Origin of the sequence: Plantactinospora alkalitolerans, assembly GCF_015690345.1 — a bacterium.
Classification (GTDB): Bacteria; Actinomycetota; Actinomycetes; order Mycobacteriales; family Micromonosporaceae; genus Plantactinospora; species Plantactinospora alkalitolerans.
In genome coordinates this window covers 1-57,671 of the sequence record NZ_JADPUN010000145.1, presented here as the reverse complement: position 1 = coordinate 57,671, position 57,671 = coordinate 1, and the positions used below count along the sequence as shown (strand labels likewise).

The following is a 57,671-nucleotide window of genomic DNA, read 5'->3' as shown; positions in this document are numbered from 1 at the left end:
CCTCGACGAGTTCCGAGGTGACCTGGCACCGGTAGATGACCAGTGCGTCGGCGCCCCGGGCCGCGTCGAGCAACTGGTCGCCGGAGGTCACGAAGCCGCTGTCGGCGTTCGGGGCGACCTCCGGGTCGCCGGTCGGGTCGAGGTCGGCTCCGCTGTGGAACGGGCCGATCTCGACGTCGACGTCCGGTCCGAGGATGCCGCGTTCCAGGTCGGCGCGGTTCGGATCGGGTCGGCCGCTGGCGTCGAGCGCCCAGGCCGGGTCGGTGTAGACCACTCGCATCGTTGCCACCTATCCCTCGTCGTATCCCCAGCTGGACAGGTCGCGGCGGCCTCGTCGGGCGGTCGCCGCCGGTGCGTACGTGTTGGTCAGTTCGACCAGGTCGAGATAGCCGACGTGGGAGCCGGAGCCGAACTTCAGCAGTGCCCCGTCACCGGACCAGCGGTGCCGGACGAACGGGCCGACCCAGGCCGAGCCGTCGGCGGAGAGGGTGGTGCTCTGGCGCTGCCCCTGCGCGTCGTCCCAGTCGAGGGTGAGTTCGCCGCCGGCGACGAGGTAGTGCGACTCGGCCGGCTCCACCAGGTCGGCACCGGGCAGCTCGGCGGCGTCCGGGTCGACCCGCAGGTAGAGCCCGGTGAGGTCCGGCAGGTGCGGGGCGCTCGCCATCGAGGCCACCTCGTACGGGCCGAGCCGGCGGCGCGAGGCGCGGGCGTCCGGCACGTCCCGGTACGACTTGCCGACCGCGTCGTGGCTCCGCTCGGCCGGCAGCAGCAGGCGGTAGTCCAGTCCCACCGTCCGGGCCAGGGCCCGGAGCACGGGGATCCCGGCCACCGGGTCGCTGACCGCCTTGTCCAGCGCCGCCGGGTCGACGCCGATCGCCTCGGCGGCGGAGGACCGTTGGTAGCCGCGCCGGGCCAGCAGCAGGTCCAGCAGGTCTCCCGGGGAGAGCCCGCCGTCGAGCAGTTCGAGGTACCGGGCATAGGCGCTGTCCGACCACGCGTTCGCCTCCTCGATCACCGGCGCCATGTTCGACTGTCCGGTGTAGGAGACGATCCGGGCCGGCGCGGCACCGGCGAGCGAGTAGCTGTGCGGGCAGTACGACGGTTCGACGTACGAGTCGCCGACGATCCACGGGTCGTCGCCGGGGTTGGCGTGCAACACCTGCCAGGTCTGCGGGGTGAGTTCCGGTCCCCACCGGCCGTGGATGTCTCCCGGGCCGAGGTTGACCGTGATGGCCGGTTCCAGGTGCCCGTTGTTGAGCGCGGGCAGCCGGTCGGCCGGGCAGAGGATGTCGAGGATGACCGGCGCCACCCGGCCGGGCGGCGCCGCCATCGAGTAGTAGTTGTAGAAGTGGATTCCGTCGCGCTGGATCGGCCGGCAGGTGGCGGCGAGCGCGTCCGCCGTCTGGTGTACGACGGTCAGGTCCCGGGCGCCCTGGGCACAGAGTTGGGCCGGATCGACGCGCAGTGCGAGCGCGATGCGGCCCAGCAGCGCGTCGTCGACCTCGGCGATGCCGCCGCCGAGCAGGCCGGTCAACTCTTCCCCGGGCACCCCGGCGAGTTCGGCGACCTGCGTCGCGGTGTGCTTGCGGGCGTTCATCCAGTGCGCGACCTTGAACGGGTCTACGAGCATGACTCCTCCAGTCCCAGCGGAGTGCCGAGGAGCCGGCTGAGGACGGGGACGTCCAGCCGGCGCGGATTGTCGTGGCATCGGGGGTAGTTGAGGGCCTCGACGGCCAGGTCGTGCGCGTCGACGGGTAGCCCTTCCAGGGGCGTCAGACCGGCTCCGACGAGCAGCCGTTCGACCCGTGCGGCGGCGGCAGCGGCCCGTGCGGCGCCTGCTCCGTCCGGCCCGCCTGCTCCGTCCGGCCCGGATGCCGCCACGTCGGCGCCCAGGGCCATGGCGATCCGGTCGACCACCGCCCGGACGTGCCGGACACCCCGCGGGTCCGCACAGTCCGCCGTGGTCACATCCGCGTTGTGACGCAGCAACCTCGGCAGGCTCACCCCGCACGCGTGCCCGTGCGCCAGCCCCAACCACAGGGTCAGCGGGTACGAGATGGCGTGACAGGACGAGGTCGGTGCCTCGGCGATGGCCCTGCCGGAGTGGTGGCCGGCGAGGAGCAGGGCTTCTCGCCCGGCGTCGTCGAGTCGTCCGGCGACGAGCCGGTCCAGCACACCGGCGGCGGCGCCGAGTGCGCTCAGGCCGAAGGCGGTCGACGCCGGGGTGGAGCGGATCGACCAGGCTGCCTCGGCGCCCTGGCAGATCGTGTCCAGCACGGCGCAGGCGAGGACGGTCCGGTCCAGCCCCACGAGCAGGTCCGGATCGAGGATCACGGTCCGGGGCAGCAGCTCGGGACCGGCCAGGGAGAGCTTCCGGCCGGCGGCGGTGTCCCAGAGGGTGGCGAACGGGGTGGCCTCGGCTCCGGTGCCCGGGGTGCTGGGCACCGCGACCACCGCCGGTCGGGCGGGAGCGTCGACCGGCCAGCGCCGCCGCAGTTCGGGGTCGTCGCACCCCCGCGCCACGTCGCGCTCGTCGAGGTCGGGGTACGGCTGTAGCGCCACCGCCGCCTTCACGGTGTCGAGCACGGTGCCACCGCCGACCGCCAGCACGATCTCGGGGCGGCTTCCGCGGAGCAGCCGTGCCAGTCGCAACACGCCGTCGGGGGTTGCCGGGCCCGGGTGGACGTACCGCCGGATCGGCAGCGGTCGCAGCGCGGCGACCATCCGCTCGGCCCAGGACCGGGTGTCGAATCCCGGGCCGACGACGAGGACGGCGCGGAGTTGCGCCGCCGGAACGCCGGTGATCGCCTCGGCCTCCGCCGGTACGGCGGCGACGGCGCCGGGCCCGACGATCGTGCGTTGGGCCGGCACCCGCGCACCGGGCACGGGGGTGGCGACCGAAGAAGGTTGCGGTGCAAGTCGCATGTGGCCCCCCAAACAAGCAACTTGATCAGTCAAGCCGATGCGGCCAATCAGCCGGGAATCTAAAGCCTTGACAGCGTCGAAGCGTACAAACTACGACTACATGAAGTCAACAATATAAGGAGCAACCTCAAGACGGTGATCCGTCACAACGTCCGTATTGAGGGCCCTCAGGCGAGTTGTGAAACTTGACGAATTACCCGCCGGGGGATGCGTACCTACGCAGACTGGAGGCACGGTGCGATCACAGAATGGTACCCGTTCGAGCGCCCAGAGTAATGTCGCACATCATTCACCGAAGCTGAACTCATCCATTACCGGCAAGATGCCCCTCGGACACCTTGTCATTCGGCTGGGTCCGGCGTTCGTAGCGGCGATCGCCTACGTCGACCCCGGCAACGTGGCGACGAACGTGTCGGCCGGCTCCCAGTACGCGTACCAACTGGTCTGGGTCGTGGTGCTCGCGAATCTGCTCGCCGTGCTTACCCAGTACCTGTCGGCGAAGCTCGGCCTCGCCACCGGTCGTACCCTGCCGGAACTCTGCCGTGAACGGTTTCCCAGGCCGGTGGTCTACCTGCTCTGGGGCCAGGCCGAGGTGGTGGCCATCGCCACCGACGTCGCCGAGGTGCTCGGCGGTGCCGTCGCCCTCTACCTGCTGTTCGGTGTGCCGCTGCTGGCCGGCGGGCTGCTGACCGGCGCCGTCGCGTTCGTCCTGCTGATCGTGCAGACCCGGCACGGGCAGCGGAGCTTCGAGCGGCTCACCGCGGCGATGCTGGCGCTGATCTTTCTCGGCTTCGGCTACGCGGCCGTCACCGCCGAGCCCTCACCTCGAGGCCTGGCCGGCGGTGTGATACCCGACTTGCCGGACCAGGGCGCCATCCTGCTCGCCGCGGCGATCCTCGGCGCCACGATCATGCCGCACGCGATCTACCTGCACTCCGCGCTGATCCGGGACCGCTTCGGCGTGGTTCGCACCGTTCCGGCCCGGCGGCGGCTGCTGACCGCCACCCGGATCGACGTGGTGGCGGCGATGCTGGTGGCCGGTGCCACCAACGTCATGCTGATCGCGATAGCCGCGGGCAGCCTGGCCGGCAGCGGCGTCACCGAACTCGAGCAGGCGTACCACCTCTTCGACGAGCGGTCCGGTGCGCTCGCGGCGGCCTGTTTCGGGTTGGCCCTGCTCGTGTCGGGGCTGGTCTCCTCCTCGGTCGGCACGTACGCCGGCTCGGTCATCCTCGCCGGCTTCCTCCGTCGGTCCATCCCGGTGACCGTGCGCCGGCTGGTCACCATCGTGCCGGCGCTCGGCATCCTGGCCCTGGGCCTGGAGCCGACCAGAGCGCTGGTGCTCAGCCAGGTCACGCTGAGCATCGGCATCCCCTTCGCGCTCTGGCCGCTGGTGTTCTTCACCCGGGACGCGTCGCTGATGGGAGAGCTGGTCAACCGGCGGATCACCACGGTGGCGGCGAGCTGCGCGGCGGTGTTCATCTCGGTGCTGGCCGTGCTGACCATCCTGGTCGGCGGCTGAGTGGATCCCGGCAGGACCGGGTCGGGCGCAGGCTCAGCCGACCCGGTCCTGCGCGCTGGACGCGGACAGCGGTGGACCCGCTCCGACCGGCAGCACGGCCGGGGACCGGCGCAGGGCAAGCACCGCGAACAGGGCCAGTCCGGACGCCGCGCCCGTGCACCAGAACCCGCGTAGCAGGGCGTCCCGGCTCTCGGGTCCGCTGAGCGAGCCCAGGATGGCCACCACCACCGCGACCCCGAGGGCGGCACCGACCTGTCGGGCCGTGGCGTTGACCGCGCTGCCGGTGGCGAACCGGGAGACCGGAAGCGACGCGACGGCAACTCCGGTCAACACGGGAAAAGCCATCGCGTTTCCAATACCAGTAAGGAACGAACCTGGCAACCATTCAGTCAGATAATTGAGCTCAACTCCAGGAACCGTGGCAAACCACACGCAACCAAGCCCGTACACCACCACACCGATACCGGCGATCCGCTTTCCGCCGAATCGGTCGGCCAAGATTCCGGCGACCGGCGCACACGCGGCGGTTATCAACGGGCCCGGCGCGAGTGCCAATCCCGTCAACACCGGCCGAAGATGCCACACATTACTGAGATAGAGCACATCTACCAGAATTTTGCCGTAGATCCCGATGGAGAACAGGACCAGGGCGGCGTTGCCGGCCGCGACCGGACGGAGCCGGAGCAGACCGAGTTCCACCACGGGTGCGGGATGTCGCGCGGATCTCCAGAGCGCCAGGCCGATCAGGCCGAACGACCCGGCGAAGGGACCGAGCGTACGGGCACTGGTCCAGCCCCAGTCGTTGCCCTTGGTTATCGTCAGCGCCAGCGCGCCGAGCCCCAGCGCGAGGGCGGCGGCACCGAGCAGGTCGGGCATCCTGCCCCGTCGCTGGTCCGCCGACTCCCGCAGTACGCGCGCGCCCCAGATCATCGTCGCCACCCCGATCGGCACGTTGACCAGGAAGACCAGCCGCCAGTCGAGCACCTCGATCAGCACGCCGCCGACGGTGGGCCCGAAGGCCGCGGCGGCGGCCGCGCAGGCGCCCAGCATGGAGGTGGCGGCGAGCCGGCGCTCCGCCGGGTACTCGTGGAGCAGCAGGGCGATCGAACTCGGGATCACCGCCGCCGCGCCGATCGCCTGCACGACGCGGGCCGCGATCAGCCACCAGACGGACGGGGCCGCGGCGCAGCCCGCCGACGCCACCGTGAACAGGAGCAGCCCGATCAGGAACAGCCGCCGCCGGCCCACCATGTCGGCGAGTCGACCGGCCGGGACCAGGGCCGCGGAGAAGACCACGTTGTAGCCGTTGAGCACCCAGGACAGTTCGTCCTCGCGCACCGTGGGGAAGTAACGCTGGAGATCCGGGAAGGCGACGTTGACGATGGTGACGTCCAGGAAGGCCATGAAGGCGGCGAGGGAACAGACGGCGAGTACCCGCCGGGCACGGGCCCTGGCGTCAGGTGTCTCTGGCATGCGCGGAGTCCTCTTTCCTGGCGCTCCTGGGTCGGTCGGGACGAGCGAAACCGTCGCGGCCGTACGTGCTGTCCCGGGCGGCGTCGAGGCCGAAGTGCTGGGCGATGGCGATGCACACCTCGACCCAGGTGGCAAGGAACCGTTCGTCGTCGATGTCGAGCGGCTTACGTCCGTAGATCGACTCAAGCGTGCGGTAGTGGCCCATCGAGCCGGCGACGATGAGGGCCAGTGCTTCGGCGTCCACGTGCGCGGTGCCGGCGGCCTCGGCGCTGCGGCTGATCCACTCCGCGATCCGCCGGTGCGGGCTGTCGTGTACGGCCTCCCGTAGCTGGTCGAGGAGCCCGGGAACGACCTCGCCCTCCTGCCGGACCAGCCGGTACAGCGGTTCCCGGCGGTTCAGGTCCTGGAGGTTCCACCGCCCGAGCAGGATGATCTCGGACCGGAGGTCGGCCAGCGGCAGCAGGTCGAGCGCGGAGGTGAGCACGCTCAACTGTTCGATGTGCCGCTCGATGCCGGCCCGGAGCACCTCCTCCTTGCTGGCGAAGTACTGGTAGAGCGCCCCGGATCGCGGTGCCAGGCCGGCCCGCGCCTCGATCTCCCCGATGGTGGTCTTCCGGTAGCCCTGCTCGGCGAAGAGATCCATCGCCGCGCGAAGCAGCCGGTCCCGTGTTCCCAGTGCCCGGGCGGATCCGCCCGACTCGGTCCCGGACCTGTCACTCTGATCCTTACGGCGATCACTCATCCACCAGCCACCTGACCAATACGGTGTTGTATTCCACGACTACGGACGACTTGGTTCTGCCGGCAGCATAGTGCAGGGACGGGCTGAATGCCCGTTGAGGGGCGGTGAAGTTACGGTGAAGTTACAGGTTCCGCCCCTCCGAGGACTCGGATCCCGGCCGGGCGCGGAACGCTCGACCAGCGCCGATCCACCGATCACATCAGCCGTTTGACCGGGCCGGACGAGCCGGCGCCGGGCCCGGACCACCCCCCGGGCGGCCCGGATGGCCGGTCGCCGAGCCACGCACTCCGGCGTGGTGGAAGGCTGACGGTATGAGTTCCGAAAGCGCACCACCGGATCCGGTGGTCACCACGAGCCCCGACGGCACCGACGACGACTCCGCCACCTTCGCCGATCTTGGGCTGCGGGCCGAACTCCTCGACGCGCTGAGCACGCTGGGCTACGAGGAGCCGACCGCGATCCAGCGGGAGGCGATCCCACCGCTGCTGGCCGGGCGTGACCTGCTCGGACAGGCGGCCACCGGAACCGGAAAGACCGCCGCTTTCGCGCTACCACTACTGCAGCGGATGCCGGCCGACCGCCGCTCCGGGGAGCCGACGGCGCTGATCCTGGTACCGACCCGCGAACTGGCCGTCCAGGTCTCCGAGGCGATCCACCGGTACGGTCGGGACCTCGGCGTACGGGTGCTGCCGATCTACGGCGGACAGCCGATCGCCCGGCAGTTGCGGGTGCTGGACGGCGGAGTCGACGTCGTGGTGGCCACCCCGGGGCGGGCACTGGACCACATCTCCCGGGACACGTTGCGGCTGGGCAGCCTCGTCACGGTGGTGCTGGACGAGGCGGACGAGATGCTGGACATGGGTTTCGCCGAGGACATCGAGGCGATCCTGCAACACGTGCCCGAGCAGCGGCAGACGGTGCTGTTCTCCGCGACGATGCCGAGCCGGATCGACGGGATGGCCCGACAGCACCTGCGCGATCCGGCCCGGATCGAGATCGGCCGCCAGCCGGCCCCCTCCGGCACGGCGCCACTGGTCCGGCAGACCGCGTACGTCGTCGCGCGATCGCACAAGCCGGCGGCGCTCGGCCGGATCCTCGACGTCGAGGCGCCGACCGCGGCCATCGTCTTCTGCCGCAGCCGGGAGGAGGTCGACCGGCTCACCGAGACCATGAACGGTCGGGGATACCGGGCCGAGGCACTGCACGGCGGGATGACCCAGGAGCAGCGCGACCGGGTGATGGGCCGGCTCCGGGCGGGCACCGCAGACCTGCTGGTGGCGACCGACGTGGCCGCCCGGGGGCTGGACATCGAGCAGCTCACCCACGTGGTCAACTACGACGTGCCGTCCGCGCCGGAGTCGTACGTGCACCGGATCGGCCGGGTCGGCCGGGCCGGCCGGCAGGGGATCGCGATCACCCTGGCGGAACCCCGGGAACACCGGATGCTCAAGACCATCGAGCGGACCACCGGGCAACGGATCTCGATCGACAAGATTCCGACCGTGGCCGACCTGCGGACCCGGCGCCTGGAGATGACCCGGGCCGCGCTGCACGAGAGCCTGCTCGAGGACGACCTGGATCCGTTCCGGGTGATCGTGGAGACCCTCACCGACGAGTTCGACGTGATGGAGGTGGCCCTCGCCGCGGTGCGGCTGGCGCACGAGTCGACGGGCGGCGCGGTCGACGAGGAGGACATCCCGCAGGTGGCGTTCCGGGGCGACCGGGACAGCCGTCCCCGCCGCGACGGCGGTCGGGACGGCGGTCGGGACGACCGGCGTACCGGTGCCGGTCGGTCCCGGTCGGCCGACATGGCGTGCCTGTTCATCGGCGTCGGACGCCGGGCCGGAATCCGCCCGCAGGACCTGGTCGGTGCGATCACCGGCGAGACCCGGGTCAGCGGCCGGGAGATCGGGTCGATCGAGATCGCCGACCGGTTCTCGCTGGTCGAGGTGCCACGGTCCGCCGCGGACGAGGTGATCGCCCGGCTGCGGCAGAGCACCATCAAGGGCCGCAAGACGACGGTACGCCGGGATCGGGAGGTCGGCCGGGAGTGACCTGTCGCATCCGCTGATCAGGACTGCGGGCGGAGCAGGTTGCGCAGCTCGCGGGCGAACTCGGCGATGGAGAGCGCGGCGGTGAACGGCGGCAGCACGATCACCGCGATGTTCCGGGGGTCGAGCGACTGGTCGGTCAGCACCAACCCGAAGAGGATCTGGGTGACGGTACCGATGCCGACCAGCAGCCAGGGGTAGACCCGGGACGTCCGCTGCGGATCGATGGTGGCCGCGACCAACCCGAGGCTGCCGACGATCACCAGACCGACCACCACGACGGGATAGAGCCAGGCTGGCGAGTCGGAAACCTCCACGTCGAGGCCGCCCGCGGCCCGGTAGGAGACCGCGAGCCCGGCGAGATAGATGACGAACACGCCGATCGCGCTGAGCACTCCGAGGAACCGGGCCACCGCGATCACCCGGGGCGGTTCCGAGCCTTCCCACTGCTTCGTCATCGTTTCCACCATGGAGGGAGGAGGATCGGTCGGTTTGCTGGCGTCAATGATTTCCCGCGCCGGCCCGCCGGTTCGTCGTACGGTCGGATTGTTCATGACTACCTTCCGTGTCTGCGTCGTCGCCGATCGACAGTGACGGACGCCGACCGTTCCCGATCGGAGCACCGGGCGCCCAGCGGATTCGGGCCGGCAGGTCCGCGGCCCCACCGCCGGTGCACCCCGCGGATGGCCGGATCGCCGATTTCCGGTACGGGACAACGCCACCCGCTCTGGACGCTGGGTAATCCAGACACGTTCCAGAAATCGCGGTAGGTCGATTGTTAGCGTGTGCCCGCCGGCCACGGAGGGAGATCGGTGATGGCGCCCGCTACCGCTACGAACGTGCCGCTCCGGCCCCGGATCGGTGCGGCTTCCGGGGGTGCCGCCGTGGCACTGCTCGCGACGCTGGTCGCCGTCGGGGCCGTCGCGGTGCACCGGGTCACCGGCCGGTACTGGGGCGATCTCGCCGTCTACCGGGCCGGCGGGTCCGCCGCCGAAGCCGGCGACGGCGGTCTCTACCAGGTGGCCGTGCGCGGCGCGGACGGGATCGAACTGGGCTTCACCTACCCGCCGTTCGCGGCGCTGCTGTTCCAGCCCTTCGCGGCCGTCGGCCCGCAGGTCGCGATCGGGATCTGGACACTCGGCTCGATGCTCGCGCTGGCGGCGGTGCTCCGGCTGGCGCTGCGCTCGACCGGGGTGCCGGACCCGCGTCTCGGAACACTGACGCTGGTCGGCACGGTCGCCGCGCTGCCGATGTTCGCGGTGTCGGGTCACCTGCAGGTCGGCCAGGTCGGCCTGTTCCTGATGCTGATCGTGCTGGTCGACCTGACCGGCGATCAGCACCGCTGGTGGTACGGCCTCGGGGTGGGGGTCGCCGCCGGAATCAAGCTCACCCCGCTCGTCTTCGTGGTGCTCCTGCTCGCCACCGGCCGGGTACGGGCCGCGGCGACGGCGGTCGGCGGGTTCCTCGGCACCGTCGCCGTCGGGTTCTGCTGGCGGCCGGAGGACTCGTCGGCGTACTGGTCCGGCGCGATCCTGGACACCTCCCGGGTCACCGCCGACCTCCGGACGATCCTGAACCAGTCCCTGCCCGGCGCGCTGGCCCGGCTGACCGACTCCGGCGATCTGCGGCTCGGATGGCTGCTGGTGGCGCTCGTCGGCGCCGCCGGCCTCGCCGTCGCGGTCTGGTGTGTGCGGGCCGGCGAGGAACTGCTCGGGGTGCTGGCCTGCGCGACGACCGGCCTGCTGGTCTCCCCGATCTCGTGGCACCACCACTGGGTCTGGGCGGTGCCAGCCCTGGCCGTGCTCGCCGAGCGGGCCTGGCGGCTCCGCAGCCGGGTCGGGCTCGCCGCCGTGGGCCTGGGCTGGCTCGCCTTCGTGGCGGGCACCGGCTGGGTGCTCGTGGGGCTGCGGGGCCAGGATCTCCACTTCGACGACTGGGCACTGCTCTACAGCAACCTGTACGTGCTGACCGGGCTCGTCCTGCTCGGCTGGCTCCCGGTCCCGCTCCGCCAGGCGGCCCGGACCGCCCGGCAGACCGGCACCCCGGCGTACGGCGCTGCGGAGCGGGACGGGGCGTACCGGCCCGACCGGGTCGAGCACGGCGGGGGCACCCCCGCACCCGCCCGAACCGACGCCGTACGGGTGTCGGTGGTGATCCCCAACTACAACAAGGAGAAGACGCTCCGGGCCTGTCTGACGGCGGTCTACGCGCAGACTCTTCCGCCGGCCGAGGTGATCGTCGTCGACGACGCCAGCACGGACCGGTCCCGACAGATCGCGGCCGGATTCCCCTGCACCCTGCTCGCCTTCCCCGCCAACCGGGGCGTCTCGGCGGCCCGCAACGCCGGGGCCGCCCGGGCAACCGGCGAGGTGCTGTTCTTCGTCGACTCGGACATCGCACTGGCCCCGGACGCGCTGGCCGCGGCGGTCGGGGCGCTGCGGGAGCATCCGCGCTGCGGCGTCGTGCAGGGGATCTACGACCTGCACCCGCTGTTCGCGGACGGGCCGGTCGAGTCCTACAAGACGCTGTTCGAGCACTACTGGCGGCGCCGGGCCGTCGGCGTGACCTCCAGCACCATGTTCGCGCTCACCGCGGTCCCCCGGCCCGTCTTCGATGCCGTCGGCGGCTTCGACGAACGGCTCCGCGACGCCGAGGACGTCGAGTTCGGCACCCGCCTGCCGGCGTCGTACGAGATCCGGACGAGTGACCGGGTCATCGGCCGGCACGACGACGTGGACCGGCTCTGGCCGTACCTCTCGGAGCTTTTCCGGCGGGCGCTGACCTATGCCGGGGCGGTGGTGGTGGCCCGGTGGACACCACCGGCGATGCCCGGACCGCGCCCGGCGGTCGCCACCTCGGCAGGAGATCCGCTTCCGGCGGACGGATCGGGGTCGGCGTCCGGTCCGGAGCGGCGGGATCCACACCGCATCGACCTCGGCTCCCTTGCCGGCATGCTCGCCAGCGCGTCGGCGGTGGCCACCCTGCCTCTCGCCGTCGCCTCGCCCTGGCTGCTGGCCGTGCCGCTGGCCCTGCTGGCCGGATTCCTCGCCGCCGACCGGGAGCTGTTGACGTTCGCGCTCCGCCAGCGCGGACCGGGGTTCCTGCTCTACGCGACGCTGATCCGCTTCCTGACCCACCTCACGGAGTTCGCCGGCCTGACGCTCGGGGTGGCGCGGGCGATGGCCCGGCGAACCAGCCGGCTCTGGACAGCTCGCCGGGACGCCGAGCAAAACGAGGGGGGACGATGAGCACCCTCGCGCCCGCCGAGGCGGGCCGGCGGACGGCCGGAGCCGGTGGACACACCTGGTGGCGGCTGGCGAACCGGGCGCTGACGGTGGTCTTCGTGCTGGCGCTGGCGGCCGGGCTGGTGCTGTTCCTGCGGAGCCAGGACTGGACCCCGGTCAGATCGCTGGCGCAACGGCTGGATCCGGCGCAGGTCACCGTGGTCCTGATCGGCGCGCTGCTGGTCAACGCGGTCGGGCTGCTGCTCGGGCTGGTCTCCTGGCAGGCCCTCTTCGCCGACCTGGGTGCGGCGGTGGACCGGTGGACCGCCGCCCGGTTGTTCTTCGTCGGGTTCCTCGCCAAGTTCGTGCCGGGCCGTTTCGTCGCGCTGCCGGTGCTGTTGCGGATGGGCAAGGAGATCGACGTCGGCCCGGTCCGGCTGGCCGGCGTCTTCCTCCTCAGTTGGACGGTCGTGGCGCTGACCGGGATGACCGTCGCGCTCGCCGCCGGGCCCGGCGTACTGCCCGGGGCGACCGGTTGGCTGCTGCTGGCCGTACTGCCGCTGGCCGTACTGTTCGTCCGGCCCGAGCTGCTCAACCGAGGACTGGACGCGCTGGCCCGGCTACTGCGTCGCCGACCCCCGCAGGTCACGGCGTCCCGGGCCGGGGTACGCCGGGCCATCGTCACGCAGTCGCTGTCCTGGGTGATCTCGGGGCACCACCTCTGGCTGCTCGCGGTCACCGCCGGCGCTCCACCGCTGCGGTCCTATCTGGTCTGCGTCGCGGGCTTCGCGGCCGCCACCGTGGCCGGCCTGCTGGTCATGCTCGTCCCGGACGGCCTCGGGGTCCGGGAGGCCGTCCTGATGGTCGGCCTGGTCACCGTGATGCCGGCGTCGGTCGCCACCCCGGTGGTGCTGGCCAGCCGGCTGGTCTGCGCGCTCAGCGAGGTCGCGGTCGGTGCGGGCGGGCTGCTGCTGGCCCAGTACCTGCATCGGCGCCGGCACGGTCGGGACAGACCGGCGGCGACGCGATCGGAGAAGTCGGAAAGGTCGGTGAGCTGATGACGAATCCCCTGGTCCGGGTGGTGGCCCGGCTGACGATGGCGCCGCTGCGGAAGCTGGTCCGGCCGAACCGGAGAATGAACGCGGCGCTGTGGAACGCCCAGTACGCGCTGGGCCTCTGGCGCTTTCTCGACGGGATGTCCGATGGCGGCATGCCGCTGTCGCTCATCGCACGGTGGGCCCCGGACCCGACGATCCTGGACCTCGGCTGCGGTACCAGCGCCAATCTGCCGCTCGCCCCGGGGCGGTACCGGCGCTACCACGGGGTCGACATCAGCCGCCGGGCGATCGACCAGGCCCGCGCGATCGGCCGTCCGGACACCTCGTTCGAGGTCGCCGACATCCGTACCTTCGACACCCCGGACCGGTTCGACGCGATCCTGCTCCGGGAGGTCATCTACTACCTGTCCGAGAGCGAGTCGGCGACCCTGCTGCGTCGACTGCCCGGGATGCTCACCGCCCGGGGCAGGATCCTGGTCCAGGTCTACGACACGGCCCAGGCCGGGGAACTGCTGCGGTTGGTCCGAAGCTGTGGCCTCACGGTCGCCGAGGGGCTGCCGACCCGCCTCGGCCCCGGGCCGTCCGGTGTCTTCCTCGTCCTGACCGCACCGGCCGCGACGGCGGGTCGGGGCATCGGCGACCCGGGCGACGACACCGCCCGGCCCTGACCATCCGGCCCTGACACTCCGGAACCCCGAACGGCGCGGCCGGCGCCCTCGTCGGCAGACCGCCCCCGGACCGCCCGGATGTCGACGAGGCCGGGCGGCGGCCGGGACCGGCGGGAACGCCTCAGACCGGGACCCGGCGCTCCCACCACGGCCGTACGCTGACCGGCTCGCTGCGCAACAGCCGGCGATGCAGGTCCTGCAGCCGGTGGCCGGGCTCGACACCGAGCCGGTCCGCCAGGGTGACCCGGGCGTCCTCGAACGCGGTCAGCGCCTCCGCCCGGCGCGAGGTCTGGCCGAGTACGACCAGCAGCAGCTCCCAGAGCCGCTCCCGCATCGGCTGCTCGGCCAGCATGCACCGCAGCTCGGAGACGAGGTTCTCGACGTCGCCGAGCAGCAGCCGTACTCCGGTGCTCTCCTCCACCGCGTCCTGGCGCAGCTCGGTGAGCCGGATCCGTTCCGCCTCCGCCAACGGGCCGGCGGCCTCCTGCAGGGCCAGCCCGGACCAGCGGGCCAACCCCTGCTGGAAGTAGCAGAGCGCCCGGGACAGGTCGCCCTGGGTACGGGCCGCCCGGGCCACCTTGACGTCCCGCTCGAAGAGCGTGATGTCGACCGCCTCGGCCGGCAGGTCCAGGGTGTACCCGGGACGGGTGGAGCGGAGCACCCGGGCCAGCGCCGGCGGTCGCCCGGGAGGTTCCAGCACCCGGCGCAGCCGGCCGATGTAGGTGTGCACCATGTTCTCCACCGAGTCCGGTCGGCGTTCGCTCCAGATCGCGTCCACGATCTGCGGTACCGACAGCACCATGCCGCTGCGCAGTGCCAGCACCGCCAGCACCTCGCGCTGGCGTGGGGTGGCCAGGTAGAGCGCTGTACCACCCCGGGCGGCCCTGATCGGACCCAGCAGCAGAATCGACAGGTCATCCTCTGGCATGGCTGTACTCCCCCCAGACCGTCGGGCCGCGCTGCCCGGTTTCGCACTTGTCGGTGCCTCGTCGACGTGGCGGCCACGACGGGACGAGGCGGATCCGCATGGGCGTCACCTACCGGCCGCCGCCGGGGATGACGAACCGCAGTCCCCGGTCGAGCAGCCGCGGCAGGGCCGTCTCCAGGGCCGCGACGGTCTGCGACCGGTCGCCGCCGCCGTCGTGACAGAGCAGGACGTGGCCGGCCCGGCCCCGGCACAACGACCGGGTGATCCGGTCGACGCCGGGACTTCGCCAGTCGCTCGGATTGACCGTCCAGTCCACCGGCAGCAGGCCGGACTCGGCCGTCGCCCGCAGGACGTCCCGCGACCAGTTCCCGCCCGGGGCCCGAAACAGCCGTGGCTCCACCCCGGTCGCGTCCTCGATCTCCCGCTGGGTGGCGGCGATCTCGGTGCGTACCGAGGGTGCCGGCAGGGCCGCGAACGGCTGTGGATGGGACATCGAGTGGTTGCCGAGGACATGTCCGGCCGCCAGGATGCGTCGGGCCAGGTCGGGGCGTTCCCGTACCCGGGCTCCGACGAGGAAGAACGTGGCCCGGATCCGATGCCGGGCGAGCAGGTCCAGCATCCGGGGCGTCCACTCGGGATGCGGGCCGTCGTCGATGGTCAACGCCACGCTCTGCCCCGGCACCCCGAACACCGGCCAGTGCCGACCGCCGAGGGCCGGTCGGGAGCACCGGAACTGCACCGCGCGGACGCCGAACAGCAGGTAGTGCAGTGTCTGGGCGTACCCGACCCGGACCCGGTGTCCGCTCATCGGCCCGGTTTTCCGGTGGCGACCCGGGCCGGGCCGAAGTTCCGGTCCACCAGATGACGCAGTCCACCGGCCACGGCACCGGCGAGCACGGCGAGTTGGACCAGCAGATGGACTCCGTAGAAGAACACCGCGAAGCCGGGGCCGCGCTGGCGGATCACGAACCGGAGCAGGCCCGGGTCGGCGACGACGAACAGGACGAGGAGGCCGAGTGGTACGGCCAGCAGCGCGGGATCGAGCAACCCGAGCGGTACGGCCGGCGGCACCAGGCCGGCGCTGAGCAGCCCGACGGGACCGTTCGCCCGGATCCCGGCCGGCCCGCGTTCGGCCAGCGCGACCGGGATCAGCAGTTGCGAGCGCCCGAACTGCTTGCGGAGCAGCCGGCCGAGGTGGCTGTCGTCGTCGTGCCGGCACACCACGGTGTCGGTCAGCACGATCCCGTGCTCCTCGGTCATCCGGTCGCCGAGCTCGACGTCCTCCGAGGCCCGGAGGTTCTCGTCGAAGAGCCCCACCTCGGCGAAGACGGACCGGCGGATCACGCAGACCGCGAACAGGGTGGTCCGGACCCGTCCGATGTTGCGCAGCCGCCAGTGGTGCCCGTGCAGCAGCCGGTACGCCTCGACCGGCCCGTCGTCGAAGAGTGGCTGGACCGCGTAGATGCCGTGTACGCAGGCGACGTCGGCGTGCTCGCGGAGGATCGCCAGCGCGTTGCCCAACGCGTCCGGCTCCGGCGCGCAGTCGGAGTCGACGAAGAACAGCAGCTCACCGGCGCTGGCCCGGATGCCCCGGTTGCGGGCGGCGGCCGGTCCGGTGTTCCGGTCGGAGGTCAGCAGCCGGCACGGAAAGCCGGCGGCGATCTCCCGGGTGTCGTCGGTGCTGGCGTCGTCGACCACGATCACCTCGGTGACGGGATGTCGCTGTGCGTAGACCGCCGCGAGGCACGCGCGCAGGGTCTTGGAGCCGTTGTGCACGGGGATGATGACCGACACCGTCGGCGACATGTGCAGCACCTCTAGCCCAGAACGCGGAGAATCTGTTAGGGACATTGACCAATGGAGATTGTTTGTGTCGCGACCCAAGTTATCTACCGGGTTGTCGGCTGGCAAGCGTTGCCTTACGTAATCCAGGTCGCGTCCAGTGCCGGTCCAGTCAAAACTCAACGGTAATCGGATAGCGTCTCGGCATGTCCAATCTGGTCAGCCTGTCCGATTGCGAGCGGCTCACCGTCCGCGAGGTGCACGACCTCTATCGCCGGTACGTCAACTCCAGCCAGGTCAGCCTGATGACCTCGTTCGGTTTCGGTCGGGAATTGGTCGAACGTGCCGAAGGTGCCTATCTGCAGCTCCGCGACGGCCGTCGCATCCTCGACCTCACCGGCGGGGTGGGGGTGCTCAACCACGGCCACAACCATCCGCGCATCCTGGCCGCTCGGCAGCGGTTCGCGCGGGACCGCCGGATGGAGGTGCACAAGACGTACTTCTCCCCCTATCTCGCGGCGCTCGGGCACAACCTGGCGCAACTGCTCCCGGGCGACCTGCGGATGTCGTTCCTGCCCAACTCGGGTGCCGAGGCGGTCGAGGGCGCCGTCAAGCTGGCCTACAAGTACCACGGCGGCCGACGCGGAACCATCCTCCGGGCGGACTGCGGATTTCACGGAAAGCTCCTGGGCTCGGGTGGCCTGACCGGGCAGCCACAGTTCGATTTCCCCACCATCGGGGGCATTGCAACATTTACCTATGGTGATCTGGATTCCGTCCGCGCGGCCGTGGCGGCGCACGCCGATGACGTGTACGCGCTCATCGTCGAGCCGTTCAGTGCCTCCACCATTCAGTGGTGCGACGAGGATTTCCTCCGTGGCGTCCGCGAGCTGTGCGACCGGCAGAACATCGTGCTCATATTCGACGAGATCTACACCGGGTGGGGTAAGACCGGCAGCCTGTTCTACTTCATGCGATATCCGGGCCTCGTACCGGACGTTCTTACCACATCAAAGTCCTTCGGCGGCGGAAAGTCATCGATCTCTGCATTCGTCGCCCGGGAAAAGGTTTTCCGGCGGGCGTACGACAACCTGACCGACGCGCTCCTGCAGAGCACCAGCACCACGTACTACGGCATGGGCGAGGAATGCGTCACCGCGATCGAGGCGATCAACATCGTCGTGGAGGACGACTACCCGGCCCGGGCCCGTGAACTGGAGCTGGTGCTGGAGCCGGCGCTGGCCCGGCTGGCCAAGGAGTTTCCGGACGCGGTGGGGCGGGTCGCCGGTGCCGGTGCGCTCTGGGGCGTACAGATCGACGGCGGGCCGAAGATCCTCGACCTGGTGGCCCGGCTGGCTCCCGCCGGGATGGCCAGGGACCCGAGGTTCAAGGCGAAGCTGGTCACCTGCGCGGTGATCAACGCGCTCTACCAGGACCATGACATCTTCACCTACTACACCCTCAACGGCCGCAACCCACTGATCATCGGGCCGTCGCTGGTCACCGACCCCGCCGACGTACAGCGCGGCACCGACGCGCTCGCCGAGGTGCTCGACCAGGGCCTGGGTCGCCTCGTCACCCGGTTCGTCGCCCAGAAGGTGGGGTCCACCCTGTGGTGATCACCATCACCGGCGCCGCCGGCATGCTCGGCTCCCGGTTGGTCCAGCGACTGACCGCCGACGGGCACCAGGTGCGCGGCGTCGACCTCCGGGCCGACCCCGGCGTCACCGTGCGCGGCGACATCCGTGACCCCGAGGTGATGACCCGGGCCACCGCCGGGGCGAACGTCGTGATCCACTGCGCGGCGGCGTTGCCCAGCTATCCCGCCGCACAGATCCGGTCCATCGTGGTCGACGGCACGGACGCGGTGTTCGGCGCGGCGAGCCGGGCCCGGGTGGACCGGGTCGTCCACATCTCGTCGACCGCCGTGTACGGGCTGCCCCGGCAGGTGCCGACTCCGGAGGAGCATCCCCGGGAGCCGGTCGACACGTACAGCGCGGCCAAGGCGGCCGCCGAGGAGATCGCCGAACGGCACCGGGGCACCGGGCTGCCGGTGGCGATCCTGCGGCCGAAGACCTTCCTCGGGCCGGGCCGGATGGGGCTGTTCGCGATGCTCTTCGAGTGGGCCGAGGAGGGCCGGAACTTTCCCGTACTGGGCCGGGGCGACGTACGGATCCAGATGTTCGCCGTCGACGACCTGGTGGACGCGGTGGTCACCGTACTGGCCGCGCCGGACGAGGTGGCCGACGACACGTACAACCTCGCCGCGCAGCGGTTCCGTACCCTGCGCGAGGACTTCCAGGCGGTGCTGGACGCCGCCGGGCACGGCAAACGGGTCGTCGGCGTACCCGCCGCCCCGGCGCTCGCCGCGCTCGGCCTGCTGGAGCGGGCCCGGCTCTCCCCGGTGTACGGCCGGCTGCTGCACAAGCTCCGGCACGACTCGTACGTGAGCGTCGACAAGGCCCGGGAGCGGCTCGGTTTCACCCCACGGCTCTCCAACCAGGACGCGATTCTGCGCACCTACGAGTGGTGGCGGGCGGAGCGGCACCGGACGAGGCCGGCCCGGGGCGGCCGGACCAGCCGTGACCCGTGGCGACAGGGCGCTCTGGCCCTCGCCAAGATCTTCTTCTGAGTGGAGTCGATGGTGACCTGGAGTCGATGGTGACCGCCGTCGAGGCCGCTTTCGGGGCCACGGTCGAGCGGGGCGTCGAGAACGCGGTCGACCGGAGCGTCGTGGCCGTGGTCGACGAAGGCGTGGTGGCCGTGGTCGACCGGGCCGTCGGACCCGCGAGCGGGGCGCCGGCCGGAGTCCTCGCCGCGGTCCACCGACTCCGCGCATCGGCCCGGTACCTCGTCGCGCTGGCCCGGGACCTGATCGTGCTGGCCCGGCCCGGTCACGCGGTCAAGAATCTGCTGGCCGTACCGCTGGCACTGGTCGACGTGCCGCAGTGGACCGGGGCGACGCTGCTGCGGACCGGCTGGGCCGTACTGGCGTTCTCGGTGGCCGCATCGACGATCTACGTCGTCAACGACATCGCCGACCGCCGGCTCGACCGGACGCATCCGGTCAAGCGGCACCGCCCGATCGCCGCCGGCCGGATCACGGTGCCGGTGGCCGGACTCTTCGCGGCCGGGCTGGCCGGGCTGCTGACGGCAATGGTGATCATCGGCCCGACCGGCCTGTCGTGGTGGCCGTTGCTGGGCTACCTCGGGCTCAGCGTCGCGTACAGCCGGTGGTGGAAACACCTGCCGCTGCTGGACATCTGCGTGGTCGCCGCCGGCTTCGTGCTGCGGGTCCTCCAGGGGTACGCGGCCAGCGGCGCCGCCCCGTCCGGACTGCTGCTGACCGCCGTCTTCGGCGGCTGTCTGGTACTCATCCTCGGCAAGCGGCGACACGAGCTGACCGTCGCCGGGGTGGCACACCGGCCCGCACTGGCCGGATACAACCTGCTGCTGGCCGACCACCTGCTCGGGCTCAACGCCGCGCTGACCAGCACCACGTTCCTGCTCTACCTGAACACCGACGCGCCGCTCGGCGCCTGGCGCCCGGTCACCCTGGCCGTGGTGGTACCGCTCGGCATGCTCGCCGCGTTCCGCTATCTCCAGACGGTGCTGGTCCGGCAGGCCGGCGGCGATCCCATCCGGGCTCTGCTCCGGGACCGGATGATCGTGGCCAGCGCCGTCCTGATCGGCACCACCCTGACCGTGGCGGAGATCGGTGCCCGCTACCCGAACCTGCTGAACTGGATGGACCCATGAACAAACCACTCGTCTCGGTGATCGTGCCGAACTACAACTACGCCGGTGCCCTCGGCCTGTGCCTCGACTCGCTCCGCGAACAGACCTATCCGAACGTGGAGATCATCGTGGTGGACGACTGCAGCACCGACGACTCGGTCGCGGTCGCCCGGTCGTACGGCGCCCGGGTGCTGCGTACCCCGCGGAACTCGGGACCGGCGGCGGCCCGCAACCTCGGTGCGGCGAACGCGACGGGAGAGATCCTGTTCTTCGTCGACTCCGACGTGGCGGCGAAACCGGACGCGGTGGCCAACGCCGTGGAACTGCTCGGCGCCGATCCGGAGATCGGCGCGATATGCGGCAACTACGATCCGGTGCCGCTGGTCCGGGACAGCCTGCTGGAGGAGTACCGCTGCCTCCAGCAGTCCTACTGGCTGATCGCCGACGAGGGCCGGATCATGACCCTGTACACCGCGCTGCTCGCGATTCCGGCCCGGGTCTTCGCCGAGATCGGGCCGTTCAACCCGCGACTGCGGGAGACCGAGAACGCGGACTACGGGATGCGGTTGGCCCAGCGGTACCAGATCTGGCTGTCGCCCCGGGTGCGCGGCGTGCACGACCACGACCACGACCTCGGGGTGCTGGTCCGCAAGGTGTTCACCCGGACCGCGCTGCACATCCCGATGTACGCCCGCAAGCCCGAGTTCCCCGGCGGACTCAGCAGCGGTCCCCGGGCCTGGGTGAGCATCGCCGCCCTGCTGACCGTGCTGACCGTGGTCCTTCCGCTCCTGCTCGGTCCGGCGTACCTCGCGGTACCGCTGGTCGCCTTCGCCGCCTGCCTGGCCGGTGATCTGCCGATGTACCGGTTCGTCCGCCGGGAACGCGGGGTGGTGTTCCTGGGATACTTCGTCGCGATGCACTTCCTGCTGAACCTGGTGATCGCCGTCGCGGCGCTGTCCGGGGCGGTCGCCTGGGTCGCCTCGCGCCGGTTCCGCGGCCTCTACGACCGGCCGGAGGTGGCTACCCGATGACCCCGGAGGACTTCCCGGCCAGCGATCGACCACTCGTCTCGGTGATCGTGCCGAACTACAACTACGCCGAGTCCCTGGACCTGTGCCTGCGGTCCATTCTGGACCAGACGTATCCGGAGATCGAGATCCTGATGGTGGACGACTGCAGCACGGACCAGTCCGTCGCGGTCGCCGAGGCGCTCGGCGTACCGGTGGTGAGCACCGGGGTCAACGGCGGGTGCGGCCGGGCCCGCAACATCGGCGCCGCGCACACCCGGGGCGAACTCCTCTGCTACGTCGACTCCGACCTCGTCCTGGCTCCGGACGCGGTCGCCAACGCGGTACGGCTGGTCCAGGGCGACTCCCGGATCGGCGCGGTCTGTGGCATCGAGGATCCCGAACCGCTGCTGCACGACACGGCGGTGGCCCGATATCGTGGCCTGCAGTACCACTACTGGTCGATCAGCTCGGAAGGTGACGTGTCGTTCCTCTTCCCGGCCGTGTGCGTGATCCGGCGTGACGTGTTCGACGAGATCGGCCCGTTCAACCCGGCACTGCGGCACACCGAGGAGGTCGACTACGGCTATCGGCTGAGCCGACGCTACCGGCTGGTGCTCACCTCCGGGGTACGCGGCCGGCACGACCACGACCACCGACTGATCGGCCTGCTCCGCAAGCTGTTCCACCGTGGCCGGCTCCGCATTCCGCTCTATGCCCGGGCCCGCCGGTTCGGACAGGGCTTCGAGACCGCCGCCCGGGCCTGGGGAAGTCTGGCCGCATTCGCCGTACTGCCCGCGCTGGCGGTGCCGGCCCTGCTCGGCCCGTGGGGGGCGGTCGTCCCGATCGCGCTGCTCGCCGTCTCGCTCGGCTGCGACGCCGGCATGTACGGCTTCGTCCGCCGCCGGCACGGCCTACCGTTCCTGCTCTACTTCGCCGTGCTGCACTTCCTGGTCAACGTCACCATCACGGCCGGGGTCGCCACCGGTACGGTGCAGTGGCTGGTCTCCCGGACCTTCCGGCAGCTCTACGACGCCTCCTTCCCGGTCGAGGGGTCCGCGCTGCGGGGGACGGCGTGACGCTCTCCGCGCCGCAGACCCGTGCACCGGTCGGCATCAGGCCCCGGGCCGCCCCGGCGACGCGGGGACGCGGCTGGCGGTGGTGGCTCTACACCTGCCTCGTCGCCGCCGGGGCGCTCTGGCTGGCGTTCACCGTGACGCACCTGGTGCTCAGCGGCCAGTGGTGGTTCTGGCTCGTGGTCGACGCCGTGCCACCGCCGGCGTTCGGAGTCGTCCCGGTGCTGCTGGCCACTGCCGCCGCGCCCTGTCGGCGCTCGCGACGGCCGGTGGCGCTGCTCGCCGCCGCCGCGCTGCTGCTCGGTGGGCCGCTGTCCGGGGTGAACGTCGCCGGGCTGCGCGGCGCGGACGGGCCCGCGCCTCCGGACGCGATCCGGATCTTCAGCTGGAACACCGGGTACTGGGACGAGGGCGGGCAGACCGCGGCCATGCACGAACTGCTGCGGGCCGCCGACGCCGACGTCTACCTCCTACAGGAGTACTGGTACGCGTACTCGTCGGGCCCGGCCGAGTCCGCGCTCGATGAGTTGCTGGCCGAGTTTCCCGGCTTCCACCTCGCGGTGGTCGGCGAACTGGTCACCCTCTCCCGCTTCCCGATCCTGCGGCGGCTTCCGCTGGAGGCGCCGGACATGCCCCCGGCGTTGGCGGGTTCGGCCGAGCACTGGCGGTACAAGGTGCTCCGTACCGACCTGGACCTGGGGCGGGGGCGGGTGCTGTCGACGTACAACCTGCATCTGCCGGTGCAGTTGTCGCCGGACCACAGCCTGCTGGACGGCGACTTCTACCGGATCGTCCGCGAGCAGCACGCGCAGCGTGAGCCGCAGTGGCGGGCGCTGGCCCGGGACGTGACGGCCAACCCGAACCCACGGCTGGTCGCCGGCGACTTCAACACCAGCCCGGCAATGGGTGACCTGGCCAAGGTGCCGGACGGGTTGCGCAGCGCCAACCACGCCACGTCGTCGCCCTTTCCCGCCACCTGGTCCGACACCTCCGGCTGGCCCCGCTGGTGGCAGTTGGACTGGGCCTTCGTCTCCCCGGCGGTGCGGGTGCACTCCTACCGGATCGGCGGCGGGACCGGTGGCCTGTCCGACCACCGGTCCCAGCAACTCGTCGTCTCGACCCGGTGACGTCGCCTCGCCGGGCGTCGTCGCCGTGCAGCGTCAGGAAACCTCCGGACCGGCGGATCCGTCGTCCGCCGATCCGTCATCGGTCGATCCGTCGTTGGCCGATCCGCCATCGGTCGATCCGCCATCGGTCGCGTCGACGTACCGGACGCCGAGCCGGTCCAGCAGCGGGCGAAGGCTGTACATGTCCAGGCCGAGCACGCCGTCGGCCAGTTGCCGACGCTTCTCCTCCTCCTTGGCCCGCCGATCGGTGCCCGCGGCGGCAACCGCCTGGGCCCGCTCGCGCGGCACCACGGCGACCCCGTCGTCGTCGGCCACGATGACGTCGCCGGGCCGGACGTACGCACCGCCGATGACCACCGGTACGTTCACCGAGCCGGGGCTCGCCTTGACCGTGCCCTGCGCGGAGACGGCCCGTGACCACACCGGGAACCGCATCTCGGTCAGCTCGGCCACGTCCCGGCAGCCGGCCTCGATGACGAGGCCGCGCACCCCACGGGCGTGCAGCGAGGTGGCGAGCAGTTCGCCGAAGGCGCCGTCGGTGGTCGGCGAGGTGAAGGTCACCACGAGGATGTCGCCGGGCCGGGTCTGTTCGACCGCCGCGTGGATCATCAGGTTGTCGCCCGGCTGGGCCGATACGGTGACCGCCCGGCCGGCGATCCGGGCGCCGGGATAGATCGGCCGGAGCAGGTGACCGAGCAGCCCGGTACGGCCCTGCGCCTCGTGCACGGTGGAGACACCGAGTTCGCCGAGCCGCCCGACGGCATCCGCCGGCGGCGCGACATCGGTCCGGACGATGACGTGGCTGCTCACAGGAGTTCGTCTCCGACGACCGGGAACACCCGCTGGAAGGCCTCGGCGTGGGTGATCGACCGGGCACCGCCGTTGCGGACCGCCTGCACGCCACGCCGGACGCCGAGGTCGGTGTAGTACGCGACCAGGTGGCCCTGCGCTCCCATGATCCGCATCGCCTCGACCTTCCGCTCGAAGACCCCGGAGATGTCGAGCAGCAGGTTCGGTACGAAACCGCACTGTTCCGGCTGGTGTGGCTCGAACTGCAGCACCTGGGTAGCCCCGATCGGCTGGGTGGAGCGGTCGTGTCCCGCCGCCTGGGCGACCATCCGGGACCGCAGCACGATCTCGTGGGTGAGCGAGTGGTCGAGGTTGTACGGGTCCTTGGCGGGATGGGTAATGATCATGGCGGGGTTCACCCGCCGGATGGTCGCGGTGACGCTGTCGTAGAGCGCGTCGGTCGGGCGCAGCGGATAGTCGCCCACGTCGAGGAACTCGATCTCGGCACCGAGGACCTTCGCCGCCCGGCTCGCTTCGTCCCGTCTCGCCTCCTTGACCCGATCGAGGGTCATCCCGGGCTGCTTCCACAGCCCCTGCGATTCTCCCTTTTCGCCGAAGGTGAGGCAGAGCACGTGCACCTGCTGCCCCCGGGAGGCGCTCAGTGCGACGGCACCACCGGCCCGCCAGACGAAATCGGCGGCATGTGCGCTAACCACAAGGACCGGTCCTCGACCGATCGCAGACGCTGTCATCGACAATCCTTTCCGAGCGGTTCCGCGAACGCGCCCGTCAGGTCGCGCTGGAACCCGCCATGCTGTCGGAGGCAGACCGATCATAGGTCTGAGCGCCACGATTGCCAATAATATTGTCGACAATCCACGTTCGTTCCGTCACCTCGGACGGCGACGATGGCCGATCCACAAAGCCCGGCCGACGACGCGGTACACCCGCTGACCTCGACACTGGAATGGTCGATCTCCGCGATACGGATGGCACACCGACGCGCCGGACCGGACCACCAGGCGAAACAAGCCGACGTCTGTCGATGGCCTTGTTCCCGCCGGATCCACTGTCTTCACCCCTGGCCGGAGGATCCACCATTGCCGGCCGGAGCACCGGACCTTCCGTTCGACGCCGCGAACGGCACGTCGGCGACCGCCGCGGCCGGGCCGCCGTCCGGGTGACGCCACAGTCCACGCCGACCCAGAATCGGCAGCACCCCCTCGCCGAACCAGTAGGCCTCCTCCACGTGCGGATGTCCGGAGAGGATGAACTCGGTGATGCCGAGGTCGTGGTACTCCGCGATCCGGTCGGCCACCTCGGTGTGGCTACCGACGAGCGCCGTACCCGCGCCACCCCGGACCAGGCCGACTCCCGCCCAGAGGTTCGGCGACACCTCCAGGCCGTCCCGGGATCCACCGTGCAGTGCGAGCATCCGGCGCTGCCCCTCGGACTCGCTGCGCCCCAGCCCGGCCTGTACGGCCCTGATGTCGGACTCGGCGATTCCGGCGAGGAGCCGTTGCGCCTGCGCCCAGGCTGCCTCCGAGGTGTCTCGGGAGATCACGTGCAGCCGGATCCCGAACCGCAGATCCCGTCCGGCGTCGGCGGCCAGCCCACGAATCCAGGACAGCTTCTCCGCCACCTGTGCCGGCGGCTCGCCCCAGGTGAGGTAGACGTCGCTGTGGCGTACGGCCACCGGGCCGGCGGCGGCTGACGAGCCACCGAAGTAGAGCGGCGGGGCGGGCTCGGGTACCCGACTCAACCGGGCCTGCTCGACCCGCAGGTGCGTACCGGTGTGCGTCACGGTCTCACCCCGCCACAGCCCCCGTACGACGTGCAGGAACTCCTCGGCGCGGGCGTACCGGGCGTCCTTGTCGAGAAAGTCGCCGTAACCGCGCTGCTCGTGCGACTCCCCGCCGGTGACGACGTTGAGCAGCAGCCGTCCTCGGGACAGTCGCTGGAAGGTCGAGGCCATCTGGGCGGCCAGCGTCGGCGACGTCAGACCCGGCCGGAACGCCACCAGGAACTTGAGCCGCTCGGTGACCTCGGTGAGCATCGCGGTGGCGAGCCAGGCGTCCTCGCACCACGCGCCGGTCGGGGTGAGCGCGCCGACGAATCCGAGTTGCTCGGCGGTCCGGGCAATCTGTCCGAGGTAGGCGACGGTGGCCGGTCGGGCGCCACCGGCGGTCCCCGCCGGAAGCCCGTGGCCGCCGCCGACGATGTCCCGGCTGTCGCCGTAGGTGGGCAGGAACCAGTGGAAGGTGAGTGTCATGGTCTCTCTCCAGGTACGGGTCCGCTCGGCTACGAATCTGCTGGGCTGACGGGATTGGACGGCGGAGCCTTTCGATCTCCGACCTCGACACTCTATCCACAAATCCTATCGGTTTAGTAGGCTGTCTTCCGGAGCCGCTCCGACGGCACCGGACCACGATCCGGCGTGCCGAGCGCGGTCCTACGTGGAACGTGGCCCGCCGCTGACCGAACACGGTCCACCGCTGGTCGAATGCCGGTCCGTCGCCGTACCGGGCATCTCCGCCGACCCGGGCCAGCCGCATCCGAGCCCTCCGGGGACGACAGCGGCTGGTTCGACGACCCGCCGTACCCGACGACAGCCCTAGACAGCCCTACCCGAGACCAGCCGGCCCGGCCGGACGGATTCCCATCCCCCAGGAGCATCCCCATGTCCCATCCCGCCCGGAGCTCGCGCGACCGTTCCCGAACCCTGTCCCACGTCGGCCGGGGGCGGCGTCCCTTCCTCGCGGGACTGCTCGCGGTGGCCCTGGCGGCAACCGGAGCGACCGCCGGATGCGGCGGCGACAGTGCCGACGCCGGCACCGACAACGGGAAACTGCTGGTCGGCTACCAACGTTTCGGCGGGCTGAGCCTGGTGAAGGCCCGCGCTGCGGCGCCGGACGCCACCTGGTCCCTGTTCGAGAGCGGGCCGGCGCTGACCGAGGCGCTCAAGGCCGGCGCCATCGACATCGGCCAGGTCGGCGAGGCACCGCCGGTCTTCGCCGCCGCCGGCAAAATCAAGTTCCGGATCATCGGTACGTCGGAACCGGTGCCACAGGGCGAGGCGGTCCTGGTCAAGGAGGCAAAGGGCTTCCGCAGCTTCGCCGACCTGGCGGGCAAGACCATCGCCCTGAACAAGGGATCAAACGTCAACTGGCTGCTGGTCCGGCTGCTCGAGGCACATCACATGACGCTCTCGGACGTCAACGTCAAGTATCTCAAGCCGGCCGAGGCACGGCCCGCGTTCGACAACGACCAGGTCGACGCCTGGATCATCTGGGACCCGTACTTCGCCCTCGCCGAGCAGCCCGGAGTGAAGATCCTCGCCGACGCCACCGGGCTGGCCAGCAATCGCGAGTACATCCTGGTCTCGCCGGAGGCGCTGGAACGGAAGCCCGACCAGATCCGGAAGTTCCTGGAGACGTACCGGAGCACCACCGACTGGGGCATCGCCAACCCGCAGGAGCGGACCACGATCCTGGCTCCGGAGCTGAAGATCGACGAGTCGACGGCGGCTCGCGCCCTGGCCCGCAGCGCCAAGCCGCTCGCACCGGTCACCCCGGAGATCGGTGCCGAGTTGCAGGCGATCGCCGACGGCTTCACCGAGCTGAAGCTGGTGCCCGGCAAGGTGGACATGCTCTCCCTGGTGGATGACCAGTTCAACGGCGTGCTCCGATGACGACCAGTAGCCTCGTCGAGGCTGCCGACAGGTCCACTGTCGCCCCCGCGCCGACCCCGGCCCGGTCGCGCCGAGGTGCCCACCCCGGGCGACGGTGGCGCCGCGCGCTCACCCCGGTCGGGCTGCTCCTGGTCTGGCAGGCAGCGGCCCAGACCGGTCGGCTGCCACCGGAGAAGCTCTCCGCGCCCAGCGAGGTGGCGCGGGCCGGCTGGCGACTGGCCCGGGACGGCACCCTCGGCGTCCACCTGCTGGACTCCCTCACCCGGGCCGGAATCGGCCTGGTCATCGGCGGGGCACTGGCGCTGGTGCTCGGCGCCGCGGCGGGACTGCTCCGGCTCGGGGACGACCTGGTCGACCCACCGGTGCAGATGGCCCGGATGCTCCCGCACCTCGGGCTGGTACCGCTCCTGATCATCTGGGTCGGCATCGGCGAATCGCTGAAGATCACACTGGTCGCCCTCGGCGCGTTCTTCCCGATCTACTTCAACACGTACGCCGGAATCCGGGACATCGACGAGCGCCTGGTGGAGGCGGCCCGGGCCTGCGGACTGGGTCAGCTCGCCCGGCTCCGACACGTCGTACTGCCGGGCGCGCTGCCGTCGCTCTTCCTCGGCCTCCGGCTGGCTCTCGGGGCCGCCTGGCTCAGTCTCGTGGTCGGCGAGCAGGTGAACGCGCAGACCGGGATCGGCTTCCTGATGATGGAGGCCCGGGAGTTCAGCCAGACCGAAGTCGTCGTCCTCGGCCTGCTCGTCTACGCACTCCTCGGGCTGCTGTCCGACCTCGCACTCCGGATGCTGGAAAGGAGAACCCTGACATGGCGACGCGGACTACAGGCACGCTGAGCACCGCCACCACCCGGCCGGTCGTCACCGCACGCGAGGTACGCAGGTCCTTCGGCGGGACCGTCGTACTCGACGACGTCGATCTGGCCATTGACCCGGGTGAGGTGGTCGCGCTGTTGGGTGGCAGCGGCTCCGGCAAGAGCACCCTGCTGCGCATCCTGGCCGGTCTCGATCCCGATGCCAGCGGCGAGATCTCCCGGATGGGCAGCCAGGCTGTCGTCTTCCAGGAGCACCGGCTCCTACCCTGGAAGAGGGTCGCCGACAACGTGTCACTCGGCGTGACGGGCGGCGGCGTACGCGAGCGGGTGGCCGCCGCTCTCGCCGAGGTCGGACTCGCCGACCGGGGCCGATCCTGGCCCGCTGAGCTCTCCGGCGGGCAGGCCCAGCGGGTCGCCGTCGCGCGAGCACTGGTCCGGGAGCCGGCGCTGCTACTCCTCGACGAGCCGTTCGGCGCGCTCGACGCACTCACCCGGCTCAAGATGCAGACCCTCTTCGGCCGGCTACGCGCCGAGCACAACTTCGCCGCGCTGCTGGTCACCCACGACGTGGACGAGGCGCTGCTGTTGGCCGACCGCACTCTCGTGCTCGATGGCGGACGCATCGTGGAAAACGCCCCGGTCCCGCTGACCCGGCCGCGCGCCGCTGACGATCCCGGCTTCGGCCCGGTCCGCCGTCACCTGCTCGGCCGACTCGGTGTGCAATCAGGCTCGGATCGCGGCTCCGCCTCCTGAACGCGAACGGTGATCGCGGACCCGAGCCCCGGGTCAGCCTCCAGGCGCCGTGCCCGCAGATCGCCGCCGGAGACCAGCCGACCACTCCTCCGGACCGTTACTGACCGAGTACGCCGGGGGTGGACCCCTGATCCACCACCAGGGCCGGTACGCCGCCTACGACGGAACGCGCCCTACTACATATTGGTTCGATACCTTTTGGCCGTCGGGAGCAGGGCGTTGAACAGCCGTCAGACCTGCGGCGCTGGAGATCATCGTGCCTCCGAAACGGCCGGCGGAGCGCCTGCGCAACGCCCGGACATGGCCGCCGTGCATGATCCACGAGTGCCGTGTACAGTAGTGCCCCGTGCGGCCCTACGGGCGGCCGATGGGCGATGTGATCGCTCAAGGGGCCAACGGTAGGGTTGACGAGTAGGTCCGGGTGGCGGAATGGCAGACGCGCTAGCTTGAGGTGCTAGTGCCCGTATAGGGCGTGGGGGTTCAAGTCCCCCCTCGGACACAAACCGAATCCCAACGGTGCAAGCCAAGATCGATCTTGGCTTGCACCGTTCGTGTTTCCGGCTCATAGGTCAGACGTAGGCCGATGGCGATGATCTGGTCCTCGCTCAGGGAGCTGAGTTCATCGACTGGTGTAGGTACGTTGTGGCGCTGGTTGATGTGCTCGCGCTCGGCTTGGGTTTCCGCGATCCAGCCAGCGACCACTGCGGGGTCCGCCCCCGCGTCCAGCGCCGCCCGGTAGCGGGTCAGCTTGGCGTCCAGCTCAGCCGTGGTGGGTCCTTGCGGTTTGGAAGCCGGAGTAGGCATGCCGACCGTTGCCTGGTCGATCAGCTTGGTGATGGTGTGACGCCGGTGGAGCGGTCCGAACTGCTGGGCGAGCCAGGTGTCGAGGGGCTGGATCAGTACCTCTTCGCGCATGATCACGTTCCGGGGGTGGTCGACCTTGTTGGCCAGTGCGTACTCCTGCGGGTAGCGGCATCGGTAGTAAGCGACACCGTGGGAGTGTCGGGCCTGCATCTTCCGCTGGCAGACACCGCAGAAGATCAGGCTCTTGAAGATGTACGGGTGCCGGGAACGGTGGGGCCGTTTCGGTGCGGTACCGGTCCGGGCACGGCGGGTGAGCATTGTCTGCACCGCCTCAAAGTCGGTCTGGTCGACCAGGGGCTCATGGACCAGGTCTTTGGAAGTGACCCACCGGTCGCGGTCGTTCCAGCGCATGACGGCGGTGTGCCCGAGGGCGACGTCGTTGACGTCGAGGAGTACCTCGTCGGTTCGCTGCTTGTTCCAGGTCTGCCGCCCGGTGTAGCGGGGATTGGTGAGGATCACCCGGATCGCACTCTTGGACCAGGCCACGCCGGCTCGATGCCGGTTGCGGGCCCGGTCTTGGGCGGATGGGCAGGGGATGTCATCACGGGTGAGGGACTCGGCGAGCGACACTTATCGGCCTCGTTATCGCGGTCGTTGGATCCGGGATCTCTATCTTCCCGGGCCAGGGAAACGCGTGGCTTGGGGGCATACTCGTGTTCTCAGGAGCTTTCAGTGTGATGTTGGTAGCCGGATTTTACCTTAGCATCTTCTTTGAGGATGCCCCAACTGACGTTCTCGGATGGATATTCCATCCCCTGCTGGCGCTACTGGGTATTGCAATCCCTTTGGCTGTCTGGAGCTTGGGGATATACATTCTAGGCAACACTGGAGAGGTTGTTCTCGTCGCCGGGCTCACAGCGGGCGGCGGCTTTGCCGTGGGATTTACGATAAGAGATCTACTTAGAGTCGACGGGCCGGAAGATGAGTACGCAAGATGGGCGCGAATTGCGGGGTCCCTGGCTGGTGGGGTCGGGGCGCTGACGTGCGCTATGGCGAGCGTGGTGGCGCTGGTTGATAGTCAACTCGTATTGAGCGTGCCGCTCGTCGTCGCCGCATGTGCACTTGGCTGCCTTGGTGTTGCACACCTTAAGGACAGTGACAGGTGGGGCGAGACCTCGGCCGTCGGTCTTACGATTGCATCCGTCGGGTTCGGCTTATTTGCCTGGGTGAGTGGTCTGCCTCTCCTGGGGGCCGCACTGGTATCGATCGGCGTGGTGGACGGATTGAAGATGACGGTCGACTTTTCGAAGGATCCAGGCGGGCGCCTGCGATCGTGGCTCATGACATTAACACGAGACCCCTCCGTCTGAGTCAATATCAGACCGGACGTGAGGTGAACTTGTAGTTCGGTCTGATAGATTGTTCAGCTGTAGGCGCTACGACGCCTGGTACCGGCACATAACGCTGGTTATGTGCGCCCACGCCTACCTCGCCGTCACGACCGCGCACGCCGAAAAGGGGAATCCGAACCCGCCCGACAAGGGCTCATCCCACTCACCTTGGGCGAGGTCCGCCGTCTCCTGGCACACCTGATCACCCGAGCTCGACCACTTGACCACATATATCGATGGTCGTGGTGGCATCGTCGCCACCAGTACCGGGCTAAACTAAGCCACTACCAGCGAAGACTCCGAATTCAACAGGTACGGCCGGAGTATTAGGAGAGATGGTTAACGCCCTCATAGTGCACGTCACATGCTGAAGCCGACGGACCTGGCGAACTCCCTGAATGCTTCGATTTCCTGCATGATTGAGTTCGACTTCTCCCGCAAAAACTGCGCCATCTCGGCGTAGCCGTTAGTTTCAAGGCAGAGGGCCAGGTTTCCCAATGCAACGCCATACCCCGCACATGCCGTTATCCACCCAACGGCAGTAGCGAAAAAGGCGGGGCCGGTCGCGGTCGACGCGATTAGCCCGATGCCGCCTGCCGCAACGGCAGCGCCCGCGATTCCCGCAGTCAGCTTCTCACTCATGCATACCATCTCAACCCACCTTTCAAGCGTCGTCATCATTGGTGACAACCGACAGGTCCACTCCTATGTCAGTCAGGTATGCGTCGATGTCACCGCCGTAGGTCGTTGCGCGTACTAGTTCGGGAAATTGACTCCAGTCGATCGGAGTGTTGAGGCTACTTTGCCCATTTCTCTCCTCAGACCCGGAACTCTCTCCGGACATCCCTCATCCCTTCACCTGTCTGTTCCGTGGCGCCGTTCGTCCGGAACTGTCGGTCCGTTCACACTAGCTGTGTGGCCGGCTGTTATCAGAAGTTTCGGGAATTTTCAGGCGGCTGGCCGTGCACGGCGGGGTTGTGCCTGCCGATAAATGGGTCTGTCAAGTTTTCGGTGTAACTGAGGTGAAAATAGCTACTTGCGTCCGGTACGGAGTCGGCCGTCGAAGGCGATCTCGAAGGCGTTCAGGGCCGCCTTCCAGCGGATGGCCCAGCGTTTGCGTCCGGTGCCGGTGGGGTCCAGCGACATCACCGCCAGGTACACGCACTTGAGGGCCGCCTGCTCGTTCGGGAAGTGGCCACGGGCGCGGACCGCCTTACGGATACGGGCGTTGACGCTCTCGATCGCATTAGTGGAGCACCCGATCGTGCGGATCTCGGCGTCGAAGGCCAAAAACGGCGCGAACTCCGCCCACGAGTTGGTCCACAGCCTGACGATCGCCGGGTACCGGTCGCCCCACACCTCGGCGAACTCCAGGAACCGTTGCTGCGCGGCCTGCTCGGTCGCCGCGGTGTAGACCGGCCGCAACGCCTTCGCGATCGCGTCCCAGTGCTGACGGGCCGCGTACCGGAACGACGCCCGCAGCAGGTGCACGACACACGTCTGGGTCACCGCCAGGGGCCAGGTCTCCCCGATCGCCTCGGGCAGACCTTTCAACCCGTCACACACCACCATGCACACGTCCTCGACACCACGGTTGCGCAGCTCGGTGAGCACCTGGAGCCAGAACTTCGCGCCCTCGCCGCCGTCACCGGCCCACAGTCCGAGGATGTCCCGGTGACCGTCGACGGTCACCGCGAGCGCGACGTAGATCGGCCGGTTCGCGACCTTGCCGTCCCTAATCTTGACGTGGATCACGTCGAGGAAGATCACCGGGTAGACGGGGTCGAGCGGCCGGTTCTGCCACTCGGCCATCCCGTCGAGGACCTTGTCGGTGATCGTGGAGATCGTCCGGCGCGACACATCCGCGCCGTACACCTCGGCGAGGTGGGCGCTGATCTCACCGGTGGTCAGGCCCTTCGCCGACAGCGACAACACCAGGTCCTCCACACCGGACAGGCGGCGTTGGCGCTTACGCACGATCGTCGTCTCGAACGAACCCGCCCGGTCCCGGGCACGTTGACCTGCACGGGTCCGACATCGGTCAGGACGGTCTTCGTCCGGATGCCGTTGCGGGAGTTGCCGCTGCCGTTGCCGGCCGGGTCGTGCCGGTCGTAGCCGAGGTGGTCGGTGATCTCGCCTTCCAGCGCGGACTCCAACACGATCTTCGTCAGCTGCTGCAGCAGCCCGCCCTCACCGGACAGCTGCAGGCCCTGCTCGCGGGCCTGGGTGACCAGTTGGTTGACCAGGGCCGGGTCCACAGTCGCCGCCGTGGCCGACTTCCGGGACCGCTTCGTCGTCTCGTTCTCAGGCACTGCGGAAGTATCCGCCGTGTCCGTGATGACCGTCATCAGAGGTGACTCCTTGCTTGACAGGAGTTACACCGTTGTTCTTACAGACCCACAACGCCGTGTACGGAAGTCAGATTCGGGTACGGCACACCGTGGCTGCCGCTTACGGTGGTCAGAGTCGGGGTGATCGTTGGTGCGCCGATGCGACTACGAGATGGACGTCCTCTAACGGTACGAGAAGCACAACTGGATTGCCGCGAATGCAGCTCAAGCCGCTGCACAAATCATCAAGGGCCTACTTGACACTAACGCCATCGGACCGAGCGAGATTCAGTCCCGCTTTGTGGGTTACATGGGGGGCAATCCTCTCGACTGGCCTTGGGTATCGCGTTACCGGCTGTTATCCAGGCTGATCGGGGCATCGGCTGCTGTTGTCGTGCAAGAGAAAGCTCGCCGATAGGGCACGCAGCGGCCAGCGCCTGTGACGGTGCGGGCACCTCGGTCGGCTCCTCACCGCCGAACGCAGGGCTCGGCGCACCCGCACCGGTACGCGGGCGTTGACCTGCTTCCACCAGGCGTTGATGGTGCTGGTCTGGTTCCGCAAGGCCGAGGACCTGGCCTTGCTCCACGCAGGGTTCGGCATCTCCCGGGCCACCGCGTACCGCTACCGCGACGAGGGCATCGCCGTCCTCGCGGCCCAGGCACAGGATCTGCACGCCGCCCTGCGACGAGTGGCCAACGACGGCTGGTCCCACGTCATCCTGGACGGGAAACTGTTCGACTGCGACCAAATCACCGAGACCACGCTCAGCGTCAAAGGCGAGGTCATCGACGCCTGGTATTCCGGCAAGCACCGCGACGTCGGCGCGAACATTCAAGCCGTCATGCGCCCAGATGGGCTACCGATCTGGACATCACCGGCGGTGCCCGGGCACCTGCACTACACCATCTGCGCCCGCGAGCCGGGCGTCACCGCCGCGCTGAACTGGTCCGCCGCCGACCCCGACCTACCCACCCTGGCCGACTCCGGTTACGAAAGCGCGGGCCACGGCATCAAGAGCCCGGTCAAGCAGCCCGCAGACGGCAGTCGGCTCGCGCCCGACAGCCGCGCCTACAACCGGCTGCTACGCGGCCTGCGTTGGCAAGGCGAACGCGGCTTGGCGATCCTTCTCGGACGCTGGAAGGCGGTGCGCCACACCACTGTCAGCCCACGCCGGACCGGCGACCTCGTTGCCGCCGCCCTGCATCTGACCCATTTCGAATACAAATACCTACCGCAAAGGTTGCTGAGCCTCGATCCACCGATGAGGTTCGAGCTGATGGAGCCCCGGAGATAGAAAGTGCCCTCTGAACTGGAAGGATAGGAGTTCTCACGCTTCTATTCCGTCGTTCGAGAGGGCACCTCGCAGGTGAGATTACGCCATGACGCGCCGGTGACGGCCGTGACGTTCGATGATCCGAATCTGGTGTCGTGTGCCGGCCTCGTTCCGGTGATGCGCCTTGCCGAGCAGGCCGGGCTGCACGACGCGGTCGCCGACCGGGTGAGCCTGCCGACCGACAAAGGCGCGAACCCGGCCGGCAAGGTCGCCACGATCGTGGCCGGGATGCTCGCGGGCGCGGACAGCATCGACGACCTCGACGTGGCCCGGCACGGCGGTATGCGTTCGCTGTTCACCAGCGTGTACGCGCCGTCGACGCTCGGCTCGTTCCTGCGCACGTTCAGCCACGGGCATGTCCGGCAGCTGCAGGCCGCTGCCCGAGACACTCTGATCGGCCTGGCCCGGCGGGCGCCGCTGCTGGCCCGGCGGGCGCCGCTGCTGGCCGGCGCGGATGTGCTGACCTTTGTGGACATCGACTCGATGCTGCGCCGGGTCTACGGTAAGCAGAAGCAGGGCATCGGGTTCGGTCATGCCAAGGTCGGCGGCTACAACGTCTGGTTACGCGGCTACAACCCGCTGGTCGCAACACTGTCGACGCCGCTGTCCGCGCCGGTCGTCGCGGCGACCCGGCTGCGCGCCGGCAACGCCGGTTCCGCTCGCGGCGCTGCGAGGATGATCGCGGAGACGATCACCACCGCCCGATCCTGCGGCGCGACCGGCGAGATCGTGGTTCGGGCCGACTCCGCGTTCTACGCCAAGACCGTCATCAGCACCTGCCGACGCCACAAGGTGCGGTTCTCGGTCACCGCCCGCATCGACGCCAAGATCCGCGCCGCCTGCGACAGCATCAGCGACGAGCAGTGGATCGACATCCGATATCCGCGGGCCATCTGGGACGAGAACGAGCAGCGGTGGATCTCCGATGCGCAGATCGTCGAGACCACCTACACCGCGTTCGCCGGCACCCGGCACGCCGTCACCACCCGGCTGATCGTGCGACGCATCCGCAGCGACGACCCGCACCAAGCCTGCGGCCAGCAAGAACTCCTGCCGGCCTACCGGTATCACGCCGTGCTCACCGACAGCCCGTTCACCCTCGTCCAAGCCGAAGCCCAGCACCGCCAGCACGCGATCATCGAGCAGGTCAACGCGGATCTGATCGCCGGACCACTCGCGCACCTGCCGTCCGGCCGGTTCTCCGCCAACGACGCCTGGCTGACCTGCGCCGGCATCGCCCACAACCTCACCCGCGCCGCCGGTCACCTCGCCGCCGGAACCTGGACGGCTGCCCGGCCCGCCACCATCCGGACCCGGATCATCAGCGTCGCCGCCCGCCTCGCGCACCGGGCCCGCGCCGTCCACCTGCACCTACCCGAGCACTGGCCCTGGCAGGCAGCGTTCGACAACCTGTTCACCGCCGTCCACCCCGTACCCGGCTGACCACGGCACACCGACCGCAACCAGGCGGCCGACCGCAGGCCACGAACCCCTCGACCCACCCCCGAAACGACCATGCCCTGAGCAAGCCGATCACGTAATCGGCGACTTCGCCGTGCTCCGAAACCGCCCAATACCGAAACTATTCAAACCGAGCTCATGACGAACCGCGTCGGTGGATCGAGGCTGAGATCACCTCAGTAGATCCGACGCACGAACCACTTGACGCGACATAGGGGCATCAGAGCCGAATGTCGGCATCGCCACCATCGACTGCACTGGCCGCGTCACCAGTTGGCTCCGATGATCGTGCCAGAACTTGGATGCCAACCCTGGCCGCCAGTGACATCCGATTCCCCGTGTCCCGAGTAGCGATACCAGCGTAGATTTCCTATCGCGTCGACCCCGAAGATGACGTGGCCGAATCCGCCGACGTCTGTGACTCCGCCGAACACATGCTGCATCCCTTGCCATCCCCGGCCGACTGGATTTCCTGAGTTAGGGTGCCAGCCAAGAACTCCGGAGGGGTCCTCTTCGCCCTGCCCGCTGTAGGAGTACCAGAGCAGGTTCCCGCTCTCATGAACGGCGAAGAACACGTTGCCTGAGCCGTGGATGTGTCGGAAGCCCTGCCAACCGTTGCCCACTCGGTGGCCCGAGTGCGGATGCCAGCCGAGGCTACCGGAGGGATCGTGCTCCCCGTTGCCGCTGTAGGAGTACCAGAGCAGGTCACCGTCCTGAGCTACCGCGAAGATCTGGAGGCGGCTCATCGTGCGCCCTGCTCTCGGAGCGACGAAGACGTGCCGGAAGTTCTGCCAACCATTGCCGATGACGTTTCCCGAGTTCGGATCCCAGCCGAGTGCTCCGGTGACGTCACTTTCGCCGTTGCCGCTGTAGGAGTACCAGTGCAGGTCGCCGTTAGGATGGATCGCTATGATCACGCCATCGCCGCAGCCGATGACCTGCCTCATATGAGTCCAACCGCGGCCGATCAGGTTGCCTGTATGGACGTCCCACGCCTGCGTACTCGGCGCGCCGTCGAGCGGCTTGCCGTGGCCGTTGTAGCGATTCCACTCCAGATTGCCGTCCCTCGTCACGCCGTAGAAGACCCCGATCAGCGGCAACCCGCTGTCGACGGGGGTCGTGCCGTTGCCTCCGTACAGCAGCTTGAGGTGTCGAGTCTTCTCGATTGCATTCCAGGTGATCCGGAGCCCGCCGTCCGCATCGTCTGCCAGGGAGATCGAAAAGCCGCTGGGTCCGCCGTTGCTCCAGGTGAGTTCCGGTGTCGTCTGTCCCGCTTGCCAGACCTGCGAACCACCGAGGGCCAGGTCAGGTGCGCCCAGGTGGGCGACGCTAGCCCCCAGCCCCTGACGCACCCGCCAGATCAGGACCCCGTCGTCCGGGAAGGCAGCGTCGTACGGTGGGCCACCGGCGGCCCCCCGCCGCTGTTCGACGAGGAAGTACTCGTCAGCCAGCCGCGTATCGTGCCACAGCAGTACGGCGCCGTTCGCCCCCTCCCGGACTACCGCGGTGCCACCCGGGGCGAGGGGACACCGTTGCGGTTCCGCCCACCCGAGTGCCAGCTTGTGCCAGATGTCCAGGTGCACCGTTCCCTGGTCGTTGGCGAAGAACGGGTAGGCCCCCATCAGGGTCAGCAGGTTGTTGCCTTGGCCCGTGTTGTAGAGGTCGATGGTGCCGAGCGAATGGGACAACTCGTGGGCGATCTGGAAGAACGGGGTGAGCGGGCCGGCGCCGGCGACATGCACGCGGACGGTGAGCTCCGCAGGCCCCTGCGGAGACTGGTACGTGAACGTGAACGGAGTGTTGTCTCGGTTGGCGGGCAGTGCTCCGGTGATGTTTTCCACCAGGACCACGCACAACTCGTGGAACGCTATGGTGCCGTCCCGATCCTGATCGCACGCGGTGAAGCTCTCCGGCGCCACCTCGGCGACACGCTTCAGGATTCCGGCGCTACGCGCCTCCGGACCGGGATCGTTCGCGTACTCGCCGAGCAGTATCGGGCCGACCACTGCGGCCCGATCGAACCAAAACCTACCGTAGCTGTTCTCACGAAAGTACTCGCGCAAGCTGGCCGGATTTACCGGGTTGTCCGTTGTGAACGGCGGGAGCGGGTCGCCGAAGCTGAGGCGTTCGTAGTACTCCGGTGGGTGAATAGTGTCGAAGGCCGGGAAGTTGCTGTACTCACCGAGGACGACCAACAGTGGCCGGCCACCTCGCGCGGCATGCCCGAGCTGCGTGATCGCTCCGAGTCCGAACGATTCAAGACTCGGTGTGTCGGCCATGCCCGGACTGTACGGCCTGCGCCCCCCACTTTTGGCGACCTAACCTAGGTGTACACATCCGGATGACCAAATCGCTGTGCATGAAACCGGGGGCCATGTCATCCATGAGGGAGCAGCACCGCTGCGCGCCGTTCGGCGATGCCCGGATCCGGCCGGAGCCCTCACCAGATCCGAGTCGCTCAGCCGTACCCGGCCTCGGCGTCGGCTCCTGTGCTGCACGCTCTACGACCACGTCATCGACGTCGACGTCCGACCGCCAGGGACCATCCATGATCGCCAACTCTGCGGACGTGCTGCGCGGCCTATCCAACCGGCCTGGCCAGCAGCGATAGAAGGCCAGCTCACCGGTGGCGGTGTTCTTCCTGATCAGAAGGCTGTGTCGGCCGCCGTCGTCCGGGTCCGCGTCCGTGGTGACCTCATTGAGCCAGGCCCGATGGCGTTGACAAGGTCGCCGTTGAGAGTCCTTGAGCTGGTCGGCTGGGGTCAGAGGTACCGGGTCAGGCGTCTGGGCGATGGGGCTGGGCGGTCGGCTTCAACTCGGCCTTACCTGATGTAGCGGTAGAGCAGGTTGGCTGCCGGTGTAGCCCCGTTCCTCTGACCTCCGCCAGCCGTTGGGTGACGCCGCCGGCGGGGTCGTGTTGACAGCGGCGGCGGAGATGGGCCGCCGAGCCGCCAAGACGCTCCGGTCAGATCGCGCCGTGCGAGGTGATGTCGTGCCCGCAGTTTCTACACCTCGCTGACGCACTCTCGAAGTTCTGACACCCGCATCCCGGTACGTCGCACGGGAGGGTTGACAGTTCCTCGTCGTCGGGGGGCTTGTCGTGGTCCGAGTCGGGCCGGACGATCGTCGCACACAGGGCGACATGATTGTTGTGCCCGGCCGCATCGGTCGCCCCAGCGTCGCTGCTCACCACTACATACTCGTCCTGGATCTCACCGGGGGTGTTTGGCGCGACAAACTGGATCATCACCTCACCGTCGTCGCCCGGCACTACCGTCGGGACCAGCGGGGTAGCCGTGAAGTGCGATTCGGTCCCGGTTCCACCCACTGTCAGAGCAAGCGGCCCCGTGCCCCGGTTACGCACCGTCACGATTGTCCGGACGGTCGTGCCGCAGGTCGCCGACAACCGCACAGAGTGGGGAGTGTCCAGCCACGGCTGTCGGGACTCCGGCTCCTGGTCGGCCACCACCCAGATGAACTCCCGGTCCTCTGCGTCGTTGTTGACCACGCGCAGCCGCCAGGACTGCCCCGGCACCTCGACGAAAACCTTGAGCAGGTAGACGTCGTTCGGCTCCTGTGCGAAGCGGGCGGTGGCGACATCGGGACTGTCCGGGGAGGTATCGGCTCGGATGTGGCTGACGTTTGGATGCCGTGTCACCTCGACCGTCGGTCCCGCACCGGCCTGGAGCAGGAACGTGGGTGGTCCGGACGTCGGCCCTTCGCGTAGCCTCTTGACCCGGATGTACATTGTCGGCGGGTTCCCGCCGGCAAGCTCGGGAAGGTCGAAGGCGCCGCTCTTGCAGTGAGCGCCGAGGGGCAACGGCGGGTGGGGCGTGGTCGGGAAGACACGAAACACCATGGGGCAGCACCTCCTTCAGAGGTCGAGTACGTCGAGGTGGTGGACTCGGCTCAGGACAATGTCGGGTGGATCGTCTGGTAGCTCCTGGTACTCCCGGATGAGTAGCCGCATCGGCACGTCACCGGGTTCGGTAGGCAGGTCGACGGTGCCGATCCAGGTCACCGAAGAACTTGATGATTGGTAGTCGGTCGGCTGCCGCGCCAGGATCACCTCGGCCAACGTGTCGAGTCCCTCCCAGACGGCGCTGTCCCCGCTGGCCGGGGCGTCGACCTCAAGGGTCGCGGTGATCCGCGTGGGATTCGTCGGCGCATGGGGGATGTCGGCCAGGCCCGACGCGACGATGGCCGACGGACCGGTGACCGTCACGGTCGCTCGGCGGCCCTCGATGGTCACCACCGTGGTTCGGTCGGGCGGTACCTGGTGGAACCCGGCGTCGATGACCGGTGACAGATGCGGATCCTCCTCACCGGGCTGAGACGCCGACACGGCTCCCGGCTGCAGTCGAGCCAGACTGAGACGCACGAACTGGCCGTACCCCGGATGGGCGATCGCCACGTCGGCGAACCACAGACCGCGCCGGGCGTCGAACTCGACCTGATGGCCGAATGCCCGCGCGGACCACCGGGATACCCGGACGACCATCTCGGTGGTCGCGCGCGGGAAGGAGGCCGGAGTGAGGTTTGAACGAGGCCCACTTAAGATCGTCGGGTCGCGATTTATCTCCGTGGCGTTATACAACATTCCGTGGCCTGATTGGTCGCCTGGGCTGACGGGCTCTGCCAGGGGAATGTCATGAGCGGCGAGCAGTACCGCCAGGAGTTCACCGTCCCCTGAGTCACACCAGGGCCGCTCGAGGAACACCCGTAGTAACCCACCCTCACACCGGCTGACCACGACGTTACCTTGGTTCTCCCGGCTCCACGCGTACGCCGGAACAATCGAGTGGATCACCGGCGCGGCGGGGCGGACGGTGGCCGGGACGGAGCGGGTCACCGGCTGGCCGGCCCGCCAGATCGGTTGGTCGACGAAGGAGACCTCTACCTCGGCGCCTTCGGGCAGCGAGCCGTCCGTGCGGCGGCGGACCCGGCCCGCCGCATAGTTGACGTGCACGTCGCGGTCGGCGCTGACCGCCCTTGCATCGGCCCGGCCGTCCTTCCCCACGACCCGGACGGTGACCGTGCCGGGGACGAAACCGTCGGCCGTGATGTCCACATCGGCGTCGCCTGACAGCCGGATTCTCCGCCGTCTGGTGAAGTAGGCGGCGAACCGCGAGGTGGCGACCGGGGTGAAGGTGACCTCGCGATAACGGGTATCGCCGGAGTTTCCCCGGAGCAGCAGTCTGCTAGGGCGGGTGCGGGTTTCCTCGTCCCAGACGCCGCAACGGTCGGCGGCGGCCGGCTCGAGTCGCAGCCGGCGTTCGACCCGCACGGGTGGCCCTTGGTCGGGGTTGTCCACCGTCTCGGTCCACACCGCGTCCACATGGACCGAGCGGGTCGTTGCCTGGTGCACGGTGATGGAGTCGTCCACCAGATCGAAGGCCGTCTCGCCGGGCTGTCGTTCGACCCGGACCCGACCGAACGCTGGCGGTTCCACTGGGCAGCGCACCGCGTGCACCAGCCGTACGTCCAGTGCCGGCGTGAGCTGCTCGACCGCGCCGGCAAGCACGGCATCACGTACGACGCTCAGGTCCTCACCGGCGTGCTCCGGGTTATCGGCGAACCATCTCCACGGCGCGAGGATTTCCTCGTCACCCGGATCCAGGTGCGAGCTGAGCCGGGTGAGCAGCGTCGTGCCCGGCGCCAGCGCTATCCGCACCATGCCGGGCTCTGTCTCGACACTCACCTGTGGAGCGTCGATGGGCGCGGGTACCAGCACGAGCCGGACGGGTGTGCGGTCGTACCACGCGCTCCCGGACGGCCAGGGCAGCCGGACGTCGGCGAGGTCGGGAAGCTCCCGCAGCGCGATCCCCCGGGCCAGCGGGTCCGGCAGCCAGGGCAACGCGGTCGTGTCGGCGTCGATGTACGGGGTGTCGTGCCCGTCGGGGGCCCGGCTGCCCGTGACGACGCACCGGTCCCGGTCGAACAGAAGGGTGTATGCCTCGGGATCGGGGCGATGCTCGCCCGGTACGTCCAGCACGCCGTGACGTTCCAGGGTGGCGATCGCCGCCTTGGGCGCGAGGACGTGTCGTTCGCACGTCCGTGTGGGTTGTGCGGGTGCACCATCCCGGTTGTCGGTCCGGACCACGAGGACGGCCACGGATTCACCCTCGGTGACCGGGCGGCGAAGCACCAGGACGGGGCTGGGGACCGGTTCGTGGCGGCGGTACCAGTGTGGTCGGGTGGCCGAGGTGCTCGCCGTGGTCTCGGGCACAAACGGGACGCTGCGCCCGGCGACATCCACCACGCGGGCGCGGAAGGAGTAGCTCCGGCCGTATCGCAGCGCGGGCAAGCTACCTCGTGCGACATCGACGGTCAACGAGAACGGCAGATTGGTGGCGGGCGGTGGCGGGTGGCCGGGGTGACCGGCCAGGTCGAGCGTGCCACCCGGCGGCGGCACCACAAGGCTCCAGTCGTTCCACCGAAACAACGACTGGTGCAGGCGGGAAACGCCGTCGTCGCCCTCGCCGAGGGCATCGCAGACCGTACCCTCGTCGTCGAGGGGCAGTTCGTCGGAGACCCCGACTACCCGGTAGCGGCCGACGCGGCGACACAGTGAATACCAGCGGCCTGTTTCCTCGTCGCGGACGTCCACCCGGTATCCCTGCTGTACGTCGTCGGCGGTTAGGACCACCTTGTCGCCGTCGCCACCGCCGGCCAGATCGACGTCGAGCCGTTCGGCGGCGTGCCGCAGTGCCTCCTGGAACCGAACCTCGCGCTCCGCTTCCGCGACCCAGAGACCGTCCGACCGCGCCACCGGCAGTTCGGGTGTCGGTGGCGGGGCGTCCCGCACCGCACCGGCCAACCCGGCCGCGTACGAACGCAGTGCCAGCCCGGCGGCGTCGGTGTCCAGGGCCAGCACGGAGAACCTTTCTTCGTCAGCCAGTGGTAGATAGCCGGGATCGGCCGACCCGTCCGCCATCGCCGCACGGAGGTGACCGTCCTCAATGACACACCGGGTCCACGGTCGGTAGTCGGAGATGCCGGAGTCATGCTCGGGTACCGCCCGGATCCGCACCGCGCCGGCCAGGCCGGCGGGCAACGTCACCCGCAGCCGGCGCAGTAGCCCCACCCGAGCCAGTAGTTCCGGATGATCGGACAGGGCTGCGAACGCGGCGTGGAACTCCCGGTCGAGAACCGGGTTCGCGTGCTCGGCACGTAGTCCGCCGGTGCCGGGAACGCGCCGGGCCGCCGCCAGCGAACCGTTGCCGTGGAACTCGGTCAGCCGGCGGAAGGCGTCGGCTGACCCGATTTCACGCTGGTCCCGCCGTATGGTCGTTGGAATGCCATCGGGCGCGTCGTACCCGACCGCCCCGAGCAGTTCATCGACCCACGCCCAGTCCAGGCCGGCGATGCGGGTTCCACCCGGGCCGGATCGTCCAGCCGCCGGCCCCTCGCCCCGTAACAACGAACCGTACCGACTGATCAGCGTGTCGTGGACCAGTCGCGCCGGATAGGACTGGATGTCCGGCGGACCCTCCCGGGCATCTCCGACCGCCCGACCCGCCAGGACCGCGGGAATCCGGAACGGCACCACCGGCAGCTCGTGCGGGAACAGGGCAGCCCATGCCGTGGCATCGGGTGCAGCATCGACGAACGTTGCCGGCAGCGTCACCACTCCGGCCGAACCGGCCAGCGTCACGGTGATGCCGCGCAGCACCTCGGGCAACCGTGCCACGTCGGGATAGTCGCCGAGTCGCCGTTCGGACCCGGCGTGGTCGTCACCAAGCCGCGGACTGGCCAGCAAGGTCAACGGCGCACCGCCGTCCGCTGTCGGAGCCGCCGCCGGATCGGGCAGCAGCGTCCATACCACGCGCTGGATGGTCACGAACGGACCAGGGGGGCGTAGGCGGCACAACGGAGCCGCCATGGATCTTGTGACGGGAACATCACGTCGAACGTCGGGTCGGCGCCGCCGCTGAACCTGCGCTCCACGGAGAAGGTGAACGACTCTGAGAAGAACAACACCCGGGCCCGCACGGTGATCCGGGCTGCGCCGACCACGTCGCTGCCCTCGATGCAGAGCTGCAGGTAGATCTCCACCGAGACGTGGACCAACCCGAGGACGTCGAGCTCACCCACCGCACGGAAGAACCCGGCGAGTACCACCTGCTGGCCGTCCCAGCGCATGTAGATCCCGGCAGTGATTGAGACCGAGGCGCTGGCGACACCCAGGTCGAGCGATGCTGCCGCACCAAACTCGAGCTGGGCCTCGACCTCCACCCCCGCCGGGTCGCCGCACAGCGTTACGAAGCCACCGCCACCGAACGCCGACACCGTGACCAGGAACGGGTTCGCCCGGGACGAGATCGCGAACCGGGTCCGCACCGGCCGGCCGTCTAGGGGCAGCAGGACCGAGGCCGATACCGCGAGGTTCTGCAGCAGGAACATTCCCATCGGTACGCTGGGCACCGCGAGCGTGTGGCTGACCTCGATCCCCGTCGCCGTCACCACGACCCGGGGGCCGCTCGGTGGGGTGGGGAGCAGCCGGCGCAACGCGTCCAGGAAGGCCAGGCCTCCTCCGAAGCCGACGTTCGTGACGGCGACGTCCAGCAACGGAGGGCCCGCACCGTGCGCGGTGAAGGCGAACCTGGCGATGTCAACGACAAGGGCTCCGCCGGCGAACTCCAGCGCGAACGAGCGCAGTTCGCCGCAGGTCTCAGAGCGCACGCTACGGCCGTCGATGGCAGTCGTGCAGCTCAAATCGAGCATCGTCTCTGGCAGCACGCGCAGGAACTGATGATGCACGCCAGCCCGCAGTGGCGTGTGCCAGGTCATCGTGGCGATCATCCCGCCGTCTGGCAGCTTCCCGGTCGTCAGGCGGGGCGCCGCGCCAATGCTCGTCGACAACAGCTCGGTCAGCGACAGGAACCCAAAGAGCTGGGGCAGCGGTAGGGCACCGAGATGCGCCGCAGGTCGAAAAAACGCAGCCGGGTCGAACCCGGCCGAACGGAAGGCGTCGAGGTCCCCGCCTACCACGCCCACCGATCGGGCCAGACCGGCGACGGGCATTGGAAGCGAGGCCACCCCGCCGACGCCACTCACCGGCGGTGTGAACGCCACCTGCTTGATCAGCCGCGCGTAAACATCGGTCTGCTCGACCCCGTTCATCAGGTACGTCCCGTCCAGCTCCAACAGGGCCGGCTCGGGCGCAGCCGCGTCGGACGGGGTCAGTCCCTGGAACGCCTCGATCGCGGGAACCCGCGCGCTGACCCGGCCCAGAGACGGAACCGCGGCGAGCTGCCCGGCGTCGCGCAGGGTGTCATGAGGCGCCTCGACCCGCAGCGCACCCACGCACAGGGCCACAACGTCGAACACGCTGCTCTCCGGCGCGTCGGCGACCAATGCGATCCGGCCAGTGGCCGGTACAGCCGCCTCCCCGCACGCCGCGTCGTACCCGCCGACCGCCGCCCCCAGGTCGCCGTAGGCATACGCAAGGGACACGAACGCCCCCGGCGCGCTGAACATGACCGACCCGCCGGCATGGTCCTCGGCGCAGATGGTGAAGAGCACACGGACGCCGGCCGTGCTGTCGATCCACGGGATGCCGGCGGCGAGATCCTCTGTCACCACCACCCGCTGGGTCAAGGGAGCATGGAGCACGAGCCGACGGAAGGGAAATGCCCTGCCCGACCACGGCACTCCGACCGCCCGGGTGAGGTCCACCTCCGTCTCCAGCACGGTGAACAAGCTCTCCTGGCGCAGTTGTGCCCCATAGGGCGTCGACACGCGTTCGGTACGAGTATCGAGCTGCACGGAAAAGCCGAATGGAAACAGGTAGCCGCGGGCCACCGTGGCGACCGACTGGTCGCGACCGATCACCGCCCGGTGCCGGTACGCCTTGAGCGTCACATGCGTCAGGTCGTTCCAGTCGCCGCACAGGTCGACGGTCGCGCCCAAGGCGCTGAGCGTGACTTCCCGCGCCAGCAGTGGGCGTTCGGCGGTCGCGGCCTCGATATCCCGCCGCCGATCCGGAGACAGGGAGCTGGCGCGGAACCGCAGTGGCCGGGCGTCCGTCTGGGCGCGCATCGGCAGTCGACTACCCGAGACGACACCCGCCGGCCCAGCGTCCCCTGTGAGCCGGGTCTGCCACAGCGGCGTCACACCGACGGAGCTCGTCTCCAATGCGGCCGTATGTTCCCAGTGGATGTCCGGCGCCACCGGGCACAGGCGGAGGTCCCAGACGCATTCCAGCCCGCTGCTGGACGGCAGGGTCGCCCGGGTGAGGCAGCCCAGTAGGCCCGCGAGCGTGTACGGGACGGCCTGACCGCGCTGAAACTCGTATAGCAGTCCCACGGAACCGCCGAACCGGATGCCCGCATAGCTCGATCCGAGCGGTGAGTCCCCCTCCACTTCGACCTGTTCCAGACATGACTGTGGTTGGAAGACGAAATGGATGAACGCCGGGCTTCTGGAGTCGGCCGCGATTAGTACCGGCACGTCCATGGCGTCAACGGATTTCAGGATATTGTCGAATTCAAGGTTGAGGACCAGCATGTCGTCCGGGCGTAGGAGCCTCACGACGACACCGTCCATGATCATGGAACACCCCCGCAGTTCCCGGCCCGCACACCGTGAAGCCAGCCTAATGATGAAGGCCACGCAAGTGGGCTGATATGTGGAAATGCCCCAGATGGTGTCCTGACGGGTGGTCCCGCTCGGATCTTCGCGGATCTAGCCGAACGGCCGGAGCCCAACCTTCGGCGTGCCCTATTTGAACCGGGTACGGCCAATCCTCTCGGCGCTGATGTCGCTAGACGGGCGGGGGTTGGCCGGCGTACCGGTCGACCACCTGCCGGACGCGTGGGTCTGCCCAGTAGCCAAAGTGCTGGCCGAGGGGCGGCGGTGGTTGCCCGTAGACGTACCAGGCCATGATCCTCGGTCAGGGAGCCGACCTCATCAATTGGTGTGGGTGTGTTGTGGCGCTGGTTGGTGTGCTCGCGCTTCCGCATTCCAGCCAGCAACCACCGTGGGATCCCCCCTGTACCGTGCCAATACTTGATGCGGGGGCTTTGACCTCGGTGTTCGTTGATGAGGTCACGCTGCTGCCTCGTACTCGTTGATTACGCCGCCGTCGCCGTATCGAGGCGTCGACCGGGGGTGACGACGGCCGGATCATCGCTCGGTGGGCACTGGGGAAGACAGGATTGAGGGCGACGTTGACAAGGGCTCCAACGACGTAACTGAAGCCAGAAGGGCTGCCAACCGACAGGCGTGCCAGGAAGGGGCTTCGGCACCAGAGCGAGGGCCCCGGTTGCCAGCCGGGGCCCCATCCGCTCCAGGTAGAGTGGCTATCAGCCGAGCGAGATGGCGCCAAAAAGGTACGGCCCGTGTTGGGCATCGGTCTGTGTCGATCCTCGGACACAGATTTTCCGCATCAGTGCGCAGTATCCGTACAGGTGTTCAAGTCCCCTTGAACACCTCATTTACTGCCTTTCGTCACTATGGGTAATCCCCCTGCAGGGGCGGGGGTGGTCTCGATGACCGCCTCCGTGCCGCCGGTAGTTCCCAGGGCGATTCCCCGAGGCGCCGCTGCCGATCCAGGGCCGCTGGGTCGGGCGCGACGGCCGCTTCCCGTGCCAGCCTCGGATTCCCATCTCGCCCGAGTGAGCGACACCGTCTACGCGTTGAGCGCGGTGGACAAGAGCGGCCGGGTCGCTGATCGCAGTATCGTCCGGGCGTTTGGTTGGGCGCCGGGAACCCGCCTGGACGTACGCGAGCGGGCTGGGATCATCGTGGTCCGTGCGGCCCCCGATGGCGTGCACCGCATCGACGACCCGCGGTTACCTGCTTCTGCCGTTGGCGGTGCGTCGGTGGTGCCGGCTCGCGGCCGGGGATCGTGTTCTGCTTGCCGTCGACCGCGCCACCGGTGTGCTGGTGGCGTATCCCCTTGCGACGCTCGACCGGCTGCTGGCCGGCGTGCACGAAGCCGTGGCCGGGGGTGAGGGGGCGTGAGTCAGAGCGTCGCCGGCCGGCCCGAGTTGGAGGCCGCTCGGCTGTTGCTTGAGCGGATGGGCATCTCCCCCGCCGATCTGCTGGAGGTACGGCCGGCCCGTCCGCCGGCCCCGACTTTCGCCGAGTACGTGCCGGTCGTCGCCGCCGCGGTGTCGCCCGGCACCCGTCGGGCGTACGGCACGTACTGGAACCGGGTGGTGCAGGCATGGGGTGACCGCCGTATCGACGAACCCCTCCCTTCCGAGATCGAGCAGTTACGTGCCCAGGTGCAGGCCAACGTGGTGGCGCGACGCAACAACCGGGGCGGCCGGTCCGCGGCCGAGCACATGGTGGCCGCGCCCACGAAGGCCGCCCGCTGGGCCGTGCAGGCGGTAGCCAAGGCCGGCACCCTCGGCGTGGTCGGCGTATACCCGCAGACCGTCACGTCGTTTCCGTTCGGCGAGGCGATGATGAAGAACCTGACCGTCAAGAGCGGCAACTGCCACCACCGCCGCTACATCCCGGAACTGCTCCGGCTGGTCAGCAACGACACCGTCGACCCGGCGCAACTACTCACCCGGCACGAACCGCTCACCGACGTACTCGGCGCCTACCGCCAGTTCCAGGACCGCGACCCCGGCTGGCTCAAGGTCGCGCTGACCGTCTGAGACCTGTCAGGAGATCCACTGCGGCTGTGGTGCCGCCCGCGTCGGCACCACAGCCGCAGCGACGAGGCGAGGAGGAGAAGCACATGGCCCGTCCCGAGACAAAGCCCGGCACCATCGTCACCTACACCGACATCGCCTGCGGCTGGTCCACGGTGGCGACGATCCACCGGCTGCTCCGGGCCCGCGCCGAGGCCGGGCTCGACGGCCGGGTTTGCCTGGACCACCGCTGCTTCCTGCTGGAGGACGTCAACCAGTTCCCAATCCCGAAGAAATACCTGGAAGCGGAGTTGTCCGTGGTCGGCGCCCTCGAACCCGGCCTCGGCTGGAAGCCCTGGCAGGCGGACGCCTCAACCTGGCCGGTCACGACACTGCTGGCCAACGAGGCGGTACATGCCGCCAAGGAACAGTCGCCGGCCGCCGCCGAAGAACTCGATATCGCACTCCGGCTCGCCTTCTTCCGCGACAGCCGGTGCATCTCCCTGCGGCACGAGATCCTCGACATCGCCGATGCCTGTGCCACCGTCGATCTCGGTGCGTTGACCGAGGCACTCGACACCGGACGCGCCCGCAGCGCGATGACGCACGACTACCACGAACACGGTGACGCGGTGCAGGGCAGCCCGCACCTATTCGTCCACGACGGGTACGACGTACACAACCCGGGGATCAGCCTGCACTGGGAGGGCGATCCCGGCGCGGGTTTCCCGGTGGTCGACTCTGACGATCCCCCGGTCTTCACCGAACTCGTACGGCGAGCCGCCGCAACGCTCGACTGACTGATCCGCGCCGGCGGCGATGGACGCCCTCGCCCGTCGCTCGGTTCCGCCGACTGCGCGCGACAGTCCGCAGCGGCGGACGTCGCCGTGCGCGCCCGGCTCGACAACTGAGCGGGCGCCCGCACAGCCTTCGTCCCGGCGAAAGCCGACGGTTTAGCATCCATTTTGAAACTCTCGACACACACGCACGGGTCCGGTAGGGCGATTCCGCGCGATCCGGAATCTCAAGCGAGGAATTTGAAAACTCTTCCACACCACCGTTTCGACTTGCCATTCCTCACCAGTTCCGAGGTCCTATCCCCCGCGACGGACAACCAGCGCGCCGAAGTCCAGCATTGAGCCTGACATCGGGTTCTCCTTCCTTGTCCTGGGCCTCACATGGACAGCAGCATGACATACCGGGTGGTGATCCCGTGCCGCCGCGAGACCGCGGCGGTCGGCAAACGCGAGCGCCACGGTGGCGATGTCCAGGTCGCTCCGGCCACCGACGGGTGGACGCCGTGGACCTCCGACGTGCGCCCGGGCCGGGAACTTCACCTGCTCTCGTCGCCACTCGGTCGCACTGACCCGGCCCTGCGCTGACCCGGTCCCGAAGCCCGGGGCGGACCCGCCCGACAGGACACGGTTTAGTTCAATACTTAGATGTAGTAATCTTCAGCGGCACGACAGGACGGCAGCCACGGAGCGATGAACGGGGGCCTCAAGTGGCGCGGAAAGTCCATGTTTGGAGTGCGCGGCATTCGGCGTCCGTCGAGCCAGACAGGATTGCGGTGGCCACGGACGACGGCGATCGCATCACATATGCCGCGTTGGTCGACCACGCCGACCGGATCGGGCACGCCCTGCGGGGCGCGGGTCCGCCGGACGAACTGCGGGTCTCCACCGACCTCCGTGCAGGTCCGCAGTTCTTCGCCCTCGCCCTCGCCGCCCTGAAGTTCGGCTTCGGTCTGTTTCCGATGAACGCCGGTCACCTCGACCCGGATGTGACGGTGCGGATGCGCCGCGAGGCGAATACGACGCTGCACATCAACGATGGCCGCGACGGATCCAGCGGTGACGGCCGCGCGTACGACGACCTGGTCACCGGCCGGGTGCGGAGTCTGGCCCGCCCTGCCGCGCGGGCCGGCCATCTGATCTTCGCCACCTCCGGAACCACCGGCGAACCCACGATCGTGGACCAGCCGCGGCCGCACCACCCATACAAGGGCGTCGCGGTCTTCGATCGCTACTCGGCCGGCCGCGGCTTCGGACCGCATGTCATGGGAAACCCGACGTACCACCTGGGCACACTCGGACCCGCGCTCTACGCGCTGCAGGCGGGCAGCGGGGTCGTCGTGGCGCACGGCTGGTCGGCCGGAGGCTTCGACATCCTGGTGCGGAGACACTCCGCAGCGAGCGCCTTCCTCAGTGTCGACCTGCTGACCGACTACGTGTCGTCACAGCGGCGCGGCAGCGGGCTGGCCACCCTGTTCCACGGCGGGTCGGCATGCCCGCCATGGGTGAAACGCAAGGCGCTCGACGTCCATGGGCCGATCCTGCACGAGTACTACGGAACGTCCGAGGGCGTCATCTCGGAGATCTCGTCCGTGGAGTGGTTGGCGTACCCCGGGTCGGTGGGACGTCCGATCGCCGGGGTCCAGGTCGTGGTGCAACGAGACGGTGCCCCGGTCCGGGCGGGCTCGATCGGGGAGGTCGCCGTCATCCCGCGGGGGGCAGCGCGAGAGGGCGGGACGGTGGACCACCAGGCGCGCGGCACCGGTGACCTCGGGTACGTCAACCAGGAAGGATACCTACACGTGATCGGCAGGATGACGCGGACGGGCGGCACCGCGGAAGCGGTCGTCGAGCACCGCGTCCGGTCCATCCCGGGGGCCCGGGACGTGATCGCTATCGAGGAGTCGGGGCTGACCTGCCTCGTCGAGGCCGAACACGGCGAACCAGCCGAGTGGGCGGCGTGGGTAGCCTTGGTCGCCGATGACGTGGGGGCCCGCCTGCGTGGTGTGACGGTGCTGCAGCCCGGCACTCTGGAACGTACCAGCACCGGCAAGATCAACCGCGTCGCCGCCAGGAAGGCGATCGTGTCGGGCGGCAGCCGCACCAGCGCCGGTCTGTCCACCGCGCTCGCCGGACAACGCGCCGGCAAGTCCGGCGTGGCCGGGTGCGAGGTGGGCAATGGACGTTGAGGAGACGGCATCGACGGTTCTGCGGGTCTCCTCGCGCGTGGTGGGGCAGCCCGTTGACGCGGGGCAGAGCTTCTTCGCCGCCGGCGGTGACTCGCTGCTCGCGGTCGAGCTCATCATCGCCCTCGAGCGTGAGCTGGGCGTGGAGGTCGAGGAGGACTGGGTCTTCTCGGCGGATTCCCTCGGGCAGTTGGCCGAGCGGATCGCCGCCGCCTCCGATCGGCCGTCGCGCTGAGAGGCGGCGATCGGGCAGTGGGTCGACCCGCAACGGGGGAAGGCGATAGCGACATGTCAACGGTGACGACGGTGCTCGATCACCTGGCGCGACAGGCGTCGCTGGCACCGGGGCGCACTGCCTTCTCGACGTGGTGTGACGGGCAGATCGTCGCGGCGGTCTCGTACCTCGAGTTGTGGAGGATGGCTGAGCGTGTCGGGCGAGGATTGCGGTCCCTCGGCGCGGACCCGGGCGACCGCGTGGTCCTGGTCATGCCGAACGACCCACGGTTCGCCGGCGCGCTGCTGGGTTGTGTCCACGCGGGTGTGATCGCCGTGCCCGCCCCGGTGCCGGCCGGCTCCCGTACCCGTGCCTTCCGCGACCGCCTGGCGCCAATGGTCCGGGACTGCGCGCCTCGCCTTCTCGTGACCATCGACGACCTGACTGGCACGGTCGAGGCGGCGCTGCCGACTCAGCTCGCCGTTCGGGTGGTCTCCTGGGACTGCCTGCTGGACGCCGCCGAGGACCGCGAGGACGGTCCGTACGGCATGACCGAGCCCGACGACGCGCTGCTGTTGCAGTACACCTCGGGCTCCACGGGCAGACCGAAGGGTGTGGTCGCGACCCACGGGATGGTTGCCGCCCAGTGCGCCCAGGCGAGGACCGCCTACGCGGAGGGACCGCAGGATCTGGCGGTGACCTGGGTCCCGCTCTTTCACGACATGGGACTGGTGACCGGCGTGCTCCGGCCGCTCTACTCGGGGTATCCGTCCGTGCTGATGAACCCGCGCGACTTCACCGCCCGTCCCCGTGCCTGGCTGGAGGCGATCCAGCATTGTCGGGGCACGCTGTCCAGCGCGCCGAACTTCGCTTACGAACACTGCGTACGGAAGATCCGGCACGACGCCTCCGACCCGCTCGACCTGAGCAGTTGGCGGGTGGCTCGCAACGCCGGTGAGGTCGTCCACTCCGACACCGCCGACCGTTTCGTCGCCGCGTTCGCCGGGGCAGGGTTCCGCGCGGAGAGCTTCTGCCCGTCGTACGGGATGGCGGAGGCGACGTTGACCGTCAGCACATGTGGGCCTTCGGTGCCGCCACTGCGAATGAGCATTCGCCGTGGCGGTGGTGCCCCGGAACGGGTGGAGACGGTCATCTCGTCCGGCGTCCCGATGCCGGGGACGCGGGTGGTCGTACGCGACAACGGCGTACCGGCGGCGGAGGGCAAGACAGGTGAGCTGTGGATTTCCGGACCGCAGGTGTTCTCCCACTACTGGCCTGATCACCGCGCGCCGTTGGAGGACGGTCTGCTTCGTACGGGTGACCTCGGCTTCATCCGTCATGGACACGTCTTCGTCCTCGGACGCGTCGACGACACCCTTGTCGTCAACGGCAGGAACTTCTACAACCACGACATCGGCCACGCGTGTGCCGGCGTCGTGGGACTGCGGCCCGGCCGGGCCGTCGCGGTCAAGGCTCCCCGCGCCGGTATGGGTGACGACGCGGTGTGGCTTGTCGGCGAGGTGGCCAACGACTCGGAGAGCACCACGGCGAGTCTGGAGCGCACCGCAGGCGAAGTCCGCAAGGTCGTCTTCGCGGCCACCGGGCTTGCGGTCGCCGGGGTGGGCCTGCTCGCCCCGGGGGCGATACCGCTCACCACTAGCGGCAAGATCCGGGTCGGTCGGGTGCGGGACGGGCTCGTCTCCGGCACCCTGCCGTTGATCTGGCAGGACTGACCGAAGCGCGAAGTGATGGGGGTGCCGTGACGACCGTTCCGTTGCTGCCGAGTCAAGCCTGGTTCCTCGCGACCCTGAACACCGGCATGGTCCATCCCGGTCGCTGGACGCTCAACCAGATCTACCGGCTGAACCGTGACGTGACCGGCGCGATGGCCGAGGCCGCCGTCGCCCACCTGTGGTCGCACCATGACTCACTGCGTGCCCGATTCCGTTTCGTCGACGGCCAGTGGCGTCAGGAGATCGAGACGCCGCAGTCGCCGCCCCCGATCCTCGCGGTGAACGTGTCGCTCGTCCCGGACGCCGACCGGGCCGCGTACGTCGAGCGGCTCGGCCGCGACCTGGCCGCGTCCCTGAACATCGGGCAGGGCCCGCTGGTCCGGTTCATGTTTGTCTCGTCCAGACCAGGCGCGGCGCCATGGCTGATCGTCGTCGCACACCACCTCGTGCTCGACTACTTCTCCCTGCGCATAGTCGCTGATGATCTTGCCATCGCGCTCGCGGCGCTACGGGCTCAGGAGCCGGTCCAGCTGCCCCGCACCGCCGGGTTCGCCGAGTGCGCCGAGGCGCTGCACGACTATGCGGCGCGCGATCTGCGCGACGAGTGGGGCTACTGGGATGCGCTGCCCTGGCGTACGGCGGTCCGGCTGCCCGCCGGGCCGTACGACCGCCCGGCGAATGCCGTCCGGCTGTGGCGCACCACGACGGCGCGGTCTCCGTCCGGCGCGTCGGCGCAGGGCCGCGACCCCGTGGCGCCGGAGGTGGTCGGCCTCGGCGCCGTCGGCGCCGTGCTGACCGAGTGGGCCGGCGGCCGAGTATGGATCCAGGTCATGCACCATGGCCGCAACCTGGTGTCGGCACCCGGCGGAAGGCCGATTCTCCCGCCGCGGGCCTGGCGGACGGTCGGGTGGTTCGCGACCGCGGGCCTCCGGCTCCTTCCCGCCTATCAGGGGCTCGATGTGGGGGCGTATCTCGACGCGCTGGCCGCCGAGACGCCGGCACCGAACCACGGTCTGGGGCTCTGCCTAATGCGCTGGCTCACGCCCACGGCCGCGACCACGCCGATGGTGTCGAGGATCTGGGCCGACAGCCGTGTCGTGTTCGACTACTCGTCGCTGAGGTCGGGCGGCACCGATACGGGTGATGGGATCAGGGAAGCGACAGAGCAGGTCAAGGGCTATTACGACCTGCTGGAGGCGAGATCGGACCTGTACGTCCGGGTACGGAACCTGGGCGACCAGCTGTCGATCCACTGGGACCACGACCCCACGGTCTACCCGCTGGAAACGATCGGTCGGCTGGCGTCACGCGGCGACGAGCTGCTCAGAGCCCACGCCGGTGAGGCCCGCGCCGGTGAGGCCCACGTTGCGGAAGCCGCTGGAGAGGCCGTTCAGTGAGCTCCGAGGGAGGCTGGCATACGAGCGGAGCGGCCCGACGTCCGCGGCCGTCCAGCCTGCGTGACACCTGGGGACGCTGGGTCGACGAGGCAGTGCGCCCCCGCCTGCGGATCGCGCGTCTGCTGCCGTCCGGTGGACCGGGCCTCGTTCTGCTGCTCGCCATCCTGAACATCGTCCTCGGGTTGCTGCCGGTCGCCTTCCTGATCCTGACGAGTATGGTCGTCGGCCACGTCCCTGCGGCCGTCGACGGCGGCGTCGGCAGCACCGGGTGGGACCGCCTCATGCGGGTGTTTCTCTGCGCCGCCGGCCTCTTCCTGCTCATCCAGGTCCTCGGCCAACTCGGCAACGGCCTGGGCCAGTGGCTGCGACGCCGGGTGGACGGTGTGCTGCGCGACGAGGCGATGGCTCTCCTGCTGCGCCCGGTTGGCATCGGGCCGCTGGAGGACCAGCGCACCCTCGACGAGCTCAGCGAAGCCGTTCGCAGCTTCGACCGGGACTGGGGCACGCCCGGACAGGCCTGCGTGGGCACGCTCGCATTGCTCGCCCGATACTCGCAACTGCTGGCTCTGGTAGTGATCATCGGCGCGATGGTCGCCTGGCCCGCCGGGCTCGCGGTCGCCATGACAACCATGCTGTTCCGCTACGGCCAGCGCGGCGGGCTGCGCAAGTACAACCGGGTGTGGCAGGAGGTGGTTCGCAGCGAACGCGAGGCGGAGTACCTGCACCGCCTCACCACGATCGACGTCCCGGCAAAGGAGATCCGCCTGTTCGGGCTGTCGGAGTGGCTGGCCGACCGCTACACCACGGTGTCTCTGGCGGTCCAGGAGCGCCGCGCGCGGGCGCGCAGACGGGTCTATCTGACCCCGTACCTTCTGCTGACGTCGATCGGCCTGCTGCTCGCGGGCGGCACGCTCGTCCTCGCCGGCTATCTCGCCGCGACCGGCCAGGTGAGCCTGACCGCCCTGGCCCTCGGCATACAGGCGGTGATCCTGGCGATCTCGCTGGGCGGATACTACCCAGAGGCGGATACCAGCACTCAGATGGCGATGCTTTCCCTGTCGGCCCTGCGGCGGCTGCGGGACCGGTTCGACGAGTCGGCGGCCGAACACCGGTGCGGGCCCGCCCGGGTCACCATCCCGGCGGGCACCCCACGGTCGGCGCTGACGTTCGACCGGGTCGTCTTCCGCTACCCAGGGTCACGTTCCGCCGTGCTCGACGGGATCGACCTGGAACTGCCGGCCGGGCGATGCACCGCCGTGGTGGGTGTCAACGGGGCCGGGAAGACCACCCTGGTCAAACTGCTGACCCGGTTGTACGAGCCAACCCACGGAAGCGTACGCGCCGATGGCCTGGACATCGCCGCGTTCGATCCGGTGCTGTGGCGGCGCCAGTTCGCGGTGATCTTTCAGGACTTCGTGCGTTACGAGTTGACGGCCGCCGAGAACATCGCCCTGGGCGCTTCCCACGTGCCGCCGGACCGGGCGGTGGTGCTGCGCGCCGCCCAACGCGCCGGGATCGCGCAGGCCCTGCTCGCCCTGCCGGATGGCCTGGACACGCCGCTCTCCCGGGCCTACCCGGGCGGGACCGAACTGTCCGGCGGCGAGTGGCAACGCATGGCCATCGCCCGGGCGCTGTACGCCGTGGAGGCCGGCGCCCGGGTCCTGGTGCTGGATGAGCCCACCGCCGCGCTCGACGTCCGTGCCGAGGTGACGTTCTTCGACCGGTTCCTCGAGCTGACGCAGGGGGCGACATCCCTGCTCATCTCGCACCGGTTCTCCAGTGTCCGGCGCGCCGACCACATCGTGGTGGTGGACGGCGGACGGGTCGTCGAGCGCGGTCCGCACGACGAGCTCGTCGCGGCCGGCGGCCACTACGCGCAGCTGTTCACGCTACAGGCGCAGCAGTTCGCCGGAGGGCTGGACATTGCCGCCGGCGGTGGGGCCAACCAGGGGCGCCGGCCCGTGGACCTACGGGGGGAGGTCGGCGGGTGACCGACATCGTCCGCGGTGGCTGGGAGCTGCTCGCCGTCGCCTGGCGGGAAAGCCCGTACCGGCTCGTGC

Annotated in this window: 44 protein-coding genes, 1 tRNA gene and 2 pseudogenes (1 of these 47 running past the window's edge); 27 read left to right on the top strand and 20 right to left on the bottom strand. The window is 69.4% G+C overall.

From position 1 onward, the window contains the following. The 3 genes in view from I0C86_RS14430 to I0C86_RS14420 are tightly spaced (at most 9 nt apart) and all read right to left on the bottom strand, a layout consistent with a single transcriptional unit that may run on beyond the window. Positions 1 to 280 carry the 5' end (the start) of an NAD(P)-dependent oxidoreductase gene (locus tag I0C86_RS14430; RefSeq protein WP_196201746.1) on the bottom strand. Its footprint begins 785 nt before the window's first position, so 280 of the gene's 1,065 nt are visible here — the first part of the coding sequence; the start codon lies at positions 278 to 280; its stop codon lies beyond the left edge, outside the window. A 9-nt stretch (positions 281 to 289) separates the two neighbouring features. Continuing rightward, positions 290 to 1,630, bottom strand: coding sequence for a cupin domain-containing protein (locus tag I0C86_RS14425; protein WP_196201723.1), 1,341 nt, complete (start codon positions 1,628 to 1,630; stop codon positions 290 to 292). Further along, positions 1,621 to 2,871 (bottom strand): iron-containing alcohol dehydrogenase, encoded by a 1,251-nt coding sequence (locus I0C86_RS14420; protein WP_196201722.1) that lies wholly within the window; start codon positions 2,869 to 2,871, stop codon positions 1,621 to 1,623. The genes I0C86_RS14425 and I0C86_RS14420 overlap by 10 nt, the downstream gene beginning before the upstream one ends. A 376-nt stretch (positions 2,872 to 3,247) precedes the next feature. On the opposite strand from I0C86_RS14420, the gene I0C86_RS14415 reads away from it, so the two are divergent. Next, entirely contained in the window at positions 3,248 to 4,447 is a 1,200-nt protein-coding gene (locus I0C86_RS14415) for an Nramp family divalent metal transporter (RefSeq protein ID WP_196201721.1), read from the top strand. Between the two features lie 33 nt (positions 4,448 to 4,480). On the opposite strand, the gene I0C86_RS14410 is transcribed toward I0C86_RS14415, so the two are convergent. Then, positions 4,481 to 5,920 carry an MFS transporter gene (locus I0C86_RS14410; RefSeq protein WP_196201720.1) on the bottom strand — a complete coding sequence of 480 codons (1,440 nt, stop codon included), beginning with the start codon at positions 5,918 to 5,920 and terminating at the stop codon, positions 4,481 to 4,483. Then, positions 5,904 to 6,662 (bottom strand): TetR/AcrR family transcriptional regulator, encoded by a 759-nt coding sequence (locus I0C86_RS14405; RefSeq protein ID WP_196201719.1) that lies wholly within the window; start codon positions 6,660 to 6,662, stop codon positions 5,904 to 5,906. The genes I0C86_RS14410 and I0C86_RS14405 overlap by 17 nt, the downstream gene beginning before the upstream one ends. 311 nt (positions 6,663 to 6,973) lie before the next feature. On the opposite strand from I0C86_RS14405, the gene I0C86_RS14400 reads away from it, so the two are divergent. Then, entirely contained in the window at positions 6,974 to 8,716 is a 1,743-nt protein-coding gene (locus I0C86_RS14400) for a DEAD/DEAH box helicase (protein ID WP_196201718.1), read from the top strand. Between the two features lie 17 nt (positions 8,717 to 8,733). Here I0C86_RS14400 and I0C86_RS14395 read toward each other — a convergent pair whose 3' ends face one another. Next, positions 8,734 to 9,171 carry a hypothetical protein gene (locus I0C86_RS14395; protein WP_196201717.1) on the bottom strand — a complete coding sequence of 146 codons (438 nt, stop codon included), beginning with the start codon at positions 9,169 to 9,171 and terminating at the stop codon, positions 8,734 to 8,736. A gap of 357 nt (positions 9,172 to 9,528) precedes the next feature. On the opposite strand from I0C86_RS14395, the gene I0C86_RS43385 reads away from it, so the two are divergent. The 3 genes from I0C86_RS43385 to I0C86_RS14380 are packed head-to-tail and all read left to right on the top strand — an operon-like array spanning position 9,529 to position 13,663. After that, entirely contained in the window at positions 9,529 to 11,961 is a 2,433-nt protein-coding gene (locus I0C86_RS43385) for a glycosyltransferase 87 family protein (protein WP_230394140.1), read from the top strand. Then, positions 11,958 to 12,995 (top strand): lysylphosphatidylglycerol synthase domain-containing protein, encoded by a 1,038-nt coding sequence (locus I0C86_RS43380; RefSeq protein ID WP_230394139.1) that lies wholly within the window; start codon positions 11,958 to 11,960, stop codon positions 12,993 to 12,995. Before I0C86_RS43385 ends, I0C86_RS43380 begins: the two co-directional genes overlap by 4 nt. Next, positions 12,995 to 13,663, top strand: a complete 669-nt coding sequence (locus I0C86_RS14380) for a class I SAM-dependent methyltransferase (protein WP_196201716.1) — start codon at positions 12,995 to 12,997, stop codon at positions 13,661 to 13,663. Before I0C86_RS43380 ends, I0C86_RS14380 begins: the two co-directional genes overlap by 1 nt. 121 nt (positions 13,664 to 13,784) lie before the next feature. On the opposite strand, the gene I0C86_RS14375 is transcribed toward I0C86_RS14380, so the two are convergent. From I0C86_RS14375 to I0C86_RS14365, 3 genes are all read right to left on the bottom strand, one after another. After that, positions 13,785 to 14,591, bottom strand: coding sequence for an AfsR/SARP family transcriptional regulator (locus I0C86_RS14375; RefSeq protein ID WP_196201715.1), 807 nt, complete (start codon positions 14,589 to 14,591; stop codon positions 13,785 to 13,787). A 109-nt stretch (positions 14,592 to 14,700) separates the two neighbouring features. Further along, complete coding sequence (locus I0C86_RS14370) at positions 14,701 to 15,399, bottom strand: polysaccharide deacetylase family protein (RefSeq protein ID WP_196201714.1); 699 nt, start codon at positions 15,397 to 15,399, stop codon at positions 14,701 to 14,703. Next, the gene (locus tag I0C86_RS14365; RefSeq protein WP_196201713.1) at positions 15,396 to 16,397 is read right to left on the bottom strand and encodes a glycosyltransferase family 2 protein; all 1,002 of its coding nucleotides are present in this window, start codon (positions 16,395 to 16,397) and stop codon (positions 15,396 to 15,398) included. Before I0C86_RS14365 ends, I0C86_RS14370 begins: the two co-directional genes overlap by 4 nt. 281 nt (positions 16,398 to 16,678) lie before the next feature. Here I0C86_RS14365 and I0C86_RS14360 point away from each other — a divergent pair, with 281 nt between their 5' ends. Genes I0C86_RS14360 through I0C86_RS43375 form a run of 6 tightly spaced genes read left to right on the top strand, consistent with a single transcriptional unit; the run spans position 16,679 to position 23,321 of the window. Further along, on the top strand, positions 16,679 to 17,992 hold the full coding sequence (locus I0C86_RS14360) for an aspartate aminotransferase family protein (RefSeq protein ID WP_230394149.1): 1,314 nt from the start codon (positions 16,679 to 16,681) through the stop codon (positions 17,990 to 17,992). Next, the gene (locus tag I0C86_RS14355; RefSeq protein ID WP_196201711.1) at positions 17,986 to 19,005 is read left to right on the top strand and encodes an NAD-dependent epimerase/dehydratase family protein; all 1,020 of its coding nucleotides are present in this window, start codon (positions 17,986 to 17,988) and stop codon (positions 19,003 to 19,005) included. Before I0C86_RS14360 ends, I0C86_RS14355 begins: the two co-directional genes overlap by 7 nt. Before the next feature lie 26 nt (positions 19,006 to 19,031). After that, positions 19,032 to 20,132 (top strand): UbiA prenyltransferase family protein, encoded by a 1,101-nt coding sequence (locus I0C86_RS14350; protein ID WP_196201710.1) that lies wholly within the window; start codon positions 19,032 to 19,034, stop codon positions 20,130 to 20,132. Further along, a complete protein-coding gene (locus I0C86_RS14345; RefSeq protein ID WP_196201709.1) occupies positions 20,129 to 21,142 on the top strand; it encodes a glycosyltransferase family 2 protein in 1,014 nt (337 codons plus the stop codon). Before I0C86_RS14350 ends, I0C86_RS14345 begins: the two co-directional genes overlap by 4 nt. After that, positions 21,139 to 22,197: a glycosyltransferase family 2 protein gene (locus tag I0C86_RS14340; protein WP_196201708.1), complete on the top strand. Its 1,059-nt coding sequence runs from the start codon at positions 21,139 to 21,141 to the stop codon at positions 22,195 to 22,197. The genes I0C86_RS14345 and I0C86_RS14340 overlap by 4 nt, the downstream gene beginning before the upstream one ends. Then, the gene (locus I0C86_RS43375) at positions 22,194 to 23,321 is read left to right on the top strand and encodes an endonuclease/exonuclease/phosphatase family protein (RefSeq protein ID WP_196201707.1); all 1,128 of its coding nucleotides are present in this window, start codon (positions 22,194 to 22,196) and stop codon (positions 23,319 to 23,321) included. The genes I0C86_RS14340 and I0C86_RS43375 overlap by 4 nt, the downstream gene beginning before the upstream one ends. 33 nt (positions 23,322 to 23,354) lie before the next feature. Here the strand turns inward: I0C86_RS43375 and I0C86_RS14330 are convergent, their stop codons facing one another. The 3 genes from I0C86_RS14330 to I0C86_RS14320 all read right to left on the bottom strand — a co-directional run bounded on the left by I0C86_RS14330 (position 23,355) and on the right by I0C86_RS14320 (position 26,382). Then, positions 23,355 to 24,131 carry a 4-carboxy-4-hydroxy-2-oxoadipate aldolase/oxaloacetate decarboxylase gene (locus I0C86_RS14330; RefSeq protein WP_196201706.1) on the bottom strand — a complete coding sequence of 259 codons (777 nt, stop codon included), beginning with the start codon at positions 24,129 to 24,131 and terminating at the stop codon, positions 23,355 to 23,357. Next, positions 24,128 to 24,862 carry a PIG-L deacetylase family protein gene (locus I0C86_RS14325; RefSeq protein WP_196201705.1) on the bottom strand — a complete coding sequence of 245 codons (735 nt, stop codon included), beginning with the start codon at positions 24,860 to 24,862 and terminating at the stop codon, positions 24,128 to 24,130. The genes I0C86_RS14330 and I0C86_RS14325 overlap by 4 nt, the downstream gene beginning before the upstream one ends. Positions 24,863 to 25,185: 323 nt before the next feature. After that, positions 25,186 to 26,382, bottom strand: coding sequence for an LLM class flavin-dependent oxidoreductase (locus I0C86_RS14320; RefSeq protein ID WP_196201704.1), 1,197 nt, complete (start codon positions 26,380 to 26,382; stop codon positions 25,186 to 25,188). Positions 26,383 to 26,790: 408 nt separating this feature from the next. Between I0C86_RS14320 and I0C86_RS14315 the strand changes: the two genes are divergently transcribed. From I0C86_RS14315 to I0C86_RS14300, 4 genes are all read left to right on the top strand, one after another. Beyond that, positions 26,791 to 27,801: an aliphatic sulfonate ABC transporter substrate-binding protein gene (locus I0C86_RS14315; protein ID WP_196201703.1), complete on the top strand. Its 1,011-nt coding sequence runs from the start codon at positions 26,791 to 26,793 to the stop codon at positions 27,799 to 27,801. After that, the gene (locus I0C86_RS14310) at positions 27,798 to 28,643 is read left to right on the top strand and encodes an ABC transporter permease (RefSeq protein WP_196201702.1); all 846 of its coding nucleotides are present in this window, start codon (positions 27,798 to 27,800) and stop codon (positions 28,641 to 28,643) included. Before I0C86_RS14315 ends, I0C86_RS14310 begins: the two co-directional genes overlap by 4 nt. Further along, on the top strand, positions 28,616 to 29,374 hold the full coding sequence (locus I0C86_RS14305) for an ABC transporter ATP-binding protein (RefSeq protein ID WP_196201701.1): 759 nt from the start codon (positions 28,616 to 28,618) through the stop codon (positions 29,372 to 29,374). Before I0C86_RS14310 ends, I0C86_RS14305 begins: the two co-directional genes overlap by 28 nt. A 415-nt stretch (positions 29,375 to 29,789) precedes the next feature. Continuing rightward, positions 29,790 to 29,873, top strand: a tRNA-Leu gene (locus tag I0C86_RS14300). Here the strand turns inward: I0C86_RS14300 and I0C86_RS14295 are convergent. After that, on the bottom strand, positions 29,855 to 30,808 hold the full coding sequence (locus I0C86_RS14295) for a recombinase family protein (protein ID WP_196201700.1): 954 nt from the start codon (positions 30,806 to 30,808) through the stop codon (positions 29,855 to 29,857). The two genes, I0C86_RS14300 and I0C86_RS14295, sit on opposite strands and share 19 nt — an antisense overlap. A 104-nt stretch (positions 30,809 to 30,912) precedes the next feature. On the opposite strand from I0C86_RS14295, the gene I0C86_RS14290 reads away from it, so the two are divergent. Continuing rightward, positions 30,913 to 31,548: a hypothetical protein gene (locus tag I0C86_RS14290; protein ID WP_196201699.1), complete on the top strand. Its 636-nt coding sequence runs from the start codon at positions 30,913 to 30,915 to the stop codon at positions 31,546 to 31,548. Positions 31,549 to 31,929: 381 nt separating this feature from the next. On the opposite strand, the gene I0C86_RS14285 is transcribed toward I0C86_RS14290, so the two are convergent. After that, positions 31,930 to 32,211 (bottom strand): hypothetical protein, encoded by a 282-nt coding sequence (locus I0C86_RS14285; protein WP_196201698.1) that lies wholly within the window; start codon positions 32,209 to 32,211, stop codon positions 31,930 to 31,932. 390 nt (positions 32,212 to 32,601) lie between these two features. Beyond that, positions 32,602 to 33,917 (bottom strand): annotated as a pseudogene (locus tag I0C86_RS14280) (IS256 family transposase). A 521-nt stretch (positions 33,918 to 34,438) separates the two neighbouring features. On the opposite strand from I0C86_RS14280, the gene I0C86_RS14275 reads away from it, so the two are divergent. Both I0C86_RS14275 and I0C86_RS14270 read left to right on the top strand, forming a co-directional pair. Then, positions 34,439 to 35,194 (top strand): transposase family protein, encoded by a 756-nt coding sequence (locus tag I0C86_RS14275; RefSeq protein WP_230394138.1) that lies wholly within the window; start codon positions 34,439 to 34,441, stop codon positions 35,192 to 35,194. A 72-nt stretch (positions 35,195 to 35,266) separates the two neighbouring features. Continuing rightward, a complete protein-coding gene (locus I0C86_RS14270; RefSeq protein WP_196201696.1) occupies positions 35,267 to 36,676 on the top strand; it encodes an IS1380 family transposase in 1,410 nt (469 codons plus the stop codon). Positions 36,677 to 36,960: 284 nt separating this feature from the next. On the opposite strand, the gene I0C86_RS14265 is transcribed toward I0C86_RS14270, so the two are convergent. From I0C86_RS14265 to I0C86_RS14250, 5 genes and pseudogenes are all read right to left on the bottom strand, one after another. Continuing rightward, complete coding sequence (locus I0C86_RS14265) at positions 36,961 to 38,973, bottom strand: tachylectin-related carbohydrate-binding protein (protein ID WP_196201695.1); 2,013 nt, start codon at positions 38,971 to 38,973, stop codon at positions 36,961 to 36,963. Between the two features lie 451 nt (positions 38,974 to 39,424). Further along, positions 39,425 to 39,632 (bottom strand): annotated as a pseudogene (locus I0C86_RS45730) (ISL3 family transposase); the annotation flags it as partial. A 27-nt stretch (positions 39,633 to 39,659) separates the two neighbouring features. Then, positions 39,660 to 40,553 carry a hypothetical protein gene (locus I0C86_RS14260; RefSeq protein ID WP_196201694.1) on the bottom strand — a complete coding sequence of 298 codons (894 nt, stop codon included), beginning with the start codon at positions 40,551 to 40,553 and terminating at the stop codon, positions 39,660 to 39,662. A 15-nt stretch (positions 40,554 to 40,568) separates the two neighbouring features. Beyond that, entirely contained in the window at positions 40,569 to 44,537 is a 3,969-nt protein-coding gene (locus tag I0C86_RS14255; protein WP_196201693.1) for a hypothetical protein, read from the bottom strand. Beyond that, positions 44,534 to 47,251, bottom strand: a complete 2,718-nt coding sequence (locus I0C86_RS14250; protein ID WP_196201692.1) for a hypothetical protein — start codon at positions 47,249 to 47,251, stop codon at positions 44,534 to 44,536. Before I0C86_RS14250 ends, I0C86_RS14255 begins: the two co-directional genes overlap by 4 nt. Positions 47,252 to 48,451: 1,200 nt before the next feature. Here I0C86_RS14250 and I0C86_RS14245 point away from each other — a divergent pair. From I0C86_RS14245 to I0C86_RS45025, 9 genes are all read left to right on the top strand, one after another. Continuing rightward, entirely contained in the window at positions 48,452 to 48,664 is a 213-nt protein-coding gene (locus I0C86_RS14245) for a hypothetical protein (protein WP_196201691.1), read from the top strand. After that, the gene (locus I0C86_RS43370) at positions 48,661 to 49,311 is read left to right on the top strand and encodes an MDR/zinc-dependent alcohol dehydrogenase-like family protein (protein ID WP_230394137.1); all 651 of its coding nucleotides are present in this window, start codon (positions 48,661 to 48,663) and stop codon (positions 49,309 to 49,311) included. The genes I0C86_RS14245 and I0C86_RS43370 overlap by 4 nt, the downstream gene beginning before the upstream one ends. Before the next feature lie 83 nt (positions 49,312 to 49,394). Beyond that, positions 49,395 to 50,087, top strand: a complete 693-nt coding sequence (locus tag I0C86_RS14235; RefSeq protein ID WP_196201690.1) for a DsbA family oxidoreductase — start codon at positions 49,395 to 49,397, stop codon at positions 50,085 to 50,087. Positions 50,088 to 50,477: 390 nt separating this feature from the next. Beyond that, complete coding sequence (locus I0C86_RS14230) at positions 50,478 to 50,669, top strand: hypothetical protein (RefSeq protein ID WP_196201689.1); 192 nt, start codon at positions 50,478 to 50,480, stop codon at positions 50,667 to 50,669. 122 nt (positions 50,670 to 50,791) lie between these two features. Then, a complete protein-coding gene (locus I0C86_RS14225; RefSeq protein WP_323373634.1) occupies positions 50,792 to 52,270 on the top strand; it encodes a class I adenylate-forming enzyme family protein in 1,479 nt (492 codons plus the stop codon). After that, positions 52,260 to 52,502 carry a phosphopantetheine-binding protein gene (locus I0C86_RS14220; RefSeq protein ID WP_196201687.1) on the top strand — a complete coding sequence of 81 codons (243 nt, stop codon included), beginning with the start codon at positions 52,260 to 52,262 and terminating at the stop codon, positions 52,500 to 52,502. The genes I0C86_RS14225 and I0C86_RS14220 overlap by 11 nt, the downstream gene beginning before the upstream one ends. Before the next feature lie 53 nt (positions 52,503 to 52,555). Further along, the gene (locus tag I0C86_RS14215) at positions 52,556 to 54,214 is read left to right on the top strand and encodes an AMP-binding protein (RefSeq protein WP_196201686.1); all 1,659 of its coding nucleotides are present in this window, start codon (positions 52,556 to 52,558) and stop codon (positions 54,212 to 54,214) included. Positions 54,215 to 54,240: 26 nt separating this feature from the next. Next, a complete protein-coding gene (locus I0C86_RS14210; protein WP_196201685.1) occupies positions 54,241 to 55,611 on the top strand; it encodes a condensation domain-containing protein in 1,371 nt (456 codons plus the stop codon). Beyond that, a complete protein-coding gene (locus I0C86_RS45025) occupies positions 55,608 to 57,602 on the top strand; it encodes an ABC transporter ATP-binding protein (protein WP_196201684.1) in 1,995 nt (664 codons plus the stop codon). Before I0C86_RS14210 ends, I0C86_RS45025 begins: the two co-directional genes overlap by 4 nt. The last annotated feature ends 69 nt before the right edge of the window (positions 57,603 to 57,671 follow it).

What these genes read in the sequence shown, in the direction of transcription:
- I0C86_RS14425 (WP_196201723.1), bottom strand. Translation starts at nt 1,630, where the DNA reads ATGCTCGTAGACCCGTTCAAGGTCGCGCACTGGATGAACGCCCGCAAG.
- I0C86_RS14415 (WP_196201721.1), top strand. Translation starts at nt 3,248, where the DNA reads ATGCCCCTCGGACACCTTGTCATTCGGCTGGGTCCGGCGTTCGTAGCG.
- I0C86_RS14410 (WP_196201720.1), bottom strand. Translation starts at nt 5,920, where the DNA reads ATGCCAGAGACACCTGACGCCAGGGCCCGTGCCCGGCGGGTACTCGCC.
- I0C86_RS14405 (WP_196201719.1), bottom strand. Translation starts at nt 6,662, where the DNA reads ATGAGTGATCGCCGTAAGGATCAGAGTGACAGGTCCGGGACCGAGTCG.
- I0C86_RS14400 (WP_196201718.1), top strand. Translation starts at nt 6,974, where the DNA reads ATGAGTTCCGAAAGCGCACCACCGGATCCGGTGGTCACCACGAGCCCC.
- I0C86_RS14395 (WP_196201717.1), bottom strand. Translation starts at nt 9,171, where the DNA reads ATGACGAAGCAGTGGGAAGGCTCGGAACCGCCCCGGGTGATCGCGGTG.
- I0C86_RS43385 (WP_230394140.1), top strand. Translation starts at nt 9,529, where the DNA reads ATGGCGCCCGCTACCGCTACGAACGTGCCGCTCCGGCCCCGGATCGGT.
- I0C86_RS43380 (WP_230394139.1), top strand. Translation starts at nt 11,958, where the DNA reads ATGAGCACCCTCGCGCCCGCCGAGGCGGGCCGGCGGACGGCCGGAGCC.
- I0C86_RS14380 (WP_196201716.1), top strand. Translation starts at nt 12,995, where the DNA reads ATGACGAATCCCCTGGTCCGGGTGGTGGCCCGGCTGACGATGGCGCCG.
- I0C86_RS14375 (WP_196201715.1), bottom strand. Translation starts at nt 14,591, where the DNA reads ATGCCAGAGGATGACCTGTCGATTCTGCTGCTGGGTCCGATCAGGGCC.
- I0C86_RS14370 (WP_196201714.1), bottom strand. Translation starts at nt 15,399, where the DNA reads ATGAGCGGACACCGGGTCCGGGTCGGGTACGCCCAGACACTGCACTAC.
- I0C86_RS14365 (WP_196201713.1), bottom strand. Translation starts at nt 16,397, where the DNA reads ATGTCGCCGACGGTGTCGGTCATCATCCCCGTGCACAACGGCTCCAAG.
- I0C86_RS14360 (WP_230394149.1), top strand. Translation starts at nt 16,679, where the DNA reads ATGACCTCGTTCGGTTTCGGTCGGGAATTGGTCGAACGTGCCGAAGGT.
- I0C86_RS14350 (WP_196201710.1), top strand. Translation starts at nt 19,032, where the DNA reads ATGGTGACCGCCGTCGAGGCCGCTTTCGGGGCCACGGTCGAGCGGGGC.
- I0C86_RS14345 (WP_196201709.1), top strand. Translation starts at nt 20,129, where the DNA reads ATGAACAAACCACTCGTCTCGGTGATCGTGCCGAACTACAACTACGCC.
- I0C86_RS14340 (WP_196201708.1), top strand. Translation starts at nt 21,139, where the DNA reads ATGACCCCGGAGGACTTCCCGGCCAGCGATCGACCACTCGTCTCGGTG.
- I0C86_RS14325 (WP_196201705.1), bottom strand. Translation starts at nt 24,862, where the DNA reads ATGACAGCGTCTGCGATCGGTCGAGGACCGGTCCTTGTGGTTAGCGCA.
- I0C86_RS14320 (WP_196201704.1), bottom strand. Translation starts at nt 26,382, where the DNA reads ATGACACTCACCTTCCACTGGTTCCTGCCCACCTACGGCGACAGCCGG.
- I0C86_RS14315 (WP_196201703.1), top strand. Translation starts at nt 26,791, where the DNA reads ATGTCCCATCCCGCCCGGAGCTCGCGCGACCGTTCCCGAACCCTGTCC.
- I0C86_RS14310 (WP_196201702.1), top strand. Translation starts at nt 27,798, where the DNA reads ATGACGACCAGTAGCCTCGTCGAGGCTGCCGACAGGTCCACTGTCGCC.
- I0C86_RS14305 (WP_196201701.1), top strand. Translation starts at nt 28,616, where the DNA reads ATGGCGACGCGGACTACAGGCACGCTGAGCACCGCCACCACCCGGCCG.
- I0C86_RS14285 (WP_196201698.1), bottom strand. Translation starts at nt 32,211, where the DNA reads ATGAGTGAGAAGCTGACTGCGGGAATCGCGGGCGCTGCCGTTGCGGCA.
- I0C86_RS14275 (WP_230394138.1), top strand. Translation starts at nt 34,439, where the DNA reads ATGGTGCTGGTCTGGTTCCGCAAGGCCGAGGACCTGGCCTTGCTCCAC.
- I0C86_RS14265 (WP_196201695.1), bottom strand. Translation starts at nt 38,973, where the DNA reads ATGGCCGACACACCGAGTCTTGAATCGTTCGGACTCGGAGCGATCACG.
- I0C86_RS14260 (WP_196201694.1), bottom strand. Translation starts at nt 40,553, where the DNA reads ATGGTGTTTCGTGTCTTCCCGACCACGCCCCACCCGCCGTTGCCCCTC.
- I0C86_RS14250 (WP_196201692.1), bottom strand. Translation starts at nt 47,251, where the DNA reads ATGATCATGGACGGTGTCGTCGTGAGGCTCCTACGCCCGGACGACATG.
- I0C86_RS14235 (WP_196201690.1), top strand. Translation starts at nt 49,395, where the DNA reads ATGGCCCGTCCCGAGACAAAGCCCGGCACCATCGTCACCTACACCGAC.
- I0C86_RS14230 (WP_196201689.1), top strand. Translation starts at nt 50,478, where the DNA reads ATGACATACCGGGTGGTGATCCCGTGCCGCCGCGAGACCGCGGCGGTC.
- I0C86_RS14220 (WP_196201687.1), top strand. Translation starts at nt 52,260, where the DNA reads ATGGACGTTGAGGAGACGGCATCGACGGTTCTGCGGGTCTCCTCGCGC.
- I0C86_RS14215 (WP_196201686.1), top strand. Translation starts at nt 52,556, where the DNA reads ATGTCAACGGTGACGACGGTGCTCGATCACCTGGCGCGACAGGCGTCG.